This window comes from Stenotrophomonas sp. AB1(2024), from assembly GCF_037482345.1.
Lineage (GTDB): Bacteria > Pseudomonadota > Gammaproteobacteria > Xanthomonadales > Xanthomonadaceae > Stenotrophomonas.
Genome location: NZ_JBBHKO020000001.1, coordinates 2,317,446 through 2,374,130, shown reverse-complemented (window position 1 = coordinate 2,374,130; position 56,685 = coordinate 2,317,446). Strand labels below are relative to the sequence as shown.

The following is a 56,685-nucleotide window of genomic DNA, read 5'->3' as shown; positions in this document are numbered from 1 at the left end:
GGGTGAAGCACCGTTGCCGTGATGCGGCGTTGGCACGCTTGCGCGCACAATCCGTCCCCATGACCGACTCCCGCACCCGACAGGCCGATGCGCTGGTGGAACGCCTGCAGCGCGAGGCCGGCGGCAAGCTCACCGTGTTCCTGGGCGCCGCGCCGGGCGTGGGCAAAACCTACAGCATGCTCGGCCGCGCGCAGGAGCAGCTGCGCCGCGGCGTGGACGTGGTGGTGGGGCTGGTGGAAACCCACGGCCGCGCCGAAACCTCGGCGCTGCTGGACGGCCTGCCGCAGGTGCCGCTGCTGCAGCGCCAGTACCAGCAGCATGCGCTGCAGGAAATGGACCTGGATGCGGTGCTGGCACGGCGCCCGGCGCTGGTGCTGGTGGACGAACTGGCCCACCGCAACGTGCCGGGCAGCCGTCATGAACGGCGCTGGCAGGACGTGATGGAGCTGCTGGATACGGGCATCGATGTCTGGACCACCATCAACATCCAGCACCTGGAAAGCCTCAACGATGTGGTCATGCGCATCACCGGGGTGCGGGTCAGCGAGACCGTGCCCGATGCGGTGCTGGACCGCCTGCACGACATCGTGCTGGTGGACCTGCCCCCGCGCGAGCTGATCGAGCGCCTGCAGCAGGGCAAGGTGTACGTGCCCGAGCAGGCGGCGCAGGCGCTGCAGGCGTTCTTCTCGCCCGCCAACCTGACCGCGCTGCGCGAACTGGCCATGCAGGAAGCCGCCGACCGGGTGGACAACAGCCTGCGCGAAACCCGCGCCGCGCGCGGCGAAGGCAACCTGCCGCTGCGCCGCCGGGTGCTGGTGGCGATCGACGGCGGCGGCCAGAGCGAGTACCTGGTGCGTGTGGGCCGGCGCATTGCCGAGCGCCGCGATGCGCCGTGGACGGTGGTGACCGTGCAGCGGCGGCGCGAGGACGACAGCACCCGTCGCGAGATCGATGCGGCCTTCGCGCTGGCGCGGCGGCTGGGTGGCGAGGCCGAGCTGCTGCATGGGCCGAGCATTGCCGACGCGCTGCTTGACCATGCCGCGCACAACAGCGTGTCCACGCTGGTGCTGGGCCGCACCCGCGAACGCCCGTTCGCGCGCATGCTCAACCGCACCCTCACCCAGCAGCTGATCCAGCGCGGGGCGCACTTTGAAATCACCATCATCGGCACCCCGCAGGCGCGTGCGCGTGCGGGGTGCCATGGCTTGTCGATGCCGACGCTGAGCACCGGTCGCGACACCGTGCTGGCGCTGGTCGCCACGGCGCTGGCCTGCCTGGTGGCGCTGGTGGCCGAGCGCTGGGTCGGGCTGTACGACCTGTCGATGGTGTTCATCGTGGCAGTGGTGGTGGTGGCCGCGCGCAGCCGCACCAGTGCGGCGGTGATGGCCGCGGCGCTGTGTTTCCTGGCCTACAACTTCTTCTTCATCGCACCGCGTTTCACCTTTGCAATCAGCGCGCGCCAGGGCGTGATCACGGTGTTCCTGTTCCTGGTGGCGGCACTGGTGGCCGGCCGGCTGGCCTCGCGCCTGCGCATGCAGGTGGTGGCGCTGCGCGCGGCCAACCGCCACGCCAACGCGCGCCAGGTGCTGGGTGGGCAGCTCACCCGCGCCGCCAGCAACGAAGCAGTGGCGCAGGCCGGGCGCGAAGCGCTGGAGCAGGCGCTGGATGCACCGGCCTGGCTGCGCATCGGCGCCGACACCAGCACCAGCGGCAGTGCCGCGCCGGGCGACACCGACCTGGCCGCCGCCGACTGGGCGCGCCGCCACGGCCAGCCCAGCGGCCGCTTCACCGACACGCTGGCCGGCGCGGAGTGGTGGTTCCTGCCATTGCTGGACAGCGATGACCGCGCCATCGGCGTGGCCGGCATGCGCTTTCCGCGCAGCGCGCCACGGCTGACCCCGGAACAGCGCCAGCTGGCCGAAGCGATGGTGGACGACATCGCGCAAGCAGCGCTACGCACGCGGTTGGTGGCTGATCTGGAAAAGGCGCACGTGAACAACGAGACCGAGCGGCTGCGTTCGGCGCTGCTGTCGTCGGTATCGCATGACCTGCGCTCGCCGCTGGCGGCGATGATCGGTTCGGCCGACAGCCTGTCCAGCTACGCCGATGCAATGGATGCCGGCGACCGCCGCGCCCTGCTCGATACCATCCTGGTGGAGGGCGAGCGGCTGGACCGCTACATCCAGAACCTGTTGGACATGACCCGGCTGGGCCACGAAGGACTGCAGATCAACCGCGACTGGATCGGCGTGGACGAGCTGGTGGGCTCGGCCGCGCGCCGGTTGCAGCGCTACCAGCCGGAGGTGCGGCTGCAATTGGATATCCCCAGCACGCTCGGCCCGATCTGGGTGCACCCGGCGCTGGTGGAACAGGCGGTGTTCAACGTAATGGAGAACGCCGCAAAGTTCTCCCCGCCCGGCGCGGCGGTGGAAGTGCAGGCACGGCTGGTGGAGGGCGAGCTTCGCATTGATGTGCTCGACGCCGGCCCAGGCATTCCCGATGACGAGCGGGCGCGCATCTTCGACATGTTCTACAGCGTGGAACGCGGGGATCGGGGCCGGCATGGCACCGGGCTGGGCCTGACCATCTGCCAGGGCATGATCGGCGCGCATGGCGGCAGTGTGCAGGCGCTGCCGGGCCGCGACGGACGCGGTACCCTGATACGCATCACGCTCCCCCTGCTGCAACCCCACCCTGCCGATGACCCCGACGATTCCTGATGCTTCCCATGGCGTGCCACCGGCGCGCGTGCTGGTGATCGATGACGAAACGCAGATCCGGCGCTTCCTCGACATCAGCCTGCGTGCGCAGGGTTACCGCGTGCTGCAGGCCGCCACGGGCCAGGCCGGGCTGGAACAGCTGGTGGACGAAGGCGCGGACCTGGTGATCCTGGATATCGGCCTGCCGGACATGGAAGGCCATGAAGTGCTGGCCGAGCTGCGCCAGTGGAGCCAGGTTCCGGTGATCATGCTGACGGTGCGCGCCAGCGAAACCGAGAAGGTGCTGGCGCTGGACAATGGCGCCAACGACTACGTGACCAAGCCGTTCGGCACCCAGGAGTTGATGGCGCGGGTGCGCGCGTTGCTGCGCACGCGCACGGTATCGGCCGATGGGGTGTTGCCGCATTTCGATGACGGGCACCTGCATATCGACCTGGTGCGGCGTGAGGTGCAGCTGGACGGCGTGCCGGTGGCGCTGACGCGCAAGGAGTATGCGCTGCTGTCGCTGCTGCTGCGCAATGCCGGCCGGGTGGTGACCCAGCCGCAGATCCTGGCCGAGATATGGGGACCCACCCACCAGCACGACACCCATTACCTGCGCATCCTGGTGGGCAAGCTGCGGCACAAGCTGGGCGATTCGGCGCTGGATTCGCGCTACCTGTTCACCGAACCGGGTGTAGGGCTGCGGTTCAAAGGGTGAATCTCGACCGCAGGTCGAGATTCACCCGGTAGCGCCGGCCGTTGGCCGGCCCTCGCACGGTGTGATACTCCTTGGGCCGGCCAACGGCCGGCGCTACCTTCAGAATTGCAGATCCACGCCCGGCAGCAGCGGCTGCAGCTGCTCGCGGAACAGCGCCTTGATGCGCTCCAGCGCGGCCGCATCGTTGCCTTCGAAACGCAGCACCAGCACCGAGGTGGTATTGGAGGCGCGCAGCAGCCCCCAGCCGTCCGGGAAATCCGCACGCAGGCCGTCGATGGTGGACAGGCGGGCGCCGGCGAACGGCGATTCCTCCACCTGCGCCGCCGATACGAACATCGACACCAGCGCATGCGGCGTGCCCGATTCCACCGGCACCTTCAGCTCCGGCGTGGACACGCTTTCGGGCAACTCATCAAGCACTTCCGACGGAGTCTCATCGCGCTGGGCCAGGATTTCCAGCAGACGTGAGGCGGCATACAAACCATCGTCGAACCCGAACCAGCGTTCCTTGAAGAAGAAGTGCCCGCTCATTTCGCCGGCCAGCTCGGCGTCGGTTTCGCGCATCTTGGCCTTGATCAGCGAATGCCCGGTCTTCCACATCATCGGGCTGCCGCCGTTGCGCAGCACGTAATCGGACAGCTTGCCGCTGCACTTCACGTCGTAGATCACCAGCGCGCCGGGATTGCGCTGCAGCACATCGGCCGCAAACAGCATCAGCAGGCGATCGGCATAGATGATCCTGCCTTCGCGGGTGACCACACCCAGGCGGTCGCCATCGCCATCGAAGGCCAGGCCGATATCCGCATCGAAGCGTTTCACGGTCTGGATGAGGTCTTCCAGGTTGTGCGGGTCGCTCGGGTCCGGATGGTGGTTGGGGAAGGTGCCATCCACATCGCAGTACAGCGGAATGACTTCAGCGCCGATGGCCTCCAGCAGCGGCTGGGCCAGTTCACCGGCCACGCCGTTGCCGGCGTCGGCTACCACCTTGATCGGGCGGTCCAGCTGCACGTCATCGGCAATGCGCTGGATGTAATCGGCGTTGACGTCGCGCTGCTGCAGGCTGCCCGGTTCGGCCGCCACATGCAGCTGGCCATCGCGGATGCGCTGGTACAGCTCGGTGATGGCATCACCGGACAGGGTTTCGCCGCCCACCACGATCTTGAAGCCGTTGTAATCAGGCGGGTTGTGGCTGCCGGTAACGGCAACGCAGCTGCCCGCGCGCAGGTGGAAACTGGCGAAATACACCACCGGGGTCGGCGCCAGGCCGATGTCGGTGACGTCACAGCCGGCACGGCGCAGGCCTTCGATCAGGCTGGCGGTCAGTTCCGGACCGGACAGGCGGCCATCACGGCCGACCACGATGTCGCGCAGCCCCTGCACCTGCAGCACCGAGCCGATGGCCTGGCCGATCAGCACCGCTACCTGCGGGGTGAGCTCGCGGCCGATCACGCCGCGGATGTCGTAGGCGCGGAAGATACCTTCCGGCACTTCGTGGCCCGGGCCGGTGGGCAGCGGCGGTGGCGGGCCCGAGCCGGCAGCCGGTGCAGGTTCCAGCAACGGGTCCTGCACCAGGCTTTCGCGCAGCGTGGGGCCGTGGTCGCCCTCGCTGACGGCGGCACGCCGGCGCGGCAGCTTCACCCGGCCCTTGCCGAACTGCAACATGCCGGCAATGGCCAGCAGCAGCGCGGCCACGATGAGGGACGGAATCGCGCCCAGGCCCAACGGGCCCGGTTCGACATCCGGCACGGCGGCGGCCAGGCGCAGACCGCTCTTGCCGATCGGCCGGGCCAGGCCTTCGGCGCCACCGGACAAGGCCGGATCGCCCTGCTCGATGATGCTGTGGCTGCCCTGGCGCAGCGCCAGGTAACCAGCTGACGGCACGCGGATCTGGTCGAAGATGCCGGTCAGGCGCAGCAAGGGCTGGCGCACATAGATCACGGCTGGCCCCTGCGTGCCCAGCTGCACCGGCACGGCCAGGCCAAGGCGTTGGCCCCCAGCGTCGCGCACCACGCGCGCCACCACGGTATCGCCGGCAATGGCCGCTTCCAGCAGGCCCAGGCGAGCGTAGCCGAAAGCCTTCGGATCGGCATAGGCCTGGCCCAGGTCGGCGGTGAGCACCTGCACGTCTTCGGTACCCGGCCAGCCTTCACGCACGGCCAGCGCCGTGGCATCGGCATCGCCCTCAGCGAGGGCGGTACTGACCCGCTCGCTCTCCACCAGCTTGCGCAGCTGAGCGCTTTGCCCGGTGATGGCCACCTGTACGCCCTGCACGCCCTGGTCGCGGGACTGTTCCAGCGCCTGCCCAACCGAGGCCTGCCGCCATTGCCGCACCCCGCTCCAGGCAAACCACACGGCCAGAATGACCAGGATTCCCACCAGCAACAACCCGTTACGCTTGCTTGTCAATCGCGGCTGTCCTTCCGCCGTTGCCCTGCTCATTGATGTTCCCCCTGTCAGCGCACCCCGGTATGGCCGAATCCACCCGTTCCCCTGGCGCTGTCGGTGAAAGTATCCACTACCTGCAGGCCGACGCGTGCAATCGGCAGCACAACCAACTGTGCGATGCGGTCACCCGGCTGAAGCGTGAAGGCCTCGCGGCCGCGGTTCCAGGCGCTGATCAGCAGCGGGCCCTGGTAGTCGGCATCGATCAACCCGGTGCCGTTGCCCAGCACGATCCCATGGCGGTGGCCCAGCCCGGAGCGCGGCAATACCACCGCGCACAGGTTCGGGTCGGCGATGTGGATGGCGATGCCGCTGGGAATCAGTGCCGTGTCCCCCGGCTGCAGGGTGAGCTCGGTCTCCAGCGCCGCGCGCAGATCCAGGCCGGCGCTGGCTTCGGTGGCGTAGGCCGGCAGGGGCCAGGTATCGCCGAAGCGGGGATCGAGCAGTTTCACCTGCAGCGACTGCAGGGACGGGGCTTGGGTCATGCGTGCAACCTCTGGGCAATCAGGGACAACAGTTGTTCGGCCAGCAGCGCCTTGGTGGTGCCGGGGAACACCTGCTCCCCGCCCTGCCAATAGGCGGTTGCTGCATTTTCGTCGCTTTCGAAGCCGCCATTTGTGATGCCCACCTGATTGGCGATCACCAGGTCCAGCCGCTTGTCGACCAGCTTGCCGCGCGCGTACTTCTCCACATCGTGGGTTTCTGCGGCAAAGCCGACCACCAGCTTCAGTGCGTTGGTCTGCTGGGCCACTTCGGCCAGGATGTCCTGGGTGCGCACCAGCTCCAGCGTGAGGGTCTGGGTGCCGGCTGTCTTCTTCAGCTTCTGCGGGGCGACCTGGCGCGGGGTGTAATCGGACACCGCCGCTGCGCCTATATAGATGTCGGCCGGCAGTGCATCCAGCACGGCGGTGCGCATCTGCGCGGCCGAGCGCACGTCCACCCGCTGCACGCCGGCCGGGGTTGCCAGGTGCACCGGGCCGCTGACCAGCACCACCTGCGCACCCTGGCGCACGGCAGCCGCCGCCAGCGCGTAGCCCATCTTGCCGCTGCTGCGGTTGCCCACGTAGCGCACCGGGTCCAGGTCTTCATAGGTGGGGCCTGCGCTGATCACCACGCGCAGGCCTTTCAGTTCCTGGGTGGCTTCGGACGCGTCGGCTGGGCCCTGCAGGGCAGCCAGCGCGGCCACGATGGCGTGCGGTTCGGTCAGCCGGCCGGGGCCGGATTCACCTTCGGCCAGCGGACCGTCTTCCGGGCCGATCACCTGGGCGCCGCGCTCGCGCAGCAGGCTGATGTTGGCCTGGGTAGCAGGGTGCAGCCACATGCGGTGGTTCATCGCCGGGCACACGGTGAGCGGCGCGGTGGTGGCCAGGCACAGGGTGGTGACCAGGTCATCGGCATGGCCGTTGGCCAGCCGGGCCAGCAGGTCGGCGGTGGCCGGGGCCACGATGATGCGGTCGGCCCAGCGGGCCAGCTCGATATGGCCCATGGCCTGTTCGGCCGCGCTGTCCCACAGGGTGGTGCGGGTGGGCTGGCCGGACAGGGCCTGGAAACTCAGCGGGGTGACGAACTGCTGGGCACCGGCGGTCATGGCGACCTGCACCAGGGCCCCGGCGTCGCGCAGGCGGCGCACCAGCTCCAGCGACTTGTAGGCCGCGATGCCGCCACCCACGCACAACAACAGCTTCTGGCCTGCCAGCGGGCGCGCCTGCGCCGGGGAAGCCTGGGGGGAGTCAGCCACCTGCGAATTTCCTGTCGAACCGAGGCGATTAGCTTACCTGATGGGGTGTTGCGGACTCATGCGCCAGGGGCATAAGGGGAGGGTTTTTTGTCATGAGCAGGGTGGCGAGCGGGCTTTTTGCGTCGTGCACGCTTGACTGTTGCCCCAGCCCCCACCTAAGTTTCTGGACACTTCCCCGGCCGCGGGCTGCATCGGAGCGTGGCGGCCATCACGGCAAAGGACTGACTCGTCATGCGTGTTTCCCTTGGGCATCTACTGCCTGCCCTACTGCTTTGCGCCCCCCAGATTGCCCATGCAGCGGCCGACCAGCCAGGCGACTATTGGATGGTTCACCATCAGGGTGGCGCCAACACTCACGAGATAATTGTCGTGGATGGCGACCCGGCACACATGCCAGCACGCGCGAACGGCGCCGTGTCGCTTACCGTGCATCGGTTGTACGAAGGCGTGGACAAACCTGTGATGACGACCTACGAAACCGACGTGGATTGCGCTGGCAAGCGCATCCGGCTGCAGAAGGCCAGTGACCTTGAGTGGGACATGAAGACGTCGAAGCCCGTGAGCGTCTCCTCGTCGTGGCAGACAGCGCCGGAAGCGTGGTTGGCGAAGGCGCGGGACTTTGCCTGCCAGCCCGCCACCCGTTCCGGGATGGGCATGACCCCACTTGGCAGGATGCACGTGTTTGGCATGATCGACAACGTCAACGGTCGCTTCAGGGTGCTGCAGCGCGAACAAAGCTGGGCGCCCGTGCTGAAGATGATCGACGATGCATTCGACCGCATGCCGCAGAACTGAACCGCCACGAGGAGAACGAAGAATGAAAAGGATGTTCGCGTCGGCGGTGTGTTTCGCCCTGCTTGCGGGTTGTTCGAGCATGCCCAACATGCCTGACATGTTGGCCAACTCAGCTTGGAAAGGTCGCCCGGTCACCGAGGCGATTGATCAATTTGGCGCGCCCAGCCGGATTGACAGCCTGGTCGAAAAGCAATGGGTGGTGCTGGTGTACTACAAGAGCACGGCCTACAAACGGCGCGAGGCGCTCGGGACGCACACGGGGCCACAAAACGGTCAGATCGTCCATACCGAGTCCTGGGGTGATGTGACCTACAACTCTGGCTGTGAGATCCACGTGGCAGTCAACCGACAAAGGCAGGTCGCCCGCATTTCCACCAAGGGCGGATATTGTGGAAGCGTGGATATCAAACCCAACAAGCGGGCGTAGTCCGCTTTGATGGCGCAGGTGGCAGCAGACCCATGCCACTCCGCCCCCCCTGAGGTGCATCGGTGCCGGATCTCCTCCTGGCCAAGCGCCGCCGGATGTTGAAGACCGGCGCTGGCACCAGGCGGAACGGCACAGTGGATATCGCGCAGAACCGCCAAGTGCAGTGGAAGGGGATCGTCACTCGCCCCGCGCTGCCTGGGTTCTGTCGGCTTGGGTGGTGATTCGTCGCAGGCCGGGTGCAGGCGGCACCGGATCCGCCCAGTCTGTGGGCCGATCTGACCCATCCACCCGCAAGGACCGCGACATGACTGCTGCACTACCCCGACTGTGCCTGGCCTCGCTTTTCCTGGTGGCATCCGCCGCGGCCGCCCCGCTGCCGGTGCCTGCGCCAAGCGATGCCTGCGCGCTTGCGCACCAGCCGCTGACCGGCTCGCTGGTGCAGATACCTTTCGACAGTGTCGACGGACGCATCTATGTGCAGGCGCGCGTCAACGGCCGGGGGCCGTACCGCTTCGCCGTGGACACCGGCGCCAGCGGCATCGGGCGTGCGGACATGCGCCTGGTGTCGGCATTGGGTATGCCGCTGCACGGGCAGGCCACCACGTCGGACGGCGTAAGTCAGGCCAGCGTGAAAACCGCTCGGATCGATACGCTGGAGCTGGGTGAACTGGCGCATCGCAACGTCGAGCTGATCGCCCGCGACTACAACGCGCGCAACGCGCCAGACGCCGCATTCGACGGGATCCTCGCGCGCGAGTTCTTCGCCGACGGTCTGTTGCGGATCGACTATCCGACCCGGACCCTGGCATTCACCCGCTCCGAGCAGCTGGGTCCGTCTGCAGCCAATGCGCTGACCTATACGCGTGCCTTCCGCATACCTGTGACGATTGACGGCCACCCGTTCGTTGCCCAGCTGGACACCGGCGCCAACATCGGCTTCGTGTTACCGCAGGCCGTGTTCGAGCAAGTTTCGGACCAGCCTCTGGGCGAGGTAGTGCGCTCGCAGCTGACCAACGGCCAGCTGGAGAGTTGGCGCGGCACGGTGCTGGGACCCATCAAGGTGGGACAGGTGAGTCTTGCCAACATGGAGGTGCGGGTGTCGCCGAAGTATCCCGAGGTGCTGGTGGGCGCCCATGCGCTGCAGGACGCGGTGGTGCTGATCGATCCGAGGAGCCAGGTGGTGGCGGTGTGCCGGTGACCTGTCGCTTTATGCACCAGAATCGCACAACTTATCCACAGCTTAACGCGTGCATCTCACTTCCGGATGTGGTATGGCGATTGCCCTGTCGCCCCGCTACAATGCGTGGATGAAGTGCCCGGGAGAAGGAACGTGCTGAAGAGCCATACGGAAGAAAAATTCGTACAGGCGATCCTTTATTTCGCACATAGCACCCAAGCGCTCGGCAAGATCAAGCTGTTCAAGCTTTTGTTCCTGCTTGACTTCGAGCACTTCCGCCAGACCGGCCGCAGCGTGACAGGCTTGGAGTACCGCGCCTGGCGCATGGGCCCGGTTCCGGCTGCCCTGGTACAGCAGTGGGATCAGTTGGAAGAGGGCCTGCGCGATGCGATCAGGATCGTTCCCGAGCAGGTCATCACCTATTGGCGCGAGAAGGTCGTGCCGCTGCAGCCTTTCGATGCCAGTCACTTCAGCAAGCGTGAATTGCGACTACTTGAGGCAATCGCCCAGGAATATCGCGAAACGTTGTCCGACGCGATGATTGACATGACGCATGCCGAGAACGGCGCCTGGGCCAAAACATGGCAGGAAGGTGCAGGTAATGACCGGGTCATTGAGTATCGTCTGGCAGTTCCCGACGATGCCAGCGACCGGGATGCTGTACTTGACGCAGCGGATCTGTATGCCGGCATTGCAGCCGCGCAAAGGCGTTGAGGGTGGCCGCAGACGACAAGCTCGTTCCCGGCTCCATTCTGCTCGCAAACCAGTTCTACGCCGATGTCGCAAACGGCCAGCTTCTTCCCAAGTATCTGCTCGTCCTGGCGCGCGCCAAGCGTAGCGACGACATTGTGTGGCGTCTGCTGACCAGCCGCTGTCATGGCAGGCCTGAAGCACCGCCCTGCTTTCATGGCGATCCCTATCCCGGCTTTTTCCTGAGCGTGATCAATCCTGAAGCAGGCCTGGGCAAGAAGACGTGGTTGGACCTTCGTGCCTTGGATGACGGGGACGCCTACGAGGTACGCACAGACTTGGCGGCCGGGAAGTTGCAGTACGTCTGCGCCATCGGCCCTGCGCAATTACGTCTCGCTTCGCTTTGTGCGGCCGCCGCCGACGACACCACAACGGAACAGGAAACGTCCATTCGCGACCAGCTCGCTCGCTGACAAACCGGGGCTCGCGTCCGGCCGGCCCTACCGTCGACTCTCGCGTCTTGCGCGCGTAATCCGCGCCCGCTGTCGCTGACGCCCCGCGTGGCCATGCCATTTCCGACTTGCCCCGATTCCAAGCGATAGATCTTCGTGAAACTGCGACCGGCTATCCAGCCTGAACCCGCGTGCCGCCCCTAGAATTCGCGCCTTGGGGCTCAATGCCGAGTCGATATAGGAAGCGGGAGATGAGAACGACCAAGACCCATTGGCTTGCATGCACCGTCCTGGTCGGCTTGATTCCGATCTTCTCCAGGCTCTTCATCTGGCTGGCAACCAAGGACGGCACAGTTGAGCCATTCGCGCCGCAGGACCTGATTGCGTTTGGGCTAGTACTCCATATCTCAAACATCAACGAGATGAAGCACCTCGTCACCGCAGACCGATCATGGAAAATTGTCCACAACGGTGCATCTTTGTGCTTCATCGCCATCTATGGTGCGTTTTTCTGCCTGACGTTGATTGGCGACGACATCGTCGATCAACACGCCATGATTACCTGCGTTGGAATCATCGCTCTGGCATCGTTGTTCATCAGCTATTGCCTGTTAAACCGCATATCGAAATTTCATTCGCATGACCCGAAGCATCACCCATGACAGCACGCTTCTCAGCCTCCGTGAGCTGACCAGTAAACGGATCCTGCCAACAGTCCCTTGAGCGGAATACTTACAGGTCATTGTCTAGACCAGATGGACATTTGCCCGCATGACAATCAAGCACTGGCCTAAAGAAGATCGCCCACGAGAGAAGCTGATGGCACGGGGACCGGGGGCGCTTACAGACGCGGAGCTTCTTGCAATTTTCCTTGGCACAGGCTGCAACGGCCTCAATGCATTAGAACAGGCGCAGCTCCTGATACAAGCTCATGGCCCTCTCCGCCGGTTACTCGACCTTGACGTAAAGCAATTAACGAGGCTGCCTGGACTTGGTCTTGCCCGTGCCAGCAAGCTCGTTGCTGCTTTGGAATTGGCAGACCGCTATCTACTTGCTGAGCTGGAGCGTGGGGAGAGCATGCTCAATCCGGCAGTGGCCGAGCGCTACTTCAAACAGCGACTACGCGGACGTAAACAGGAGGTATTTGCCGCTCTCTTCCTGGACACCCGCAACCGAGCCATCACGTTCGAAGAGCTGTTTACCGGAACGATTGATTCCGCCGCGGTCTACCCTCGCGAAGTTGCTCGGCGCGCTCTGCTTCACAACGCGGCAGCCGTGATCGTTGGCCACAACCACCCCTCCGGCAACCCCACCCCCTCGGAGGCAGACCGCCAGATCACCCAGCAGCTCCTGGAGGGGTTGCCCTTGGTCGGCGTGCGGCTGATCGACCACATCGTGGTAGGGGACGGTGCCCCGGTGTCGTTGGCGCAGCTGGGCTGGCTCAGATGCGACCCGCCCCGCTGGAGCTGAACGGCCCGGTCAGCCAATCCGCCCGGCTCCCAAGGGCTTCAGCCCGGTCCCAGAACCCGCTTCCCACCCCCGCTGTGCCCCGGTTCAATGGATCGGGGCAGCTTCTGGGCTAAAATTGCCGATTCCGCCGCTCCAGTCTTCAAAGCAGGCCCTGTGAAAAATCTCCTCCGCGCCCTGATCAGCCAGGGCATCGAAGCGCTGCGTGCCAACGGCACGCTGCCGGCCGACACCCTGACCCCGGAATTTGTGGTGGAACGCCCGAAGACCCGTGACCACGGTGATTTCGCCACCAATGCCGCCATGCTGCTGGCCAAGCCGGCGCGCAGCAACCCGCGCGCCCTGGCCCAGGCGCTGCTGGATGCGCTGCCCAAGAGCGACGATGTGCTGCGCGTTGAGATCGCCGGCCCGGGCTTCATCAATTTCCACCTCGCCCCCAGCGCCTACCAGCGCGAAGCGGCCGGCGTGCTCAAGGAAGGGGCCGATTACGGCCACAACCTGAGCGGCAACGGCCGCACCGTGGGCGTGGAATACGTGTCGGCCAACCCGACCGGCCCGCTGCACGTGGGCCACGGCCGCGCCGCCGCCATTGGCGACTGCCTGGCCCGCCTGCTGGAGGTGAACGGCTGGAACGCCAAGCGCGAGTTCTACTACAACGACGCCGGCGTGCAGATCGAGAACCTGGCCCTGTCCACCCAGGCGCGCGCCAAGGGCATCACGCCCGACGACGCCGGCTGGCCGGAAGGCGGCTACCGCGGTGACTACATCGAAGACGTGGCCAAGGCCTACCTGGCCGGCGCCACCGTGGAGCTGGAAGGCCATGCGGTGGTGGGCGAGCGCGACCCGGACAACCTGGACGCGGTCCGCCGCTTCGCCGTGGCCTACCTGCGCAACGAGCAGAACCAGGACCTGGCGGCATTCGGGGTGGATTTCGACATCTACTTCCTGGAGAGCTCGCTCTACAAGGATGGCAAGGTCGAAGAGACCGTGGCCCAGCTCAAGGCGGCCGGCCATACCTATGAGGAAGGCGGCGCGCTGTGGCTGCGCTCGACCGACTTCGGTGACGACAAGGACCGCGTGATGCGCAAGTCCGACGGCACCTACACCTACTTCCTGCCGGACGTCGCCTACCACCTGAGCAAGTGGCAGCGCGGGTATGAGCGCGCCATCACCGAGCTGGGCGCGGACCACCACGGTTCGCTGGCGCGCGTGCGCGCTGGCCTGCAGGCGCTGGACGTGGGCATTCCCAAGGGCTGGCCGGAATACGTGCTGCACCAGATGGTGACGGTGATGCGTGGCGGCGAGGAAGTGAAGCTGTCCAAGCGGGCCGGCAGCTACCTGACCCTGCGCGACCTGATCGAGGAAGCCGGCCGCGACGCCACCCGCTGGTTCCTGATTGCACGCAAGCCCGATTCGCAGCTGACCTTCGATATCGACCTGGCCCGCCAGCAAAGCAATGACAACCCGGTGTTCTACGTGCAGTATGCGCACGCCCGCGTGTGCAGCCTGCTGCGCCAGGCACAGGAGAAGGGTCTGTCGTACACCCCGGCCGAGGGCCTGACCGGGCTGTCGACGCTGAACGACGAACCCTCGCTGTGGCTGATGGTGGAAATGTCGCGCTTCCCGGAAGTAGTGGAAGCGGCCGGCATTGCGCTGGAACCGCACCTTATCGCGCAGTACCTGCGTGAATTGGCGCACGCCTTCCACACGTGGTATCACGGCACGCAGGTGCTGGTGGCTGACGATGCAGAGCGCAATGCCAAGCTGACGCTGGCCTGCGCGGCACGCCAGGTGCTGGCCAATGGTCTGAACGTCCTGGGCGTTTCCGCCCCGGAAAAAATGTAAGCAGTGGAGAAGTAGTACATGGCAGCACGACGCGGCAAGAGCCAGGCACGGCGCAACAGCAACCAGGGCACGCCAGGATGGGTGTGGCTGGTGGCCGGTGTGGCGATTGCGGCCGTGGTGTTCCTGGCGGCACCAAACCTGTTCAAGAACGATGGCGATGGCTTCCTGCGGGTAGGCCCGCAGCCGGACCCGAACGCACAGCCGGCGCCGGTGAGCGATGCCGATACCGACGTGGGCACTGAATTGCCCAAGCCCGGTGCGGCCACCAAGCCTGCCGAACCGGCCAAGCCGGCAGCCACGCAGTACGACTTCTACACCCTGCTGCCCGGCAAGGAAGTGGAAATGTCCGATGCGGAGCTGGCCGCCAGCGCGCGCGCCGAAGACCAGCGCCGAGCCAAGGCTGAAGCGCAGCGCGCGCAGGCCGCGCTTGAAGGTCGCCCGGTACCGGCGACGCCGACCACGGCGTCCACGGCGGCAGCCACCACCGCTGCACCGGCCCCGTTGCCGGCGCCGGTGGCTGAGCGCCCGGCGGCTGCGGCACAGCCGAAGCCGGTTGCGGCAGCGGCTGCGGCTGAGCCGGCGGCGAGCAACGTACGTTACATCCTGCAGGCCGGCGCCTTCGGGGCGTCCGGCGATGCCGAAGCCACCAAGGCCAAGCTGGCCATGATCGGCCTGGCGGCGCGGGTGGAATCGGCGCAGATCAACGGCAAGACCGTGTACCGCGTGCGCATGGGGCCGTATGGCACCGCCGGTGAGCTGGCCGATGCCAAGCAGAAACTGGATGGCACCGGGTTGCAGGCGATGGCGATCAAGGCGCAGTAAGCCCGACGGTAGCGCCGACCGTTGGTCGGCTGCTCCTCGAACATGCCCCGCAATGCGGGGCATTTTTGTTCTGGTTGGTCGCGTAGAGCGGCCGACCAACGGTCGGCGCTACCAGGAGTGGCATCGTTGCGCTACGTTGGCGCTCCCATCCCTCAGCAAGGAGCGCCACATGAGCAGTTCGGAAGGCAATGACCGCCGCATCGACAACATCGAATTCAACGTGGCCGACATCGCCCGCAGCAAGGCGTTCTACGGCGAGGTGTTCGGTTGGACCTTCACCGATTATGGGCCGCGCTATACCGAGTTCAACGACGGCAGGCTGCGCGGCGGGTTCACCACCGACGGGCCCGTGCGGACCGGTGGGCCGCTGGTGATCCTGTATGCCGATGACCTGGAAGCCACGCAGGCGCGGGTGGAACGCGCCGGCGCGGAGATTTCCACGCCTGCGTTCGAGTTCCCGGGTGGACGCCGGTTCCATTTCCGCGACCCGGATGGGTACGAGTTGGCGGTGTGGTCTGCGGCTGGGTGATGGATTTGCCGGGCAGAGCCCGGCACTACCGGTTAATCGCGGGCTACCTGGAAGCCGGCGAAGGACTGGCTGACCGGCATCAGTTCGAGGCGGTTGATGTTCAGGTGCGCGGGCAGGTTGGCCACCCAGAAGATCTGCTCGGCGATGTCGTCGGCAGTCATCGGGTTGGCGCCGGTGTAGAGCGTGTCCGAGGCGGCCTGGTTGCCGTGGGTGCGGACCAGGGTGAATTCGGTTTCGGCCATGCCCGGTTCGATGGTGGTCACCCGCACGCCGGTGCCGTGCAGGTCCGAGCGCAGGCCGAGCGAGAACTGGCTGACGAAGGCCTTGGTGCCGCCGTAAGCGTTGCCGCCCGGGTACGGGTACACGCCGGCCACCGAACTGATGTTGATGATGGCGCCCCTGCGTTCGACCAGCTGCGGCAGCAGGCGGTGGGTGAGCGTGACCAGCGCGGTGACGTTGGTGTCGATCATGGTGCGCCAGTCTTCCAGCGAGGCGCTCTGGGCCGGGGCGGTGCCTTGGGCCAGGCCGGCATTGTTGACCAGCAGGTCGATATCGGCGAACGCGGCCGGCAGCGCGGCCAGGGCCGCTTCCATGGCGGCGCTGTCGCGCACGTCGAACACCGCTGCGTGCACGCGCTCGGGGCCGTAGGCATCAACCAGCGGCTGCAGCCGTTCGGCGCGGCGCCCGGTGGCGATGACCCGCCAGCCGGCCTGGGCGAAACGATGGACGGCGGCGGCGCCAAAGCCGGAAGTGGCGCCGGTAATCAGAGCGGTACGGGTCATCGGGGGTCTCCGTGGGATTCCCGACCATTTTCGCATCCTGCGCCGCGCTGTGCTGGCGCCCGGCGGCGGGATCAGCGGATGCGGAACACCCGCGCCTTGGGCAGGTCTTCATCCACCTGCAGGAACCAGCGCCCGGCGATGCCCGGCACCACCACGATGGGCGGGTTGCTGCGACTGGCCTTGAGCTTCATTTCGCCCTTGAGCACCTGCCATTGCTGGCCGTTGTCGAGGGTGAACACGGTGCCCGGCTGCCAGCCATCGACCGGGCCGGTGACGCTGGCATGGATGGGGCCGTCGTCCAGGCCCGGGAACATCGGGGCCGCGGTGGGCCCGCCTGGCATCGCCACCGGGGCGGCCACCGGGGCCGGGGCGCGGGCGTCAGCCTCGCGCAGCAGGCGGTTCAGGGTCTGCAGCTGGGCCGGGCTGAGGCCTACGTCGGCCAGCTGCTGCGGGTCCACGCGCTGTTCGATCGCCACATACGGGGCCTGGGCCGAGACCGCTGCGGCCAGCCAGACCATGCCCACACCCGCCAGAACCTGCCACCTGCGCATTGCCTGCTCCACTGCCTGTTGATGCCTGAGGAGCGCACTGTGCTTCACTTTCGTGGCAGCCAGATGACAGCCGGAACGGGCCGCTTCGGGGCCCGGCGGCCGGGTGGGGGTAAAATGGCCGCCAGCCACGCAGCCGCGTCGGCGGTATTGGACGTCTCATGATCAACAACGATGTACTGCGCAGCATCCGTTACATGCTCGACCTGAGCGACGGAAAGATTGCGGAAATCTGTGCCCTGGCCGACCCGGCATTCGTGGTGGACAAGGCCGATGTGCCCGGTTGGTTGCGCAAGGAAGACGAGGAAGGGTTCGTGGCCTGCGATGACCGCACGCTGGCGCACTTCCTGGACGGGCTGATCGTGCAGTTCCGTGGCCGCGATGAAAGCCAGCCGCTGCGGCCGGTGGAAAAGCGCATTACCAACAACCTGGTGCTGAAGAAGCTGCGGGTGGCCTTCGAGTTGAAGGATGTGGACATGCATGGAATTTTCCAGAACGCAGGGTTCCCGGTGTCCAAGCCGGAGCTGTCGGCGCTGTTCCGCCAGCCGGACCACAATAATTTCCGCGCGTGCGGGGATCAGCTGCTGCGTAATTTCCTGAAGGGTTTGACGCTGCGCGTTCGCCCGGCGTAAGGCGCGCCTTCGATCCGGGCCCATGCGTCAATGGGCCGATCAATCGTATCGGCAGTCGTTTGGGAACCGACCCTACCCCGCCGGTCGGTGCCCCGCCGTCAGAACGTGGTCTGCACCGCAAATTCCACGCGCGAGGCCGCGTTGCTGCCGAACAGGCGTTTGGCGGCACGGTCGGTGTCGTGCGCAGTCAGGCGCAGTTCCCCGGGGCCGCGCACTTTCCAGATGGCGCTGAGCTGGCCGTGCAGGTAATCGTCGGCGTAGGCGCTGTCGAGCCAGTACTGGCCCACCGCGCCTTCGATGCGCCACTGCCCGCCCAACGGTACGCGGGCGCCCAGCTGGGCGTACGTGCCGGTGCGGCCGCTGGCCAGGGCATCGTCGGAAACCCCGACGCTCATCCAGTAACGCTCCTTCCAGGTCACCGTGCTGTTGAGCTCGGTCCAGTCCAGATCCACGTCGGTGGACGGGTACATGTAGTGGGTGAGGTTTACGTCGAGCGCCCAGTCCGGCGCCAGCTCACCGCCCCAACCGGCGACGAAATCGAACTCGCTGCGCGCACCGGCATCCGGTTCGAACGACACGCCCGATCCCCACGCCGAAGCGTACCAGCCCGATTCGCTGCTCAGTTTGACCCCTGCCTGCACGGTGGGATCTTCCATGGTCTGCGAGCTGCCGCGCCAGACGTAATCCGAGGTCAACGTGGCGTTGCCGTCCACGCCGGCCAACGCCGAACCACTGATTGCCAGGCCAATGACCAGACCGCTTACCCGGCGCACTGCGCGCCTTGATTCCTGCTTTGCCACCACGTCCACCACTCCAGAAAACGGCCGTGCCGTTGAAGCGCACAGTGTGGTGAGCGCGCCCGTAAAGACGCCATGCGCCACGGCGGCATCGCGCGCAAAATCAACGTAAAAGCTGCCCACCAGAGCTTCAGGCGGCCCGCGCTATCATGGCGGCCCTGACTGACCTGCAGCGAGAATGGCGTGGACGCGATCCTGACCCCGGTATCGATTGGCGAGCTGATCGACAAGATCACCATCCTGGAAATCAAGGCCGAACGCATCACCGATGCGGGCAAGGTGGCCAATGTGCGCACCGAACTGGATGGACTGCTGCCGCTGTGGCAGGAGCTGCTGGCCGCACAGCCGGGGCTGGAGGCACTGAAGACACAGCTCAAGGCCATCAACGTGCGGATGTGGGACATCCAGGACCAGCTGCGCGACAAGGAAGCGGCGCAGGTGTTCGACGATCAGTTCATCCAGCTGGCGCGTGGGGTGTATGGCACCAATGGCGAGCGGGTGAAGGTGAAGAACGCGATCAACCGGACTGCCGGGTCGCAGCTGGTGGAAGAGAAGCAGTACCAGGGGGAATGATTGCCCCGTGGCAGCCACGCAGGGCGTGGCTCTACGGGGTACACGCGGTAGAGCCACGCCCTGCGTGGCTGGATCCGTCAACGCGCAGTAGCGGCCAAAAACCGCTCGCGGTCCTGCTGGGTGCGCCGGCGGATTTCCGCCAGCGCTTCATTTTCCGTAGCTTCCAGCATTGATTCGAACAACCGCTGGAAGTGATTGCGCATCGCCGTGCGCGCCGCGCCCGGGTCACGCAGGCGCAGGCCATCGAGGATGGCGGTGTGCTCGTCGTTGCGGGTGTCGCCGTCGTTGTGGCACACGTTGGCATACACCTGGCGTACCCGCGGCAGCTCGTTGCGCATGCGCCAGATCAGCTGCACGCAGTGCTCCACCACCGGGTTGCCGGCAATGCGCGCAATGGCCAGGTGGAACTGGCGGTCAGCCTCGCTGGCCGCCGCCTCGCCCGACGCCGGGTCGGTCATCGCTGCAATCAGCCCTTCCAGCATTTCCACTTCGGCATCGGTGATGCGGCTGGCGGCCATGGCTGCCGCCTCGGCTTCGATCACCGCCCGCGCGGCGGTGAGGTCGAACGCCGATACATCCGGCAGCGCGCCAGGGGCGGCTGCCGGACGTGCCTTCACGTACACGCCCGAGCCGGTCTTGATGGTGATCAGCCCCTGCGCCTCCAAGGCGATCTCCGCCTCGCGCACGGTTACCCGGCTCACCCCCAGCCGTTGCGCCAGGTCGCGTTCGCCGGGCAGGCGCGAGCCGGGCGGGAATTCGCCCTTCTCGATCAGCGCGACGATTTCAGCGGCAATGGACTGGTAGAGACGGGGTTCGGACATCATCAAGACCTGGCTGTACGGTGGCTGGGAACCGAATGTGCGCTTAGAAACGGTAGCGTACCCCCAGATAATAGCGCCGGCCGTAGGTGGTGTACTCGCGGAAGCTGCCCAGGATGGGCATATCCGACACCCGAGGCTCGTCCGTGAGGTTGCTGGCCGACAGCGATACCGACAGGCGGTCGTTCACCTTGTAGGTGGCGCGGAAGTCCAGCGAGCCATTGTCGCGTACATAGCGGTTCTGCGCCGGGTCGCCGACGAACTGCTGGTAGTAGTCGGAGCGGTACTTGTAGATGGCCTGCAGGTCCAGCCTGCCCAGGCCCCAGTACACCTGCGCCGAGGCCACGTGCTTGGACAGGCCGAAGATATTGGCCGGCTCGACGATCCCCGGGGTGACGATGCCGGTGGCCGGGTCGGTGGACTCGCCCAGGCGCAGGTCTTCGGTCTTGAAGTTGGAATGGGCGTAGTTGTAGCTGGCCTTCACGCCCAGCCCGGCGAAAATGCCCGGCAGGTAGGAGAAGCTGTGCGAGCCGGTCAGCTCGAAGCCGATCAGGTCGCTCTTCTGGTCGCTGGTGGCCAGCTGCTCCACCGGCACGGTGACGCTCACCCCGTCGATATCGAAGTTCTCGCCCACCACCACCGGCACCGAGCCGCCGTTGAACTGCTTGTAGTACACGGCGGTGGAGAGCATGGAATCGGCGTTGGCGTACCACTCCAGGGAGACATCGGCATTCCACGACATCAGCGGGGTGGCACGCGGATTGCCGGTGGCGGTGATGTTGCCCAACGCGTCGGCGACGCTGTCGAATTCGGTATCGACCTCGTCCAGGTTGAAGCTGCGGCCGTAGCCGAGCGCGGCCAGGTCCGGGCGCGCCATCGCGCGGTAGGCGCCCACGCGCAGCAGCAGGTCCGGGCGTAGTTCGAAGGCGGCGTTGAAGCTGGGCAGCCACTCGTTGTTGCTGGACTTGAGCACCTGCCGGGTGAAATCGCCGTTGGGCTGCAGGGTCACGGTGCCATCGGGGTTGTTGACCACGTCCAGCCCGCTGCGCAGGCCCATCGAACGCACATCGGTGTGTACCCAGCGCACGCCGATGTTGCCGGTGACCGGCACGCCGAACCATTCGGTGCTGTAGTCGCCCATCAGGTAGATGGCGCTGGTTTTCTCGGTCACATCGTTGTTGGCCGGATCGCGCAGGTCCGCGCTCAGGCCGGTGTCGTCCACGCCGGTGAAGGCCTTGAACAGGCAACGGCTGTCGAAGGTGGCCCACTGGTCGATGGTATTGCCGCTGGCGTTGGCCAGGAAGTCGTCCTGCGGGAACGCCTGGCGGCAGGCCTGGTTGGCGGCACGGATCGCGGCGACATTGGTGGTGGTGACATCCACGGTGTCGGTGAAGTCGGTATAGGTCGCCTCGGAACGCCGCAGGCCACCCTTGAGCGCGGTGAAGAAGCCGCTTTCGGGGGTGAACGCCGCATCGAACCGGCCGGCACGGATGGTGTGCTCGCGGTCCTGCTGGCGGCGACGGATCAGCGCCGAGTCGGTGAAGTTGTCCGGGTTGTTCACATCGAACGCCGGATCCAGGTAAATGCTGGGCACGTCGCCGCTGTAGTCGTAGGTGTAGTCGACGTAACGGTTGTTCTTGATGCCGGCCACCGGATTGCCGTTGACGTCGGTACGCCCGGCGCGCAGGCGGGTGGAACGCTCGATCTGCGAACGCTGGGTGTTGGAGTAGGACAAGTCACCGGACAGCATCCAGGCAGGGCTGGGCCGCACGATAAGGTTCAGGCCGCCGCCGGTGTATTCCTCGTTGCGCTCCAGGAAATTGCCGGTGGAGTCGATGGTGCTGCTGCCGGTGTGGCTGAGCAGCGCGCCGTCGTCGCTGACCACGCGGTTGTTGAGGTTGCGCATCATCGACGACAGCGTCAGGTCCGAACGGTCTTCGGTGTAATCGCGCTTGGAGTGCTGGTAATCCAGGTTCACTTCCACCGCGTCGTTGGGCCGCCACTGCAGCGCGCCGAACTGCGAATCGCGCTTGTCGTGTTCGACGAACTGGCGGTACAGGCGGCTGCCCGGCGCGAGGTAGTACGGCACACCGTTGGCTACATCGTTGCCGTCGACCTGGGTGCAGTTGCGGGTGGCGCCCACGACTTCGCGGCCATCGCAGGCGGCCCAGGTGGTACTGCTGGAGAACATCTCTTCCGGGTTGCTGCCTTCCAGCGCCTGCAGGCCGACCGACACGCCAAGCTTGCCGCCGTTGCTGAACTCGAACTGGTCGATGTAGCTGGCCGTACCCCGCCAGCCCACGCCGTCGCCGTCCTTGAGGCGGTCGTCGTATTCCTGCCAGGTGCCGCGCCCGTCCAGCTGGATGGTGCGCTTGCCGTATTCCAGCGGTTTGACGGTTTCCATGTTGACCGTGCCGGCCACGCCGCCTTCGACGAAGTCGGCGCGCTGGGTCTTGTAGATGGCCACGGTGTTGATCAGCTCCGACGGGAACTGGTTGAAGTTCACCGAGCGGTCGCCGCTGCCGTTGGTGGCCTCGCGGCCATTGAAGGTGGACGAGCCCAGGAACGGGCCCAGGCCACGGATCGAGATTTCAGAGGCGCCGCCCTTCTCGCGGTGGGTGGAGGCGCCGGTGATGGTTTCGATGGCTTCGCCGATGGACAGTGCGGGCAGGTCGCCGATGTCTTCGGCCGACAGTACGTCGGACACCACGGTCTCCTCACGTTTCTTGTCGATCGAGGTCTGGATGGTGCCGCGGGTACCGGTGACCTGGACCTGGTCCAGGGTGGTGGCCTGCGCCGGCGCGCTGGCCGGGGCGGCGTCCTGCGCATGGACCAGCGGCATGGCCGCAGTGGCGCACAGGGCATAGAACAGCGCGCTGTGCAGCGCGGTGTGGCGGAAGCCTCGTGGCGAGGCCGTACGGCGGTCATGCAACATCGTGATCTCCCTCCCAGGATGGATCGTCCGATTACACGGATTCGATCCGGAAGATTCACGGTTCAAGGACCAATGTCAATGAATTGGTACTAAAGTCTACCCCATGCATCCACCCAGACCACTTTTCGACAAATTAATGTGCGGATGCAGCAGGGATATGCGCAAATGGCTTACCGGATGCGGCTAAAGTGGTATGCGATTGTGGTTGACGTTGTCGCGGTTGAGGCTGTTACCATCCGGACTCGCGTTGGGGTCCATGGTGATCTGGGAGGGTTAGCCTGTGGCACAGCAACAAGATGTAGGTACGAGTAGGGCGATAAAGCGGTGGCGTTGGTGGGGTTCATGCGTTAAAGCGCCGATCGGCCGTACGGGCCGGCGTTTGGGAACCGCCGCTACCCTCTTGGCTCTGATGATCCTTCCTGGGTTTGCCTGGTCCGCTGAGTATCTGGTGCACGACTCGGCTGGGTATGCCGCCGCTACCAAGGGGCTGAAACCGGGCGATACGGTCATCCTTGCGGATGGGGTCTGGCGGGATGTGGATCTTCTGCTGACGGGGACCGGCACAATTGGTCAACCAATTCGGCTGACCGCGCAGACGCCCGGAAAAGTGATCCTGAGCGGGCAATCGCAGCTGCGGCTGGCCGGGGCCTATCTGGAGGTGTCCAACCTGGTGTTCCGCGATGGCTGGGCACCGGGCGGCGAGGTGGTGAGCTTCCGCCGCTCGTCCAGTGAATGGGCCGAACACAGCCGGGTGACCGGCATCGTCATCGATGGCTACAACAAGCCCGACCGCGCCCAGTCCGACAACTGGGTGGCCATGTACGGAAAGTTCAACCGCTTCGACCACAACCAGCTGGTGGGCAAAACCAATGCCGGTACCACCCTGGTGGTGGTGCGCAATGCCACCAGCGGGTTGGACAACCGCCACCGCATCGACCACAACTGGTTCGGGCCGCGCCCCAACCTGGGCAGCAACGGCGGCGAAACGATCCGGGTGGGCACCAGCCACGATTCGCAGTCGGCCTCCAACACCATGGTGGAGAACAACTGGTTCGAGCAGTGCGATGGCGAAGTGGAGATCGTCTCCAACAAATCCGGCGGCAACCGCTATCGCGGCAATGTGTTCATGGAATCGCGCGGCTCGATGGTGCTGCGCCACGGCCACGGCAACGTGGTGGAGCGGAACATTTTCCTGGGCAACGGCAAGCCGCATACCGGTGGCGTGCGGGTGATCAACCGCGACCAGATCGTGCGCGACAACTATTTCGAAGGCGTGGCCGGCGATGGCTTCGCCTCGGCGCTGGCGATGATGGCCGGCACCCGCGATGCACCGCTCAACCGCTACGAACAGGTGGACAACGCGACGATCAGCCACAACAGCTTCGTGCAGGTGCGCTACCTGTTCCTGGGCGCGGGGCTGGATGACGAACGCAACGCGATGCCGGTGCGCAGCAGGATCAGCGACAACCTGTTCGTCGGCGATGGCAGCACTGAGCTGCTGCGCACGCAGGGCGACCTCTCGGGTATCGCCTTCAGCGGCAATGTGCAGAGCCCGAAAGCGTCGCCGGGTTTCCCCAACGGCGTGGATGGCCGCAGCGTCACCCTGCAGCGCGCGACCAACGGCCTGCTGTATCCGCCGGCCGGCACCGGGGTGGGCGCGCCGCGCGACCTGGCGCCGATTCCCCGCGAACAGGTCGGGGTGGACTGGTACCCCAAGCAGGTCACCCGGACCGCGCTGGACAGCGGGCGCGAGCATCGCGTCGGCCCGGGCGAAGACACCTTGGTCGCCGCAGTAGCCGCCAGTGCCGCCGGCGACCGCCTGCAGCTGCAGCCCGGCGTTTACCGCATCAGCCAGGTGCTGGCGGTGGACCACCCGCTCAGCGTGGTCGGCCCGGCCAAGGGCAAGGCCACGCTGCGCTTTTCCCGACCCTCGCTGTTCGAGATCGGCCCCGGCGGTTCGCTGCGCCTGGCCGGGCTGGAGATCGACGGCAGCCTGGCGCCGGATGCGGCCGGCAATGCGGTGATCCGGGTACCGCCAGGCAGCCAGGCCTTCGATTACACGCTGGAGATCGCTGACAGCCGCATCCACGACCTGAGCAGCAACAAGGCCTTCGATGTGATCAACACCGGCAAGGGCACCCTGGCCGCGTCGATCCGCCTGCAGGGCGTGACGGTGAGCGACATCAGCGGCAGCGTGATCGCCGCCGCCGCCGAAACCGATGACCTGGGCACCTACAACGCCGAAACGGTGGACATCATCGACTCGGTCTTCCAGCGCATCGGTGGGCCCTTGGTGAACCTGTACCGTGGCGGCACCGATGAAAGCACGTTCGGCCCCGCCTTCCACCTGCGCGGCAGCCGTTTGGAAGCGGTTGGCAGCGCCGGCGACACCAGCCTGCGCCTGCACGGCGTACAACAGGCCCGCCTGAGCGACACCACCTGGCTGCGCAGTGGCCGGGTGCGTTTCACCCACCAGACCGGCGAGCCGACGCTGCGCCTGCACAACACCACGTTCACCGCTACGGCGGCGCTGCAGTCCGATATTCCAGCCGAGACTTTGCCATGACGCGTTCCACGCCCTTGATGCTGCTGCTGGCGGCTACCTTCAGCGCTGCGGCGCTGCCTGCCGCGCACGCCCAGGCGCCCAGCGCGGCCACGCGCGGTGCTGAAGCAGACAGCGCACCGGTGCTGGTTACCGCTGCACAGTGGGAGCAGATGCGCCGCGACGGCGCCAGCTACCCGATGTTCGCCAAGGAACAGGCACATGCGGAAAAGCGGGTGCGCACGATGATGAAAGCCGGCATCGACGTGCCGGTGCCCAAGGACAAGGGCGGCGGCTATACCCACGAACAACACAAGCGCAATTACCAGGCGATCCAGGCTGCGGGCGCGCTGTATCGCCTTACCGGCGACAAGGCGTATGCCAACTTCGCGCGCGATGTGCTGCTCGGCTACGCCAGTCTCTATCCCGGCCTGGGCGCGCACCCGGAAGGACGCGGGCAGATTCCCGGGCGGCTGTTCTGGCAGACCCTCAACGATTCGGTGTGGCTGGTCAATGCGGTGCAGGGCTACGACGCGATCCGCGACAGCCTCAGCGCCGACGAGCGCCGCACCATCGACGACAACGTGTTCCGGCCAATGGCGCAGTTCCTGAGCGGCAACCCGGAGAACTTCGACAAGATCCACAACCACGCCACCTGGGCGGTGGCCGCTACCGGCATGACCGGCTACGTGCTGCGCGACCCGGTACTGGTGGAACAGGCGTTGATGGGCAGCAGGCGCGATGGCAACGCCGGCTTCCTCAAGCAGGTGGACCAGCTGTTCTCGCCGGATGGCTATTACGAAGAGGGCCCTTACTACCAGCGCTATGCGCTGGCGCCCTTCATCCTGTTCGCCAACGCGGTACAGCGCAACGAACCGCAGCGCGGCATCTTCAAGCGCCGCGACGGGGTGCTGCTCAAGGCGGTGGATGCGCTGGTACAGAGCAGCTACGGCGGCTACTTCATTCCGATCAACGATGCGATCCTGGACAAGGGCCTGGATACCGAAGAACTGGTGGCGGGCATCGACATTGCCTACGCCAACACCGGCGATGCACGGTTGCTGTCGGTCGCCAAGGGCCAGAAGCGCGTGCTGCTCTCACCCGAGGGGCTGCAGGTGGCCAAGGCGCTGGCTGAAAACAAGGCCAAGCCCTTCGCCTTCGTGCCCACCCTGCTGCGCGATGGCCCCGACGGCAATGAAGGCGCGCTGGCGATCCTGCGCATGGGCGGTGAGGACGGCCAGGCATTGGTGATGAAGAACACCAAACAGGGCATGGGCCACGGCCACTTCGACAAGCTCAACTGGCTGTTCTACGACAACGGCCAGCGCGTGGTCACCGACTACGGCGCGGCCCGCTTCCTCAACATCGAAGCCAAGTCCGGCGGCATCTACCTGCCCGAGAACAACAGCTGGGCGCGCCAGACGCTGGCGCACAACACGCTGGTGGTGAACGAGCAGAGCCACTTCGGCGGCGACTGGAAGAAGGGCCAACCGCTGGCCCCTGCCCCGCTGCTGTTCGCAGTGACCGATGACACCCAGATCGTGTCGGCGCGCATGGAAGGTGCCTACGACAGCGTGGCCTTCACCCGCACCCAGGCGCTGCTCTCGCATCCCTCGCTGGGCCAGCCGGTGGTGCTGGACCTGCTGCGCGTGGACGGCAGCACGCCGGCCCGCTATGACCTGCCGCTGCACTTCAACGGCCACATCATGGAGGTGGGCTTCCAGGCGCAATCGGCCGTCACCACGCGCCCGGTGCTGGGCAAGGCCAACGGCTACCAGCACGTGTGGGTGGATGCGTCCAGCGAACCGGGCACCGAGACGCGCAGCCTGACCTGGCTGCTGGAGGGGCGCTTCTACACCTACCGCTTCGCCAGCACCGCGCCTGCGCGGGCGTTGATCGGTGAAAGCGGCGCGAACGATCCCTCGTTCAACCTGCGTCGCGAACCGATGCTGCTGCAGCGGGTGGATGGCCAGGCGTCAACCATCTTCTACGGGGTGCTGGAACCGCATGGCCAGTACGACGGCACCGCCGAAACGGTGCGTGGCGCCAACAGCCGCATCGACCGCCTGGCGCACTACCGCGGCAAGAACGCCAGCGTGCTGGTGCTGGACCTGGCCGGTGGCCAACGGCTGGCGCTGGGCATTGCCGATGATCCGTCCAAGGGCGGCAACCATGAGGTGAGTGGCGGCGACGGCCAGCGCTGGAACTGGAGCGGTGGCTGGAAGCGCTTCGATACCGCCAGCGGCAAGGACAACAAATGAACGTGACGACCCGAACCCGCTCCTACGTGCGCTGGCTGATCGTGGCGCTGATCGCGGTGGCCACGGTGATCAACTACATCGACCGCAACGCACTGGCGGTGATGTGGCCGCAGATTTCCAAGGACGTGGGCGCCACCAAGGAAGATTACGCACTGCTGGTCACGGTGTTCATGCTGTTCTACGCCGCCGGCCAGTTCGTGTTCGGTCGGCTGTTCGACATCATCGGCACCCGGCTGGGCTTTGCGCTGTCCATTGCGGTGTGGTCGATCTCGATCGCGCTGCATTCGGTCACCCACTCCATCCTGTCCTTCAGCATCGTGCGTGCGATGCTCGGCATCAGCGAAGCCGGTGCCTGGCCGGGTGCGGTGAAGGCCAACGCCGAATGGTTCCCGGCGCGCGAGCGTGCGCTGGCGCAGGGCGTGTTCAATGCCGGCGCGTCCATCGGCGCCATCATTTCCGCACCGCTGATCGCGGTGCTGTTCCTCTGGCTGGGCTGGCGCGGCACCTTCATTCTGATCGGCGCGATCGGCTTCGTCTGGCTGCTGCCCTGGCTGGTCATCTACCGCGCCGGCCCGGACAAGCACCCGTGGGTAAGCGCGGCCGAACGCGCGTTGATCCTCGATGCGCCCACCGAACAGCCGGCCGTGCCCAAGGTCGAATACGCGCCGAACGTGCGCCAGCTGCTCGGCCACCGGCAGACCTGGGGCATCCTGGCGACGCGCTTCTTCATCGACCCGATCTGGTGGCTGTTCGTCTCCTGGCTGCCGATCTACCTGGCCGACACCTTCGGTTTCGACATCAAGCAGATCGGCATCTTCGCCTGGGTGCCCTACGTGGGCGCGATGATCGGCAGCGTCGGTGGTGGCTGGTTGTCCGGCCGCCTGATCGGTGCCGGCTGGAGCGTGGACCGCGCGCGCAAATGGGTGATCACCCTGGGCGGCGCGATCATGGCGCCGGCCCTGCTCGGTGCGGTGCTGGCCACCGACCCGGTGTGGGCGGTGGTGACCATCGCCTTCGTGCTGTTCGGTTTCCAGATCGCCATCGGCAACATCCAGACGCTGCCCGGCGACATCTTCAACGGCAAGTCCGTGGGCTCGCTGGCCGGGCTGGGCGGCATGGCCGCGGTGGCCGGCACGCTGATCACCACCTGGCTGGTGCCGGTGATGACCCGCGACTCCTATGCACCCATTTTCATCCTGGTGGCGGCACTGGTGCCCGCCTCCCTGCTCGCCCTGTGGCTGGTGACCGGACGCGTCGAAAAGGTCGACGCACCGCCGCCGCGCTGAACTTCACTTTTCCCCCTCGCATCACTGGAGTACCAAATGAATCAGTTCAAGGACAAGGTGGCGATCGTCACCGGTGGCGGCCGCGATATCGGTCGTGAGATTTCGCTCAAGCTGGCTGCGGCCGGCGCCAAGGTGTGCATCAACTACGCCAACGACGAAGCCAGCGCACAGGAAACCCTGCAGCAGGTGCAGGCTGCCGGCGGCACCGCCATCGTGCACCGCGCCGATGTGACCGACCCGCAGGCCGTGGCCGGCATGGTCGCCGCCACCCAGGCCGCGTTCGGGCCGCAGATCGACGTGCTGGTCAACGTGGCCGGCGGCATGGTGCAGCGCCGCCCGCTGGCCGAGATCGACCCGGCGTTCTTCCACAAGGTGATGGACCTCAACATGAGCTCGGTCTACCTGACCACTCACGCCGTAGTGCCGCACATGCCCGAAGGTGGCGCGATCGTGAACTTCGCCTCGCAGGCCGGCCGCGATGGCGGCGGCCCGGGCGCATCGATCTATGCCACCGCCAAGGCCGCAGTGATGACCTTCACCCGCGCCATGGCCAAGGAACTGGGCCCGCGCGGCATCCGCGTCAACGCACTGTGCTGCGGCATGATCGCCACCCGCTTCCACGACGAGTTCACCAAGCCCGAAGTGCGTACCGCCGTGGCCGGCAACACCCCGCTGCGCCGCCAGGGTCGCCCGCAGGAAGCGGCCGATACCGCCGTGTACCTGGCCTCCGACGCGGCGGGCTTCATCACCGGTGCCAACGTCGACGTCAACGGCGGCACCTACTTCTCCTGATAGACCGCTGACCGCCTGGGAGGGCCGCCATGCTGCGCTGGATCACTGCACTTTCACTTGCACTTGCCACCAGCGCGGTGGCACTGCCCGCCCCGGCCCAGGTCTGGGTACCGGCCTGGACCGCCTCGCCGGCGCCCGACCGCCAGGACGGGACGCCCGAAGCACCGGTGCAGTTCGCCAACCAGACCGTTCGCCAGGACATGCGCCTGGCCAGTTCGGCCACGGCGCTGCGCTTCCGCATCAGCAATGAGCTGGGGGCTGCGCCGCTGCATATCGGCGGCGCGACCGCCCAGCGTACCGGCACGGCAACACCCGCCAAGATGGTGACCTTCAATGGCCGCAGCGAGGTGGTGGTGCCGGTGGGCGCCGCGCTGCTCAGCGACCCGGTGCCGATGACGGTGCCGGCGCTGGCCGATGTTTCGCTCACCGTGTATTTCCCCGAACCCACCCAGCCGGCCGTGCGGCGCACCGCGCTGCGCATTGCCGATGGCCGCCAGGCCGAGGTGGCCGACAAGGTGAAGCTGGCCTACCGGCAAAACGTGGTCTCGGCGGTGCTGGCCGAGCGCAGCACCACCCCGATAGTCGTGGTCGCGCTGGGCGATTCCATTACTGAGGGCGCCACCGCCACGCGCGGCAGCAACGGCGACTGGCCGGCGCTGCTGGCTGCCCGCCTGCAGCAGGCCTGCCCAGACCAGGTAGTACTGGTCAACGCCGGCATCAGCGGCAACAAAGTGATGGACCACGGTCGCAGCCACAGCGCGCTGGCCCGGCTGGACCGCGACGTGATCGCGCTGCCGCATGTGGACCGGGTGATCCTGTTCGAAGGCATCAACGATATCCGCCACGACGGCGGCACCCCGCCGGTGGCTGGCCGCAATGCCGATGACATGGTGCTGGGGTACCGCCAGGTGGCCGAGCGCCTGCACAGCAACGGCATCGGCGCCATTGCCGCGACGATCACCCCGTTCGGCGGTTCGGACCGCTACGAGCCGGTGTCCGCCGGCACCCGCACCACGCTCAATACCTGGATGCGCGGTGGCCGCAGCGGCTTCGATGCGCTGATCGATTTCGACCAGATCCTGCGCGACCCGGCCAAGCCGGAGTTCCTGCCTGAAGCGATCACCCGCGATTTCCTGCACCCCAACGATGAAGGCTACCGGCGCATGGCCGACGGCGTGGACCTGGCCCTGCTCGGCTGCAAGGCACGATGAGCACGCAGCAGTTCCAGCTGGCCACTGCGGTCAACCCGCGCTGGGACGCATTGGCGCTGGGTGAAGTGATGCTGCGTTTCGACCCCGGCGAAGGCCGCGTGCGCAACGCGCGCCAGTTCCAGGTGTGGGAGGGCGGCGGCGAGTACAACGTGGCGCGCGGGCTGAGCAGCACCTTCGGCCACCGCACGGCCGTGCTGACCGCGCTGCCGCGCAACGAGCTGGGGCTGCTGGCCCGGCAGCTGATCCAGGCAGGTGGGGTGGATACCAGCCAGATCGTGTGGCGTGACTACGACGGCATCGGCCGCAACACACGCATGGGGCTGAACTTCACCGAGCGCGGGTTCGGTGTGCGCGCGCCGCTGGGCGTGTCCGATCGTGCGTACTCCGCCGCCTCCCAGCTGCAGGCCGATGAGCTCGACTGGGGCACGTTGTTCGGCGTGCACGGGGTGCGCTGGCTGCACACCGGTGGGATCTTCGCGGCCTTGTCCGAACACAGCGCGCAGACCGCCATTGCCGCCGTGCGGGCTGCACGCCGGCACGGGGTAGCGGTGTCCTACGACCTCAACTACCGCGCCAGCCTGTGGAACAGCCACCCGGATCCGGACGCGGCACGGCACGCCAACTGCGCCATCGCCGCCGAGTGCGACCTGCTCATTGGCGATGAGTACTCGTTCGCGGCCTGCCTGGGCATGGACCTGGCCGACCTGGGCCGGCGCGAGACACCGATGGATGTGGGACCGGCCGATGCAGCCGCGCTGCGGGCGCTGGAGCGTTTCCCGAACCTGCAGGCGGTGGCGTTCACCCTGCGCGATGCCAGCAACGCGGCCCGCAATGGCTGGGCCGGCGCGCTGCGCAACCGCCAGGCGTTGTTCGTCTCCGCCGCGCGCGAGGTGGACCTGCTGGACCGGGTGGGCGGCGGCGATGCCTTCGTGGCCGGCGTGGTGCACGCCCTGCTGGAAGGCCTGGGCGAACAGGCGGCGGTGGAGCTGGGCGCCGCGCATGGCGCATTGGCGATGTCCACGCCGGGCGATGCCGCGTGTACCAGCGGCGAGGAAGTGGAAGCGGTAGCGCGCGGCGAGGGCGCCGCCGCGCGCCGTTGAAGAGCCCGGATCAGCGCGGCGTTGAAAGCCGCGCCAACCCTTCGGTGGCCGAGCGGGTGAGCGGCGCGGGCAGCGCGCCCGGCGGGAACCAGTCCAGCGCAAGGATCGTGTCGGGCTCCAGCAACGTGGCCTGCGCGTCATCCAGCGTGCGCGCGAGATAGACCGGGGCCACCCAGTGCTGCCCCAGCTCGGGTTCAAAGTGGTCCACCACGCACAGCAGGCGCACTACCGCTACATGCAGCCCGGTTTCTTCCCGCACTTCGCGGACCACGGTGTCTTCCACCTTCTCCATCCAATCGACCTTGCCGCCGGGCAGGCCCCAGTGGCCCTGCTCGGGTGGACGCCCGCGCTTGACCAGCAGGACGGCCCCATCGGCGCGCTGGATGACGGCACCACAGCCGACGCGAGGGTGTTGCAGTGGGGTCGGCTGGGACATGGGGTTCTCCGGGGGGCGGAGGCATTATCGCCTGCGGGCCCGCGACCACCAACGGTGGCCGCCTACCGGTGTGGTGGTGGGTACCGACCGTTGGTCGGTACGCCTTTCGCGCCCACAAAAAAGGCCCGGCAATGTGCCGGGCCCCTTTCGCTGCGCCGGTCAGGCACGCAGCAGAACGATCAGACGCCGCTTACCAGCTGAAGCGCGGGCCGACCGACCATTCCTTGTCACCGTGGCGATCCATCTTGATATCGCCGTTGATGCCCCAGTTCTGGTTCAACTTCACCTGGCCACCCAGGCGGCCGTAGAACTGGCCATCCGGATTGATGCCGTGCTTCTTGCTGTAATCCTCGTAACCGGCCATCGCGTAGACTTCGGCATGCTGGCCGAACGCGGTGCGGATACCGGCTTCAGCGCTGTAGCCGTTGAAGTCCAGGCCTTCCTTCGGGTCGAACTTGTTGTAGGCAACGCGGCCCACGAAGTCGGTGCTGGTGGCGATTTCGTGGTTGTAGCCCACGCCCACGCGCCACTGGTCAACCTTGAAGTTGCCGATATCGGTCTTCTGCTGGTTGTATTCACCAAACGCGTGGAAGTTCGGCAGGAAGCCGTACGAACCCTTCACACCCCAACCATCGGCCTTGCCACCATCGGCATCGGTCTTGACGTAATCGCCTTCGGCGTAGTTGTAGGACAGGCCTTCAGCAGCCGAAGCGCCGAACGGCAGAGCGGCGGCAAGCGCCAGAGCAATCAGGGAAGTCTTCATGGGGGTACACCTTTTCTGTTGTTTCATTCGTGCAGTGGCACAAGCGGCTGCTGCAGCGGGAATGTAAATTCTCCGTTATTCGACACAACGCGCCCTGAAGTTAGCCGCTTTCGGCCCAGCGGATTTTTGGCAACCATTCAGACGCGCCGTGCGATACACGCGCGCGCTGCATTTTTCATGTGTTGAAGGCGTGCATTCGCCAAGCACGATGAACCGCGCGTTTACGACGCGCGCGCTCTGAGGGTGGGTGTTGATGACACAGGGAATGCACGGGCGCTGGTAATGCCGACGACTGTCGGGCAGCGAAAGGAATCCGGTCACGACGATACCCTTGCGGGGCGTCACGCGCTGGGGAAGCCGCTCTTGGGGAGTAGTCGGCTAACGCGTCCATCTTCCGGATTACACCGGTTGACGCAGCTCTGGCGTCATACCGCAGGACCCTTGGAGAGCGTCCTGCCCGGCTTCAACATCTTGATGTGAATACAGGCACGGGGATATAAGAATGTTCCTCACTGTTGTTAGGATTTTTCTGACCATGCCTTCGCTGCAGCGCAGCGAATGTTCGCGTTAACTCGTTGATTATCCTGGCCGTTACGCCGAAAGAACACCGTCATCACCGCGCCAACGCTGCGACGCGTGCATTGTCGATTTCCCGCCCCCCCACGCGTCGTACTCTTGAAGGTGCCCATTGTGGTGCACCGGTTACCGGAGGCTGCAGATGTCCTATATCGACGGTTTCGTATTGGCCGTACCCACCGCCAACAAAGACAAATTCATCAAGCACGCCAACGAAGGCGACTCGGTGTTCATCGAATTCGGTGCGCTGCGCGTGGTCGAATGCTGGGGCGATGACGTGCCCGAAGGCAAGCAGACCGACTTCTTCCGCTCCGTGAAAGCGGAGAAGGATGAGACCGTGGTGTTCTCGTGGATTGAATGGCCTGACAAAGCCACACGCGATGCCGGCATGAAAAAGATGATGGAGGATCCACGCATGGATCCGGAGAAGAATCCGATGCCGTTCGACGGCAAGCGGATGATCTACGGCGGCTTCGTGCCGATCGTGGAGTTGAACAACAAGAAGTAGCCGCTGTCGTGGGCAGGAACGATGGCATAGGCAGCCACCGCCTGGCTCAGCGCGCGTGGCTGCCGTCGTCGTCCGCGCCGTGGCCCATGCCCATCCCGCCGCCCCCCATGCCGCCCATTCCAGCGCCCCCGCCGCCCTTCCCGCCGGCGCGGTCGCCGGCTTCGGCCTTGCCTTTGGCACCACCGGCCGCGGGCCGGGCCGGCCCCTGGCGGGGAATGGCGACGCTGGTGGGAATGGGCGCCAGATCCAGCGCTTCGCGGATGAAGTCGCGCAGCGACACCACCAGTTCGGCTGTCGGCACGGCGCGGCCGGCCGCCAGTTCGTTGGCGGCGTGAGCGGCCAGCCGTACCTGGTCATCAGTGCCCAACAGCACGATATCCGACAGCGCCGCCTCCACCGCATCGCGGATCCGGCGCGCGCGGTCGCTGCCGGTACTGATCGGCAGGTCCAAGGCATCGTCAGTGTCGGCAGGCGGTGGGCGCAGGTCGCGCAGATGCCGCGGATCGACATGCAGCGCGCCGGTGAACGAACCACCCAGGGTCTTGTAGGCAGCGATCAGCGTACGCAGCCGCTCATTGATCTGCCGGTTCTCGCGCTCACGCCGCTGCTGCAGGGTCTGCATGAACAGCAGGCGGATGCCCACGCCGATCAGGGTGATCACCGCCAGCCCGACCAGGGTCGAGAGCATGGCCTGCCAGGAGCTGAAGTCCAGGTTGCGCATCGGTTTTGGCGAACTCCCTGTCGCGCTGGGGAAACGGTACCCGCCTTTTAACGGACACCACGTTGGTACCGCGTGTTCGCAGCAACGTTCAGCCGCACTTGGAATACCCGCAGTTCAAACAGGTGGCACAGCCATCCATGATCACCAGCGCCTTGGTGTTGCACTTGTGGCACATGCTGGCGCTGGGCGGGAAGCTGGCACCGTCGCCAGTGATGGCGAGGTCTTCCTCGTGGTTGGCGGTGCTGCTGGACGACGCGGCGCTGGCGCCCTGCCTCCCGCGGTCTTCGTACTGGCGGCGCTTCTCGGTGATCAGCGCGCGTTGCGCAGCGCTCAGCTCCGGGTCGTGCAGCAGGCCGATGGACTTGAGGTGGTCCTCGACGATGCTGCCCAGTTCGGCCACCAGCGAGGGCATGTAGATGCCGCCGGTCTTGTAGTAGCCACCGCGCGGGTCGAAGACCGCTTTCATCTCTTCGACCAGGAAGGTCACGTCCCCGCCCTTGCGGAACACGGCGGACATGATCCGGGTGAGCGCAACGATCCACTGGAAGTGCTCCATCGACTTGGAGTTGATGAACACCTCGAACGGGCGGCGCAGCTCATGTTCGGTGCCCGGGTTGAGCACGATGTCGTTGATGGTCACGTAGAAGGCGTGTTCCACCAGCGGCGATTTGATCTTGTAGGTGTTGCCGACCAGGACGTCGGGGCGTTCGATGCGCTCGTGCATCTGCACGATGTCGTTGGCGGCGTCCGGGAGCGGGGCAGCGGCAGCCGCTGCCTGGCGCGTCTTCTCCTCGGGGGTGACGACGGCGTAACCGGTAATCTTCTGATCGATCCTGACAGCCATGCTGCTTGTCCTCGGTGCGCTTGCAGGGAGTAACCCTCTACGACCGGTCCACGGCGCCCGCCCGGGGGCAGGCGCCGTGCATGACCTGCTTACTTGCGGGCGCGCTTGGCCGGGGCCTTGCGGGCCACGGTCTTGGCGGCGCGCTTGGCCGGTGCAGCCTTGCGGGCGACCGACTTGCGGGCAACAGCGGTCTTCTTGCCGACGACCTTCCTGGTGGCGGCCGACTTCCTGGCCACAGCCTTCTTGGCGGTGGCAACCTTCTTGCCCACGACCTTCTTGGCGGCGGCGGTCTTCCTGGTCACGGCCTTCTTGGCGGTGGCCGACTTCCTGGCCACAGCCTTCTTGGCGGTGGCAACCTTCTTGCCCACGACCTTCTTGGCGGCGGCGGTCTTCCTGGTCACGGCCTTCTTGGCGGTGGCCGACTTCCTGGCCACAGCCTTCTTGGCGGTAGCGACCTTCTTGCCCACGACCTTCTTGGCGGTGGCGGTCTTCCTGGTCACGGCCTTCTTGGTGGTGGCCGACTTCCTGGCCACAGCCTTCTTGGCGGTAGCGACCTTCTTGCCCACGACCTTCTTGGCGGTGGCGGTCTTCCTGGTCACGGCCTTCTTGGCGGTGGCGACCTTCTTGGCGGCGACCTTCTTGGCGGCTTTGGTGGTCTTGGTCACGGCCTTTTCGGCGGCAGCCTTCTTCTTGGCAACCTGCTTCTTCAGCGCGGCAGCCTCGGCCTTGGCGTTGCTCTTGGCCGCTTCCAGCTTCTTCCTGGCGCTGGCCACGGTCTTGCCAACCGACTTGGCGGCCTTGTCGGCCTTCTTGGCGACGGTCTTCTCGGCCTTCTTGACGGCCTTCTTGACCTTGGCAACCTGGGTGGTGGCAACCTTGCGCGCGCGCTTGGCGGTCTTCTTCACCGAGGCCACCACTTCTTCAGCGGTGTGGGCGATGGTCTCGCCGACGTTGCCGGCGGTCTCTTTCACGTTTTCGACGCCCTGCGACAGCGTCGCGGTCACACCATTTCCGTTGCTCATGTTTTGCCTCCTGAGGGGCCAGTCAGTGATTTCGCTGGCGATGCTATACCGGCGCGGTCGATCGTGGAACGGTCTTGTCGCAGCCCATGAGCCGCCTTTGTGCTTGGTCGGTTGCCGGCACGGAAGTGGCGCTGGTCCACAGCACGTGGAAAACCCCTTGAAAACAGCCTCTGTCGCGTAATCAGAACTTGCCGTAATAGCCTTCCTTGAGCGCGTCGAACAGGTTCGCGGCGGTATGCAGTTCGCCGTCATACTCGATCTGTTCGTTGCCCTTTACCTCCACAACTGCGCCGTCCTGAAGTTCGAACCGGTAGGTGGTGTTCTCCAGATCGGCCTCCTTGACCAGCACGCCCTGGAAGGCGGCGGGGTTGAAACGGAACGTGGTGCAGCCCTTCAAACCCTGCGCGTGGGCGTAGCGGTAGATGTCCTTGAACTGCTCATAGGGATAGTCGGTGGGAACGTTGGCGGTCTTGGAAATGGAGCTGTCCACCCATTTCTGGGCGGCGGCCTGGACATCCACGTGGGCCTTGGGCGAGATGTCGTCGGCGGCGACGAAGTAGTCCGGCAGGCGGGCGCTGTCGTCATCGGCGAACGGCATCGCCTGCGGGTTCACCAGGTGCCGGTAGGCCAGCAGCTCGTAGGAAAACACGTCCACCTTCTCCTTGCTTTTGCGCCCCTCGCGGATGACATTGCGGCTGTAGTGGTGGGCGAACGACGGTTCAATGCCGTTGGAGGCGTTGTTGGCCAGCGACAGGCTGATGGTGCCGGTGGGGGCGATGGAGCTGTGGTGGGTGAAGCGGGCGCCGATCCCGGCCAGGTCCTCCACCAGCTCCGGGGCCACGCTGGCAATGCGCTGCATGTAGCGGCTGTAGCGGGCGTGCAGCACCTTGCCCTCGATCTGCTGGCCTGCCCGCCAGCCATCGCCGGCCATTTCCGGGCGTTGGCGCAGCATGGCGGCGGTGACCTCGAAGGTTTCCTGCATGATCGGCGCCGGCCCCTTTTCACGGGCCAGGCTGAGCGCGGTCTCCCAGCCGGCCACGGCCATCTCGCGGGCGATGGCCTCGGTGAAGTCGCAGGCGTCAGCCTCGCCGTACTTCATGCGCAGCATGGCCAGGGTCGAGCCCAGGCCCAGGAAGCCCATGCCGTGCCGGCGCTTGCGCAGGATTTCCTGGCGCTGCTGCTCCAGCGGCAGGCCGTTGACCTCCACCACGTTGTCGAGCATGCGGGTGAACACCCGCACCACCTCTTTGTATTCGTCCCAGTCAAACCGGGCCTGCGCGGTGAACGGGTCGCGCACGAACCGGGTGAGGTTGACCGAACCAAGCAGGCAGGCGCCATACGGGGGCAAGGGCTGTTCGCCGCAGTTGTGGGCATGCAGGCCGTTGCCGTCGAAGCAGTGGATGCCGGGGACCTGGACGTCGTAGACGTCTTCCACCCCGTCCGGATCCACGCTTTCCACGGTGGCGACGAAGCGGCTGCGGTTTAGCGCGCGGCGGTAGGCGGCCAGCGTCCGGGTCAGGCGCGCGGCCTTGTCGGTGTCGGCGAACCCGATCAGCGCGTCGTAGCGGGCCACGCCTTCGCCGCTGATTACCAAGTCGAACTGGGCCAACGTGGGGTGGGCACGCTGGCCACCGCGACCATCAGGCAGAACCGAGTGCCCGGCTTCGCCGCGCGCGTAGAGGGTGCTGGGGATGCCCAGCCGGAGCAGCATGCGCTGCACGGCCTCCAGCCGCGGGCGATCAGACTGCGCCAACCGGACGGATACGCCCTTGCCTTGGCTGCCCTGCACACTGCCGTCGGCGTCGAACAGGCCGCGCAGGAAGCCACGGCAGGCATCGCTGGAAAGTTTTTCCAGAGCAGGGGTGATCGGATTGTGGCCCGGGAACATGCCCAGCTGCTGGGCAAGATCGCGCAGCGCGGCTGACGTCAGGCGCCACTCGTTTCGCCCCTTCACTTCCGACCAGCCAGCAAAGTCGGAGCGGTGCGACAGGGTTCGCGTGCAGCGGATTACTTCATCCATCAGCGCGCGGGTCCCTGCGGTAGGCACTCCCGGGTCGCCATTGGCAACCGCCGCCTGACACCACACCGAGAGGACGGCCCCATCTTGTTTGAGAGTCCCGTCGCCGACCAGACACCCCAGCAGGTAGCCCTGCTCATGCGCCAGCGCGCCCGGCCAGTGCGGCGCCGCACGATGGTCCTGCAGCAGCACCTCATCCCCCGCCTGCAGCTGGCCCGCCTCGCACCATTCGCTCTGCACCACCCAGCGCGTGCGCGCAGTAACGCGGCGAACCCGATGATCGGCAGTCAGCCGCAGCCGATGGCCTTCGCGGGTCTGCAGGGCGAGTACCGGCTTGCGCGCAGTGAGGAAAAACCCAGCCTCGGTAGTGGCATGGTCCTGGCCATCCACGCGCGCCTGGAACCCCCGTCCAATCAGCTCGGCCACCTGGCGCGGCCCGTCGGCGGTGTGCACCCAGGTATCGGCGGTGACGCAGGGATTGGTGGCGCGGATGTCCTCGCACCACCAGTTGTTGTTCATTTCGTTGACCCGGTCGATCAGGATGAAGCCCGGCTCGGCATAGTCATAGGTGGACACCATGATCATGTCCCACAGGTGCCGGGCGCGGATCTGGCCGTACACGCGGCAGGCCACCAAGCCATCCTCGCGGACCACATAGTCGCGGTGGGTGGGCCAATCGCGCCACTGCACGGCGGCCGGGTCCTCCAGGTCGAACTCGCCGGCCTCGTGGCGGCTCAGCGGGAACACCAGCGGCCATTCGGCATCATCGTCCACGGCCTGCATGAAGCCATCGGTGATCAGCAGCGACAGGTTGAACTGGCGCAGCCGGCCGTCTTCGCGCTTGGCCCGGATGAAATCGCGCACGTCGGGATGGGAGACATCGAAGGTGCCCATCTGCGCGCCGCGGCGCCCGCCGGCCGAGGAGATGGTGAAACACATCTTGTCGAAGATATCCATGAAGGACATCGGCCCGGAGGTGTGTGCGCCGGCGCCGGCCACGAACGCACCGCGCGGGCGCAGGGTGCTGAACTCATAACCGATGCCGCAACCGGCCTTGAGGGTCAGGCCGGCTTCGTGGACCTTCTGCAGGATGCCGTCCATCGAATCTTCGAGGGTGCCCGAGACGGTGCAGTTGATCGTGCTGGTGGCCGGCTTGTGCGCCTGCGCACCGGCGTTGGAAATGATGCGGCCGGCGGGAATGGCGCCGTGGCGCAGCGCCCAGGTGAAGCGCTCGCGCCAGTGCTGGCGCTTCTCCCCGGTGAGTTCGGCATCGGCCAGGGCCTGCGCCACGCGCAGGTAGGTGGCGTCGATATCGGCATCCAGCACCTGGCCCTGCTTGGTCTTGAGCCGGTACTTCTTGTCCCAGATGTCCTGCGAGGCCGGCTGCAGCGGTACCTCGCCGGTAGCCGGTTCCAAGGAATTCACGTCCGTTTGCACCGTGCGCATTCGAGGCAGGCTCCATCGCGTGGTCACCGGGTGTGCCCGCCAGCGGACCCAACGCCTTGGGGCACTCTGGGCCGGCGGCGCTACATCTAGTGGCCGGCCTGCCTTGCAGCTTACGCCGGCACGGGGGCGTGTCAACGGCACGAAAGGTCGCAGGGGTCGCCACTGGCCATCGCCGATTTCATCGCCGGTTTAGCCGTCAGCGGACAGACTCATTCAGCTTGATTTACCGTATACGTGCTTTTCCTGCCCCACTGCCCGCCACGCGACCCCCGGATTCCCATGCGACCGCTCCCGACCCTGCTCACGCTCGCGCTTGCCGCCGCCTTCGGTGGCTTCGTCGCCTCCGCCATCAACGTCCACCTGGACAACCGCGCCGAAGCGGCACCGGCTGCGCTGGCAATTCCGGCCACGGCCGCGCTGCCGGCCTCGGTGGTCGGGCAGCCGGTGCCATCGCTGGCGCCGATGCTGGACCGGGTGATGCCGGCAGTGGTCAGCGTCAATACCAAGCAGGTGGTGCGGGTACGCAATCCTTACTTCAACGACCCGTTCTTCCGCCGGTTGTTCCCGGAAGTGCCGCAGGAACGCATCAATGAGTCGCTCGGCTCGGGGGTGATCATCGATGCGGCCGAAGGCCTGGTGCTGACCAACCACCATGTGATCGACAACGCCGACGACGTGCAGGTGACGCTGTCGGATGGGCGCACGGTGAAGGCCGAGTTCCTCGGTTCGGACCGCGACACCGACGTGGCGCTGATCCGCATTCCGGCCGACAAGCTCACCGCGCTGCCGCTGGGCGACAGCGCGCAGCTGCGCGTGGGCGACTTCGTGGTGGCCATCGGCAATCCGTTCGGTTTCAGCCAGACGGTCACTTCGGGCATCGTTTCGGCAGTGGGCCGCACCGGCATCCGCGGGCTGGGCTACCAGAACTTCATCCAGACCGATGCGTCGATCAACCCGGGCAACTCCGGCGGCGCGCTGGTCAACCTGCAAGGCCAGCTGGTGGGCATCAACACCGCCAGCTTCAACCCGCAGGGCAGCATGGCCGGCAACATCGGGCTGGGCCTGGCCATTCCGTCCAACCTGGCGCGCGATGTGGTGGACCAGCTGATCAAGCACGGCGTGGTGGTGCGCGGCACGCTGGGCATCGAAGCGCAGAACCTGACCCAGGCGCTGGCGCAGAACCTGGGGCTGGGCGAAGCACGTGGTGCGCTGGTCACGCGCGTGCTGGCCGGTTCGGGCGCTGCGGCGGCCGGGCTGAAGCCGGGCGATGTGGTGGTGTCGGCCAACGGCCAGCGGGTGGACAGCGCGGTGGCGCTGCACAACGTGGAAGGCCTGCAGCCGGTGGGCAGCGCGCTGACGCTGGAGGTTCGCCGCGACGGCAAGCCGCTGCAGCTCAAGGCCACGCTGAAGGAACAGGCACGTGCGGTGGCGGGTGAATCGCTGGATCCGCGCTTGACCGGCGCCACCTTCGTCGACCTGCCCGAGACGCTGCGCCAGGCCGGTAGCAGCGGGGTCATGGTCAGCGATGTCAAGCGCGGCAGCCGCGCGGCGAATTCGGGCCTGGCCGCCGGCGACCTGATCATCCAGGCCAGCGTGGGTGAATTCGCCGACCTGGCCAGCTGGCGCGCCAACTTCCAGCAGCGCCCGCAGCAGCTGGTGCTGCGCGTGGTGCGTGGCAACGCGCGCGGCGAGCTGGAAATGCGATGAATCCTTCAGGGGGTCATAACGTGCTTTACACCGCCCCGATGCTATTACCTTGAGTTCACTTCGACCGGCATCGTCTGCGGTCACCTTCCCCATCGCCTGCAACGGAGATTCACGATGAGCCCCACCAATACCGAGAACCTGAAGGAACACCTGGGTGAAGCCGGTTCGCACCTGAAGTCGGCGGCCACCGCTGCCGGCGGTGCGATCAAGGGCGCCACCGGCGCGGCCACCGACGAGCTGCGCATCGGCAAGGCCAACGTCAAGGCCGAACTTTCCGATACCGCGCTGTCGGGCCTGGCAGCCGCCGAATTCGGTGGTGCTGCTGCCAAGGAACAGGTCGATGCGCTGATGGACAAGGGCAAGGACCTGGTCGACAGCGCCGCCGAATTGATTCGCGAGCGCCCGCTGGCTTCGTTCGGCGTGGCCTTCGCCGCCGGCTGGATCATCGCCAAGCTGGCCCGCAGCGGCGGCGACAAGTAAGTCGGCGTGAGCGATCAGACACAGTCCACGCCCGACGGTGGAGCGGCAACGCCTCCACCCGATGGCGATGCCGGCCAGCGCGCGCCGCACCTGGATGAAAGCATCCGCGAGGTCGGCCAGGCCGGCCGCGCGACGGTGGATTCGGCCAAGCACACGCTGCGTTCGCTGCGCCGCCTGGCCTCGTTGGAGTTCGCGCTGGCACGCAGTGCGTTCGGCCGGGCACTGGCCTGGAGCGGCGTGGCGATCGTGTTTGGCGCCTCGGCCTGGCTGCTGCTGGCCGGTACGCTGATCGCGCTGATGCAGCGCTGGGGGCTGTCCTGGTTCCATTCACTGTTGATCACTTCCTTGATCAGCCTGGCCGTAACCGGCTATGCGATCTGGCGGGTGTCGTTCTTCTTCCGCCATACCGGCATGCATGCCACCCGCCGCCAGCTGTCGCGGCTGGGCCTGTTCGACGAGCCCAGCGATGAAGATCCCGATGCGCATGTCGGGGCCCCGGAGCGTACGCCATGAAGTTCGAAGCCCTGCGCCACCGCGTCAAGCGGGCTGAACAGGTAGTGGCTATCCGGGTCGGCGAGACCCAGTCCAGCTGGTTCACCCTCAGCCAGGCCTGGCGCGAAGGGTGGACCCCGATGCGCATCATCAGCGTGGGCTTGGCCGGCGGCTTCCTGGCCGGCAAGCTGGAACCGGGCAGCACCCGTTTCCACGGCGCCCGCTGGCTGCAGATGATCGGTTCGGTCTCCAACCTGCTGGCCAGCGCGCAGGCGGCCTTTGCCTCGATGCAGGCCAGCGAAGCGGCCGACACCGCCGAACAGGTCGCCGACAAGGTGGACGAAGCAGCGGATTCAACGCCGGTGGCACCCGTGCGGGCGGCAGCGCCTGCCGCCGCGCAACGGCAACCGCAGCCGGCAGAAGCCGCCACCGACGTGTCCGAACGTTAACCGGCTTTCCAACACGCCGCACGCACTCGGGTTGCCCAATAATGCGTCTCCTCTCCCGCGTGCGACCTGCATGAGCGTTCCTGCGCCCTCCCCCACCGATGCCGTTGCGGCACCGCCCCCGCCGCGCCCGCGCGCGCCCATGTCGCTGGTGGTGCTGGCCACGCTGGCGGTAGGCTTCACCCTGTGGGCCGCGCAGGAAATCATCCTGCCGGTGCTGCTGGCGATGTTCTTCGCGCTGGTGGGCAACCCCATCCTGCGCCTGCTCGGGCGTTTGTGGATTCCACGCTTCCTGGCCGCGGTGCTGGTGATCGGCGTCGGGCTCAGTGGCGCGGTGGCGTTGGGCGTACAGCTGGTGGGCCCGGCAATGGAGTGGGCGCAGGAAGCTCCGCAGCAGTTGCGCAAGGTGGCCCGCCAGGTGCAGAACCTGACCAAGCCGGTGCAGCAGGCCAACCTGGCGGCAGAGAACTTCGCGCGCGTGGCCGGCGGCGAAGGCAGCCGCCGGGTGCAGGTGGTGCGCACCCAGCTGGATGATCCGTACAAGGTGCTCACCCGGGCGCCGCGCCTGGCCGCATCGGTGCTGGCGGTGGTGCTGCTGACCCTGTTCTTCATGATCTACGGGCAGAACCTGCAGAAGCACGCGATCGCGCTGTTCCCCAGCCGCCAGCAGCAGCGGTTCACCACCGACATCCTGCGGTCGATCGAACGCGAGGTCTCGCGCTATGTGTTGACCATCACGGTGATCAACACGCTGGTGGGGCTGATTTTCTCCGGGGTGCTGTTGCTGCTGGGGATCAGCCTGCAGGAAGCCCTGCTGTGGGGCACGGTGGCGGCATTGCTGAATTTCGCGCCGTATGTGGGCCCACTGATCGGGGTGACGCTGATGCTGCTGATGGGGACCGTGGAGTTCAGCGACCCGTTCCAGGCCCTGCTGCCGGCCGCGTGCTACCTGGCCCTGCACACCCTCGAAGGCCAAGTGGTGACCCCGATCCTGCTGGGCCGGCGGATGGCGCTTTCGCCGCTGATCCTGATCCTGGCGCTGATGGTGTTCGGCTGGCTGTGGGGCATGGTGGGGCTGCTGCTGTCGGTGCCACTACTGGTGTGCATCAAGCTGGTGCTGGCGCGGCTGGACGGCGCCCAAGGGTGGGCAAAACTACTGGAGTAGAGCCACGCCCTGCGTGGCTGCGCCCACAGGCGTAGAATGGGCGGGTGAATTTTCCCGTCCTAGCCATCACCCTCGACCTCGACGACACCTTGTGGCCGTTCGCCCCCATCGGCGCCCGCATCGACCAGGTGCTGCACGAGTGGATGCTCCAGCACAGCCCCGCCACCGCCGCGATGTACCCGGTGGCGGCAATGCGCGAACTGCGCGAGCGCTCCTTCCGCGACAACCCGCAGCTGCACTACGACTTGAGCGCGCTACGCCGGCTCACCCTGCGCGAGGCGCTGGAAACCAGCGGTGCCGACCTGGCCCTGCTGGAACCGGCCTACGAGGCGTTCTACGCCGCGCGCAACCAGGTGGAGTGCTACCCGGATGCGATCGAGGCGCTGGCCCGCATCGCCGCGCGGGTGCCGGTAGCCGCGCTCAGCAACGGCAATGCCGACCTGGCCCGGATCGGGCTGGACCACCACTTCACCTTCCAGCTGGGCTCGCGTGAGCATGGTGCGGCCAAGCCGGCCGCCAGCATCTTCCATGCCGCCTGCGAACGCCTGGGGGTGCCCCCGGCACAGGTGCTGCACGTGGGCGACCACATCGAAATGGACGTGGTCGGCGCGATGCAGGCCGGCCTGCGCGGCTGCTGGATCAACCGCGTCGAACACACCTGGCACCACCCTTCACTGCAGCCCGACCTGCAGTTCGACACCCTGACCGGGCTGGCCGACTGGCTCGATGCGAACGCATCGCTGCAGCACGCCTGGCCACGAACGGAGCACGACCCCGCATGACCCAGATCACCGGCTTCACCACCGATTCGGCCAAGGCGCTGCCGCTGCACGTCATGGAGCGCGAACAGTTCGCGGCATGGCGCGCGCAGCAGAGCCCGGCACTGGTTGCCTGGCTGGATGCGCAGCACTTCAACGGCAGCGGTGGAAGCGTGGTGCTGCTGCCGGGCGAGCACGGCCTGGCGGGCGCCATCGTCGGCGTGGGCGACCCGGGCGATGCCTATGCCTACGCGCACGCCCCGTTCGCCCTGCCCGAAGGCAGCGTGTGGCAGCTGGCCGATGCGCTGCCGACCAACATCGAAACCCTGCTGCACCTGGGCTGGGGCCTGGGCAGCTACCGCTTCGCGCGCTACCGCAAGCCCAACCGCGCCCCGGCGCAGCTGCTGGCCACCCCGGCCGCCGAAGTGCGCGATGTGATCACCGCCAGTCTGCGCGTGCGCGACTGGGTGAACACGCCCACCGAGGACATGGGCCCGCAGCAACTGGAAGACGCCGCACGCGCACTGGCCGCCGCGCACGGCGGCCAGTGCGAGGTGATCACCGGCGATGCGCTGCTGGAGCAGAACTTCCCGGCCATCCACGCGGTGGGCCGCGCCTCGCACCGCGCGCCGCGCCTGATCGCGCTGCGCTGGGGCCAGGCCGGTCGCCCGCACGTGGCGCTGGTTGGCAAGGGCGTGTGCTTCGATACCGGCGGGCTGGACATCAAGCCGGCCGACGGCATGCGCAACATGAAGAAGGACATGGGCGGCGCCGCGCACGCACTGGCCCTGGCCGGGTTGATCATGGCCCAGGAATTGCCGGTGCAGCTGACCCTGCTGATTGCCGCCGTGGAAAACGCGATCGGGCCGGATGCCTTCCGCCCGGGCGAAGTGATCGCCACCCGCAAGGGCCTGAGCATCGAAATCGACAACACCGATGCCGAAGGCCGGCTGGTGCTGTGCGATGCGCTGACCTATGCCAGCGAACAGAAGCCGGAGATCGTGCTGGATTTCGCCACGCTCACCGGCGCGGCACGCATCGCGCTCGGCCCGGATCTGCCGGCGCTGTTCAGCAACAACGACACGCTGGCCCAGCAGTGGCTGCAGGCTGGCGAGACCACCCGCGACCCGGTATGGCGCATGCCGCTGTGGCGCCCGTACCTGCGTTACCTGCACAGCGGCATTGCCGACCTGGCCAACGCCGGTTCGCGCATGGCCGGTTCGGTGACGGCCGCGCTGTACCTGGAGCGCTTCATTGCCGAAGGCCAGGCCTGGGCACACCTCGACGTGTACGCCTGGAACGACGGTGAACGCCCGGGCCGCCCGGCCGGTGGTGAGGCGCTGGCGCTGCGGTCGGCGTGGAGCATGTTGAAGGGCCGGTACGCCTGATGTAGCGCCGGGCTCTGCCCGGCCTCGGTACACCCCACAGATCCCCGCCCCCGGCGGGGATTCGTCGTTTAAAGGTTGTCGAAAATGTGAATATCGGCGTGGCGGGGGTTCTGCGACCATGGCTGCACCCACCCCTCATGTTCGAGAAGGCAGGTTCGGCCCATGTCGCTCTTTCGATACACCCGCGCCGGCCGTGAGCCGGATGCCCCGCGCCCACCCCATTCGCCGCTGCTGTGGATCGCGCTGATTGCGCTGATTGCCGGCGTGCTGATCCTGGCCTTCGCCTGGCTGGCCGGCTGGCTGGGTCGCGACCGGGCCACGGTGCAGACCTTCACCGATACCATTGAAGCCACTGGTGCCAACCATCCCGGTTTCCGCCGTGCGCACAGCAAGGGCGTGTGCGTGAGCGGCACCTTCCAGGGCACGCCGGACGGCGCCGCGCTGAGTTCAGCGCGGGTGTTCCGCCAGCAGCAGGTGCCGGTGCTGGGCCGGCTGTCGATCGGCGGCGGCGACCCGCATGGCGCCGACGCCAATGCGCGGGTGCGCAGCATGGCGCTGCAGCTGGTCAGCGACGACGGCCAGGAATGGCGCACGGCCATGAACAGCTTCCCGTTCTTCGCCGTGCCCACCACCGAAGCGTTCCTGGAACAGACCCGCGCCGGCATTCCCGACCCGGCCACCGGCAAACCGGACCCGGCGAAGATGGCCGCCATCGCTGCCAGGTACCCCTCTGCGCGCGCCTTCGGCGAATGGGCCAGGACCGCGCCGTGGTCCACCAGCTGGGCCAACACCGACTACAACGGGGTCAACAGCTTCCGCTTCACCAACGCCGACGGGCAGAGCCAGGTGGTGCGCTGGAGCATGCGCCCGCAGGCCGCGTTCGAAGCGATGACGGCCGAACAGCGCGCGCAGGCCGGGCTGGATTACCTGGCCGACGAATTCAGCCAGCGGTTGGCGCAGGGCCCGGTGCGCTGGGACATGTGGGTGACGATCGCCGAGCCCGGCGATGCCATCAATGACCCCTCCATCCCGTGGCCGGACAGCCGCCGCCAGGTGAAGGTCGGCACGCTCAGCCTCACCGCCCTGCAGCCGCAGGCCGGCGGCGCCTGCAACAACCTCAACTTCGATCCGCTGATCCTGCCCAGCGGCATTGCTGGCACCGATGACCCGATCCTGGCGGCGCGCTCGGCGGTGTATTCCGAATCGTTCAACCGCCGCGAACGCGAAATCGCCAGCGGCAAGGCTGCCGACGCGACCGGCAAGGAGCGTGCGCAATGAGCCGCGATACCGGGCACTTCAACCTTACCGCGCGGGTGCTGCACTGGCTGATGGCGGTGCTGATCCTGACCATGCTGTTCGTGGGCGTGACCATGGTGGCCTCGTTGCACTGGCGGCCGCTGCTGGTGGACCTGCACCGGCCGCTGGGCATTGCGATCCTGCTGCTGGCCCTGGTGCGGCTGGCCAACCGCCTGCGCCACCGGCCACCGCCGCTGCCGGCCGATCTGCCGGCATGGCAGGCCGCCGCCGCGCATGCTTCGCACTGGCTGCTGTACGGGCTGATGCTGGCGATGCCGCTGGTGGGCTGGGCGATGCTGTCGGCCGGCGGCTATCCGATCCAGATGTGGAAAGGCGTGCTGCTGCCGCCGATCCTGCCGCATGACGTGGCGCTGTATGCCGCGCTGCGCAGCGCGCACAGCCTGCTGGCGTACGCGCTGTTCGCCACGGTGGTGGTGCACCTGTGCGCGGCGCTGTTCCATCTGTGGGTGCGGCGCGATGGCGTGTTCCAGGCGATGGCGAAGGGCCCCGACAGCGCCGGTAAATGACGTAGGGCCACGCCTTGCGTGGCTGCTTTTGGGATGCCTGACATTGCGCAGCCACGCCGAGAGCCTTTTCCCGTGTCGCCTGTAGCCTTGGGCGCGTGGCGACGCGTTCATCGCAATGGAGACCAGCTGTCATGGTGCGCGGCGTGACTCTACAGCCACCCCTTCTGCCTGGCGAGGCGATACGCTTCGATGCGGTTGGCCACGCCAAGCTTGCCTATGCACTCGGACAGGTAGTTGCGCACCGTGCCGGGCGACAACCCCAGCTGGGTGGCGATTTCACTGGCCGATCGGCCATCGCCGGACAAACGCAGCACCTGGCGTTCGCGATCATTGAGCGGGTCGGCCTGCGACCATGCATCCAGCGCCAGCTGCGGGTCGATGGCACGGCCACCGTGCTGCACCTGGCGCAGCGCATCGGCCAGTTTTTCCGCCGGCGCATCCTTGAGCAGGTAGCCGCACACACCGGCATCCAGCGCGCGGCGCAGGAATCCCGAGCGCGCAAAGGTGGTGACGATCACCACCTTGATCGGCAGGCCGTGGCGGGCGATACGCTGCGCCAGCTCCAGGCCGGACAAGCCCCGCATCTCGATATCGGTCACCAGGATGTCCGGCTGCAGCTGCTGCAGCATGCGCCAGGCGGCCTCGCCATCGGCCGCCGCGCCCAGCACCTCGATATCCGGCTCCAGCCCGAGCAGCGCCGACAACGCACCGCGCACCATCGCCTGGTCTTCGGCCAGCACGATACGGATCATGGCAACGCCTCGCTGGCCAGGGGGGCGCCCACCACCGTCGTGGGTACCGCCACGCTCGTGGCCGGTAGCGGCACCTGCACCGCCACCGTGGTGCCCTGCCCGCGCGCGGACTGCACCTGCATCGTACCGCGCAGCGCCGCCACGCGTTCGCGCATACCGGTGAGCCCGTTGCCATCGGCCTGTACATCACCTCGGCCGTCATCGCGAACCTGCATCGACAACATGCGCCCCTCCTGCGCGAATTCGACCCAGGCCTGGTGCGCGTCGGCATGCCGCACGATGTTGGTGGCCGCCTCGCGCAGCACCAGCGCCAGGCCGCGTTCGATGTCCACCGGCATCGGCGGCGGCGGGGTGTAATGCAGGTGCACGTGCTGGCATTCCAGCAGCAACCGCGCAGCGGCCAGCTCGGCGGCCAGGTCGCTGGCGCGGATACCGGTAACCGCGCTGCGCACTTCGGAAAGTGCCTGGCGCGCAATCGCTTCGGCTTCGCTGATCTCCAGGCGCGCACGCTCGGGGTCGCGGTCGAACAGCTTGCGCGACAACTCCAGCTTCAGGGTGATCAGCGACAGCGTGTGACCCAGCAGGTCGTGCAGGTCGCGGCCGATGCGCTCGCGTTCGGCGGTGGCGGCCAGCCGGCGCACTTCGTCCTGGGACAGCTGCAGGGCCGCGTCGCGATCCTTGTTGGTGCTTTCCACATTGATGATGACGCCGATGATGAACGCCATCGACGGAATCCACACCACCAGCTGCCAGTGGTAGCCCACCCACAGCGCGATGGCCACGAAGGCGGCATTGAGCGCCACCAGCTGGGCCAGGTAGCGCCATGCGCTGCCGGTGCGGCAGACCCTGAGGGTGACGCAGCCGAAGATGAAATAGCTGATGCCCGACGGATACCACGGCAGCAGCGCCAAGCCCATGGCGACCATGGCCAGGGCGTAACGCGGCCCGTATCGGCGCGGCGACAGCAGCTGGCGTGCGTAGAGCGCCAGGAACACGGGGTAGGTCAGCAGGGTCAGCCACAGCCAAAGCAGGCTGTAGCCGCCACCGAACATCGGGGTGAAGAACACCCAGCCGGTCCACAACAGGTGCACCGCATCGGTCCAGGCGGGCTTGCCGCGTCGCAGGTTGTCGGCAACGGCTGAATCCGGCGCGGGGCGTAGAAGTGATGAGAGCCAGCGGGGCAACATGGTGGGTTCCCGGTCGTAGGCGCGAGGCGCGATCATGGCAGCTTCCTCTTGATGTTATGTGGGTGGGTGCCGTAGAGCCACGCCCTGCGTGGCTGCGCGGTGCCCGGGGTAGACGTGGCGTCCTGCGGAGAGCAGCCACGCAGGGCGTGGCTCTACGATCCAGAAGCGGGGTCGGCATTGCCAGTCCCGCGCATCACCCCATGCAGGTGACAGCTGTCACTGCCCGGAACCCCGCCCTGCGGGCATCCTGTGCCCCAGCCAGACCCCTGCCGGTTTGCCCGTGACCGTGGTTGCGGTCACACTCGGCCCGATTCCACGTCCAGACTCACGATGAACGCATCCGCTGAACTGCTCAAGGAACTCCGCATCGACCGCAAGAAGGCCGCAGCCCCGCCGCCGCCTTCGTCGCCACGCCGTGGCCTGTGGATCGTGCTCGCCATTGTCGCGCTGCTGGTCCTGGGCGGTATCGCCTGGGTCGTGTTCGGCCGCGAACGCCCGATCCAGGTGACCACCGTGCCGGTGGTGGCCATCCAGCAGGGCACCGCCAGCAGCTCGGTGCTCGACGCCAGCGGCTACGTGGTGGCCCGGCGCATGGCCACGGTGTCGGCCAAGATCACCGGCAAGGTCCGCGAAGTCATGATCGAAGAAGGCATGCGGGTCGAAGAAGGCCAGATCATGGCCACCCTGGACCCGATCGATGCCAATGCCCAGCGCAGCCTGTCGTCGTCGCAGCTGGAAGCGGCACGCAGCCAGCTGGCCGGTTTGCAGGCCCAGGTGGCCCAGGCCGATGCCGAAGCCGGGCGCCTGCAGACGCTGGTCAGCCAGCAGCTGGTCTCGCGTTCCCAGTATGACCAGGCCATCGCCCAGCGCGACAGCCTGCGCGCGCAGCTGCGCACCGCCCAGCGCAACACCCGCGTGGCCGGCGATGCGCTGGCCATCGCCGACTTGGGCGTGGACAACAACATCGTGCGCGCGCCGTTCTCCGGCGTGGTCACCGCCAAGGCGGCGCAGCCGGGCGAGATCGTGTCGCCGCTGTCGGCCGGTGGCGGCTTCACCCGCACCGGTATCGGCACCATCGTGGACATGGATTCGCTGGAGATCGAAGTGGAAGTGGGCGAGGCCTTCATCGGCCGCGTGCAGCCCAAGATGCCGGTCGAGGCCACGCTCAATGCGTATCCGGAATGGAAGATTCCGGCCGAAGTGATTGCCATCATTCCCACCGCCGACCGCGGCAAGGCCACGGTCAAGGTACGCGTGGCGTTGAAGACCAAAGACCCGCGCATCGTGCCGGAAATGGGCGTGCGGGTGAGCTTCCTGGAAGCGGCCGCACCGGCCCAGGCCGAAGCGCCCAAGGGCGTGCGCGTGCCGGCGGCGGCGCTGGTGGAGCGCGACCAGAAGACGGTGGCGTTTGTAGTGGGCGATGACAGGCGCGTGCGGCAGGTGCCGGTCACGGTGGGCGTGGCGCTCAACAACGACCGCCAGGTCACCGCCGGCCTCAGCGCCGGCCAGCAGGTGGTCAACAACCCGCCGCCGGAACTGCGCGATGGCAGCGCGGTGGTGGAAAAGCAGGCGCAGTAAGCAAAGCGGTGCCGCGACCTGGTCGCGAGCCGATGGTGTGCGATTCCCTTCTTCCAACGATTCATGGAGAACCACCCATGTCCACCCTGGTTTCGCTCCGCAACATCACCAAGACCTACCAGCGCGGCCCTGAAAAGGTGCAGGTGCTGCACGGTATCGACCTGGACATCCAGCGCGGCGACTTCGTCGCCCTGATGGGCCCGTCCGGCTCGGGCAAGACCACCCTGCTCAACCTTATCGGCGGGCTGGATACGCCCACTGGCGGTGAGATCGAGATCGAAGGCGAGCGCATCGACCGCATGTCCGGCGGCCAGCTGTCCACCTGGCGCAGCCACCATGTGGGCTTCGTGTTCCAGTTCTACAACCTGATGCCGATGCTCACCGCGCAGAAGAACGTGGAGCTGCCGTTGCTGCTCACCCACCTGGGTGCGGCGCAGCGCAAGCGCAATGCCGAGATCGCGCTCACGCTGGTGGGCCTGGCCGACCGCCGCAGCCACCGCCCCAATGAGCTGTCGGGCGGCCAGCAACAGCGCGTGGCGATCGCCCGGGCCATCGTTTCCGACCCCACCTTCCTGATCTGCGATGAGCCCACCGGCGACCTGGACCGCGCCTCGGCCGAGGAGATCCTGTTGCTGCTGCAGCAGCTCAACCGCGAGCACGGCAAGACCATCATCATGGTCACCCACGACCCCAAGGCCGCCGAGTACGCCACCCATACGGTGCACCTGGACAAGGGTGAGCTCGCCGAAGCACCTGCGGCCCACTGACGGAGGTCACTGCGATGAAGTATTTCTCGCTCATATGGGCGCAGCTGTTCCGCAGCAAGACGCGGACCCTGTTGACCCTGCTGTCGGTGGTGGCCGCGTTCCTGCTGTTTGGCATGCTCGATTCGGTGCGCGTGGCCTTCAGCTCCGGCGGCAGCGTGGAAGGCGCCAACCGCCTGATCGTGGCCTCGCGCCTGTCCATCACCCAGTCGCTGCCGATCCGCCTGGAACCGCAGGTGCGCCAGGTGCCCGGGGTGAAGGATGTGACCTCCGGCATGTGGTTCGGCGGCATCTACCAGGACCCGAAGAACTTCTTCGCCAACTTCTCGGTGGCGCCGAACTACTTCGATGTCTACCGCGAACTGCAGCTGCCGCCGGAACAGCTCAAGGCCTTCCAGGACACCCAGACCGGTGCGGTGGTGGGCGAAACGCTGGCCAAGGAATTCGGCTGGAAGATCGGCGACACCATACCGCTGCAGGCCACCATCTTCCCGCGTGGCGGCAGCAACGACTGGCCGCTGCAACTGGTGGGCGTCTTCCGTTCCAAGGACCGCACGCTGGCGGCCAATGAAGAGCGCCAGTTGATGATGAACTGGAAGTACTTCGACGAAAGCAACGACTACATCAAGAACCAGGTCAGCTGGTTCACCGTCACCCTGGACAACCCGGACCACTCCTCGCGGGTGGCCCAGGCCATCGATGCGATCTCGGCCAATTCGGACCATGAAACCAAGACCCAGACCGAATCGGCGTTCCAGCAGGCCTTCGTCAAGCAGTTCGCCGACATCGGCCTGATCGTCACTTCGATCATGGGCGCGGTGTTCTTCACCCTGCTGCTGCTCACCGGCAACACCATGGCCCAGGCGGTGCGCGAACGCGTGCCCGAACTGGCCACGCTGAAGACGCTGGGCTTCAAGGACAGCACCGTGCTGGTGCTGGTGATGATCGAATCGGTGTTGTTGATCGGGCTGGGCGGTGCCATCGGCATGGGCCTGGCCGCGACCATCCTGCCGGTACTGGCGCCGAGAACCCAAGGTCTGCTGCCGCCGCATGTACCCACCCAGACCTGGTTGATGGGCGTTGGCTTGATCCTGCTGATCGGTGTGGTGGTGGGCCTGCTGCCGGCGCTACGCGCCAAGCGGCTGAAGATCGTCGACGCCCTCGCGGGCCGCTGAGGAGAATCGACATGAAGAAGCAATGGTTGGGCAATCTGTTGTCGGTGCTGCTGCTGGCGGTGTTGCTGACGGTATGGATCATGCTGCCCTGGCAGGGCGTGCTCGCGGTCGTGGTGGGCGTGGTGCTGTGGCTGCTGTTTACCCGCAGCGGGCGGCTGGCGCTGGCCGCCACCCGGATCGGCGTGGCCAGCCTGCCGCAACGTTGGGGCGCCTCGTCGGTGGTGGTGGTGGGCATTGCCGGCGTGGTCGGCGTGCTGGTGGCGATGCTGGCGATGGGCCAGGGCTTCCAGGCCACGCTCAACAGCACCGGCGATGACAGCACCGCGATCGTGCTGCGCGGCGGTTCGCAGGCCGAAACCAATTCGGTGATCACCCGCGACCAGGTGCCCCTGCTGTCCACGCTGCCGGGCGTGGCCAAGGACGCGCAGGGCAGGCCGATGATCTCGCCGGAACTGTCGCAGGTGGTCAACCTGGTGTCCAAGGGCGACGGCACCGACGTCAACGCGCAGTTCCGTGGCGTGGGCGAGATGGCCTGGGCGGTGCACGACAAGGTGAAGATCACCGAAGGCCGCCGCTTCAATCCCGGCCTGCGCGAGATCGTGGTGGGCAAGGGGGCGCAGGGCCAGTTCCGTGGGTTGGAGGTGGGCAAGTCGCTCACCCTGGGCAACCAGCAGTGGACCGTAGTGGGCGTGTTCAACTCCGGCGATGCGCACGACTCGGAACTGTGGACCGATGCCGAAACGCTGGCCAATACCTACCAGCGCAGCGCGTGGCAATCGATCAGCGTGCGCACCGCTGGCAAGGCCGGGTTCGATCAGTTCAAGGCCGGCGTCGCTGCCGACCCGCGTCTGAAGTTGGATGTGGAAACCACGCGGGCGTACTACGCCAAGCAGGGCGGTGGCCTGAACACCCTGATCAAGGTGCTGGGCACGGTGATCGGCGCGATCATGGCGGTGGGTGCGGTGTTTGGCGCGCTCAACACCATGTATGCGGCAGTGGCCACCCGTGCGCGTGAGATCGCCACCATGCGCGCAATCGGTTTCCGTGGCGTGCCGGTGGTGACCGCGATCATGCTGGAGACCATGCTGCTGGCGTTGATCGGCGGCCTGCTCGGTGGACTGGTGGCCTGGGCGATCTTCAATGGCTACAGCGTGTCCACCATCGGCAGCAACTTCAGCCAGGTGGTGTTCCAGTTCAAGGTCTCGCCCGAGCTGTTGTGGAGCGGGCTGAAATGGGCGCTGGGCATCGGGCTGGTGGGCGGGCTGTTCCCCGCGCTGCGTGCGGCGCGGTTGCCTATAACCACGGCGTTGCGCGAAACCTGATGCATGGAACCACCGTGCCCCCGGAGGGGCACGGTGGATGGATCATTCCACCCGGCACTCAATCTTTCCAGCAATCCGGGCACACAGGTATGCAACGGTGGAGGTGCCGAACGCAGGCGTCCCCGTGACTTTTACGCCCGCCCAGCCGGCCCGCTGCACGAAGTAGGGCGCGAGCGCTCGCTCGTAAGGCAGCCTGCGCGCGGTGCCGTCCGGATACAGGAAGTCTTCCGCTTTTTCCTGGATCACCCAGTTCCAGTCCCGCGAGTTCAGATATTCCCACTGGCGTGTCTCGTAATCGAAGTAGAACTCGACGTAGCCGAGCGAGGACGTCAGGATCTTCAGCTGCGCGATCAACGGCGACGCGCCATAAGACTGCGATTCGAACCGCAGGATGCGGCCGTGCTCGGCATCTGCGTTCAAGAAGGCGTAGCGGCTTGAGCGGGTGAGCATGCGCCGTACCGTTTCACGCGCTTCCTCACGCCTGGGATTGAGGTCGGAGACGTGATGCCCCCACAGCAGGGTGTCGCTCTGCGGTTGTTCCATCATCACGTGCGGTGATCCCGGTGGCTGCAGCGACACCGTTCCCCACTGGTCAACGAAAGCGCCCCGGACCTCATTGTAGAGCTTCATCAGCGCGTTGTACTGCGTGCGTATCCACGGTGCTGGCACGAAATGCGTGGCCACCAGCTGCCCGTTCTCGTTGGTGACGTGAAACCCCTGAATGTTGGTCTGGCTTGCGGCCTGGTAGACGTAGTGCGAGCCGACGCCCAGCGAGCGCGCCTTCGCGTACATCTCAGCGTCCGTGCACATGTAGCACGGCTGCGCAACGGGGTCTTCCAAACGCTCCTCTGCCATTCCCTGCAGGGGTAGTGCCGCCAATAGCAACCACGCCAACTTCTTCATTGTGTACTCCATCGGAACCCGCACGCGCGGGCCAACCAAGTGGAGCAGCAGGCGCTGCGCAGTAACATCGGAACTGTGCGAATGTGCGGATGGGGATTGCATCATTCGGCATGATGCGCGGGGTTGGCTGGGATTCAACCACGCAGGGCGTGGCTCTACGCTCGGGGGGCGCAGCGCTCAAGCAGACATGCAGCAGCGCGGCGTGGGCGGTCGCAGCACGCGTAGAGCCACGCCCTGCGTGGCTGCTTCCGCGGAGTAATCAGTTGACCGTGCAGCGCACGCCTTCCTCAGCACGCTCGCAGAGGAACATGGCGTCCTTGTACAGCACAGG

The 56,685-nt window shown here is 66.6% G+C and carries 53 protein-coding genes (2 of these 53 running past the window's edge); 35 read left to right on the top strand and 18 right to left on the bottom strand.

Annotated elements, in window-relative coordinates; translation table 11 throughout:
• The 3 genes in view from kdpC to WIX41_RS10855 are tightly spaced (at most 37 nt apart) and all read left to right on the top strand, a layout consistent with a single transcriptional unit that may run on beyond the window.
• Positions 1-22, top strand: the 3' portion of a protein-coding gene (gene kdpC / locus WIX41_RS10865) for a potassium-transporting ATPase subunit KdpC (protein ID WP_339447417.1). Its footprint begins 659 nt before the window's first position; the window shows 22 of its 681 coding nt (coding positions 660-681); its start codon lies off the left edge, out of view; its stop codon occupies positions 20-22.
• Between the two features lie 37 nt (positions 23-59).
• The gene (locus tag WIX41_RS10860; RefSeq protein ID WP_339447415.1) at positions 60-2,720 is read left to right on the top strand and encodes a sensor histidine kinase KdpD; all 2,661 of its coding nucleotides are present in this window, start codon (positions 60-62) and stop codon (positions 2,718-2,720) included.
• Complete coding sequence (locus WIX41_RS10855) at positions 2,701-3,420, top strand: response regulator transcription factor (protein ID WP_339447413.1); 720 nt, start codon at positions 2,701-2,703, stop codon at positions 3,418-3,420. Before WIX41_RS10860 ends, WIX41_RS10855 begins: the two co-directional genes overlap by 20 nt.
• 99 nt (positions 3,421-3,519) lie before the next feature.
• Here WIX41_RS10855 and WIX41_RS10850 read toward each other — a convergent pair whose 3' ends face one another.
• Genes WIX41_RS10850 through coaBC form a run of 3 tightly spaced genes read right to left on the bottom strand, consistent with a single transcriptional unit; the run spans position 3,520 to position 7,600 of the window.
• Positions 3,520-5,859, bottom strand: coding sequence for a phosphomannomutase/phosphoglucomutase (locus WIX41_RS10850; protein ID WP_409187368.1), 2,340 nt, complete (start codon positions 5,857-5,859; stop codon positions 3,520-3,522).
• Between the two features lie 14 nt (positions 5,860-5,873).
• Complete coding sequence (dut, locus tag WIX41_RS10845) at positions 5,874-6,347, bottom strand: dUTP diphosphatase (RefSeq protein WP_409187367.1); 474 nt, start codon at positions 6,345-6,347, stop codon at positions 5,874-5,876.
• Positions 6,344-7,600, bottom strand: a complete 1,257-nt coding sequence (gene coaBC / locus WIX41_RS10840; RefSeq protein WP_339447411.1) for a bifunctional phosphopantothenoylcysteine decarboxylase/phosphopantothenate--cysteine ligase CoaBC — start codon at positions 7,598-7,600, stop codon at positions 6,344-6,346. The genes dut and coaBC overlap by 4 nt, the downstream gene beginning before the upstream one ends.
• A 231-nt stretch (positions 7,601-7,831) precedes the next feature.
• On the opposite strand from coaBC, the gene WIX41_RS10835 reads away from it, so the two are divergent.
• The 10 genes from WIX41_RS10835 to WIX41_RS10790 all read left to right on the top strand — a co-directional run bounded on the left by WIX41_RS10835 (position 7,832) and on the right by WIX41_RS10790 (position 15,804).
• Positions 7,832-8,395, top strand: a complete 564-nt coding sequence (locus tag WIX41_RS10835; protein WP_339447409.1) for a hypothetical protein — start codon at positions 7,832-7,834, stop codon at positions 8,393-8,395.
• A gap of 22 nt (positions 8,396-8,417) precedes the next feature.
• Complete coding sequence (locus WIX41_RS10830; protein ID WP_339447407.1) at positions 8,418-8,822, top strand: hypothetical protein; 405 nt, start codon at positions 8,418-8,420, stop codon at positions 8,820-8,822.
• 304 nt (positions 8,823-9,126) lie between these two features.
• Complete coding sequence (locus WIX41_RS10825) at positions 9,127-10,020, top strand: aspartyl protease family protein (RefSeq protein ID WP_339447405.1); 894 nt, start codon at positions 9,127-9,129, stop codon at positions 10,018-10,020.
• Between the two features lie 132 nt (positions 10,021-10,152).
• On the top strand, positions 10,153-10,713 hold the full coding sequence (locus WIX41_RS10820; protein ID WP_339447403.1) for a Panacea domain-containing protein: 561 nt from the start codon (positions 10,153-10,155) through the stop codon (positions 10,711-10,713).
• Positions 10,714-10,715: 2 nt separating this feature from the next.
• On the top strand, positions 10,716-11,162 hold the full coding sequence (locus WIX41_RS10815) for a hypothetical protein (protein ID WP_339447401.1): 447 nt from the start codon (positions 10,716-10,718) through the stop codon (positions 11,160-11,162).
• Positions 11,163-11,392: 230 nt separating this feature from the next.
• A complete protein-coding gene (locus WIX41_RS10810; protein WP_339447400.1) occupies positions 11,393-11,803 on the top strand; it encodes a hypothetical protein in 411 nt (136 codons plus the stop codon).
• A 109-nt stretch (positions 11,804-11,912) separates the two neighbouring features.
• Positions 11,913-12,611 carry a RadC family protein gene (gene radC, locus WIX41_RS10805; RefSeq protein ID WP_339447399.1) on the top strand — a complete coding sequence of 233 codons (699 nt, stop codon included), beginning with the start codon at positions 11,913-11,915 and terminating at the stop codon, positions 12,609-12,611.
• 153 nt (positions 12,612-12,764) lie between these two features.
• Complete coding sequence (argS, locus tag WIX41_RS10800; protein ID WP_339447398.1) at positions 12,765-14,453, top strand: arginine--tRNA ligase; 1,689 nt, start codon at positions 12,765-12,767, stop codon at positions 14,451-14,453.
• Positions 14,454-14,471: 18 nt separating this feature from the next.
• On the top strand, positions 14,472-15,275 hold the full coding sequence (locus WIX41_RS10795; protein WP_339447396.1) for an SPOR domain-containing protein: 804 nt from the start codon (positions 14,472-14,474) through the stop codon (positions 15,273-15,275).
• 169 nt (positions 15,276-15,444) lie between these two features.
• Positions 15,445-15,804: a VOC family protein gene (locus WIX41_RS10790; protein ID WP_339447395.1), complete on the top strand. Its 360-nt coding sequence runs from the start codon at positions 15,445-15,447 to the stop codon at positions 15,802-15,804.
• Between the two features lie 32 nt (positions 15,805-15,836).
• Here the strand turns inward: WIX41_RS10790 and WIX41_RS10785 are convergent, their stop codons facing one another.
• Positions 15,837-16,586 (bottom strand): SDR family NAD(P)-dependent oxidoreductase, encoded by a 750-nt coding sequence (locus WIX41_RS10785; protein ID WP_339447393.1) that lies wholly within the window; start codon positions 16,584-16,586, stop codon positions 15,837-15,839.
• Positions 16,587-16,657: 71 nt separating this feature from the next.
• The gene (locus tag WIX41_RS10780) at positions 16,658-17,137 is read right to left on the bottom strand and encodes a hypothetical protein (protein WP_339447392.1); all 480 of its coding nucleotides are present in this window, start codon (positions 17,135-17,137) and stop codon (positions 16,658-16,660) included.
• Between the two features lie 158 nt (positions 17,138-17,295).
• On the opposite strand from WIX41_RS10780, the gene WIX41_RS10775 reads away from it, so the two are divergent.
• Positions 17,296-17,766, top strand: a complete 471-nt coding sequence (locus WIX41_RS10775; RefSeq protein ID WP_339447390.1) for a DUF1456 family protein — start codon at positions 17,296-17,298, stop codon at positions 17,764-17,766.
• 98 nt (positions 17,767-17,864) lie between these two features.
• Here WIX41_RS10775 and WIX41_RS10770 read toward each other — a convergent pair whose 3' ends face one another.
• Positions 17,865-18,539 (bottom strand): TorF family putative porin, encoded by a 675-nt coding sequence (locus WIX41_RS10770; protein WP_339447388.1) that lies wholly within the window; start codon positions 18,537-18,539, stop codon positions 17,865-17,867.
• 207 nt (positions 18,540-18,746) lie between these two features.
• On the opposite strand from WIX41_RS10770, the gene WIX41_RS10765 reads away from it, so the two are divergent.
• Positions 18,747-19,136, top strand: coding sequence for a DUF6165 family protein (locus WIX41_RS10765; protein WP_339447386.1), 390 nt, complete (start codon positions 18,747-18,749; stop codon positions 19,134-19,136).
• Between the two features lie 77 nt (positions 19,137-19,213).
• Here WIX41_RS10765 and WIX41_RS10760 read toward each other — a convergent pair whose 3' ends face one another.
• On the bottom strand, positions 19,214-19,957 hold the full coding sequence (locus WIX41_RS10760) for a FadR/GntR family transcriptional regulator (protein WP_339447384.1): 744 nt from the start codon (positions 19,955-19,957) through the stop codon (positions 19,214-19,216).
• A 43-nt stretch (positions 19,958-20,000) separates the two neighbouring features.
• A complete protein-coding gene (locus WIX41_RS10755; RefSeq protein ID WP_339447382.1) occupies positions 20,001-22,889 on the bottom strand; it encodes a TonB-dependent receptor in 2,889 nt (962 codons plus the stop codon).
• A gap of 409 nt (positions 22,890-23,298) precedes the next feature.
• Between WIX41_RS10755 and WIX41_RS10750 the strand changes: the two genes are divergently transcribed.
• The 6 genes from WIX41_RS10750 to WIX41_RS10725 are packed head-to-tail and all read left to right on the top strand — an operon-like array spanning position 23,299 to position 32,081.
• On the top strand, positions 23,299-25,455 hold the full coding sequence (locus tag WIX41_RS10750; protein WP_339447380.1) for a polysaccharide lyase 6 family protein: 2,157 nt from the start codon (positions 23,299-23,301) through the stop codon (positions 25,453-25,455).
• Entirely contained in the window at positions 25,452-27,692 is a 2,241-nt protein-coding gene (locus WIX41_RS10745; RefSeq protein WP_339447379.1) for an oligoalginate lyase, read from the top strand. The genes WIX41_RS10750 and WIX41_RS10745 overlap by 4 nt, the downstream gene beginning before the upstream one ends.
• Positions 27,689-28,978, top strand: a complete 1,290-nt coding sequence (locus WIX41_RS10740; RefSeq protein ID WP_339447378.1) for an MFS transporter — start codon at positions 27,689-27,691, stop codon at positions 28,976-28,978. Before WIX41_RS10745 ends, WIX41_RS10740 begins: the two co-directional genes overlap by 4 nt.
• A gap of 36 nt (positions 28,979-29,014) precedes the next feature.
• Positions 29,015-29,770 carry an SDR family NAD(P)-dependent oxidoreductase gene (locus tag WIX41_RS10735; RefSeq protein WP_339447377.1) on the top strand — a complete coding sequence of 252 codons (756 nt, stop codon included), beginning with the start codon at positions 29,015-29,017 and terminating at the stop codon, positions 29,768-29,770.
• 29 nt (positions 29,771-29,799) lie between these two features.
• Positions 29,800-30,981, top strand: coding sequence for a GDSL-type esterase/lipase family protein (locus WIX41_RS10730; RefSeq protein ID WP_339447375.1), 1,182 nt, complete (start codon positions 29,800-29,802; stop codon positions 30,979-30,981).
• Positions 30,978-32,081 carry a sugar kinase gene (locus WIX41_RS10725; protein ID WP_339447373.1) on the top strand — a complete coding sequence of 368 codons (1,104 nt, stop codon included), beginning with the start codon at positions 30,978-30,980 and terminating at the stop codon, positions 32,079-32,081. Before WIX41_RS10730 ends, WIX41_RS10725 begins: the two co-directional genes overlap by 4 nt.
• A 10-nt stretch (positions 32,082-32,091) precedes the next feature.
• Here WIX41_RS10725 and WIX41_RS10720 read toward each other — a convergent pair whose 3' ends face one another.
• Together WIX41_RS10720 and WIX41_RS10715 are read right to left on the bottom strand one after the other, a co-directional pair.
• Positions 32,092-32,517, bottom strand: a complete 426-nt coding sequence (locus WIX41_RS10720) for an NUDIX domain-containing protein (protein ID WP_409187366.1) — start codon at positions 32,515-32,517, stop codon at positions 32,092-32,094.
• Positions 32,518-32,707: 190 nt separating this feature from the next.
• Positions 32,708-33,280, bottom strand: coding sequence for an Ax21 family protein (locus tag WIX41_RS10715; protein WP_068848647.1), 573 nt, complete (start codon positions 33,278-33,280; stop codon positions 32,708-32,710).
• 718 nt (positions 33,281-33,998) lie between these two features.
• Here WIX41_RS10715 and WIX41_RS10710 point away from each other — a divergent pair.
• Positions 33,999-34,364 (top strand): DUF1428 domain-containing protein, encoded by a 366-nt coding sequence (locus tag WIX41_RS10710; protein WP_339447372.1) that lies wholly within the window; start codon positions 33,999-34,001, stop codon positions 34,362-34,364.
• Positions 34,365-34,410: 46 nt separating this feature from the next.
• Here WIX41_RS10710 and WIX41_RS10705 read toward each other — a convergent pair whose 3' ends face one another.
• The 4 genes from WIX41_RS10705 to WIX41_RS10690 all read right to left on the bottom strand — a co-directional run bounded on the left by WIX41_RS10705 (position 34,411) and on the right by WIX41_RS10690 (position 40,414).
• Positions 34,411-35,085, bottom strand: a complete 675-nt coding sequence (locus tag WIX41_RS10705) for a hypothetical protein (RefSeq protein WP_339447370.1) — start codon at positions 35,083-35,085, stop codon at positions 34,411-34,413.
• An 88-nt stretch (positions 35,086-35,173) separates the two neighbouring features.
• A complete protein-coding gene (locus WIX41_RS10700; RefSeq protein WP_339447369.1) occupies positions 35,174-35,929 on the bottom strand; it encodes a hypothetical protein in 756 nt (251 codons plus the stop codon).
• Positions 35,930-36,018: 89 nt separating this feature from the next.
• Positions 36,019-36,951, bottom strand: a complete 933-nt coding sequence (locus tag WIX41_RS10695) for a hypothetical protein (RefSeq protein ID WP_339447368.1) — start codon at positions 36,949-36,951, stop codon at positions 36,019-36,021.
• 181 nt (positions 36,952-37,132) lie between these two features.
• Positions 37,133-40,414 carry an LAGLIDADG family homing endonuclease gene (locus tag WIX41_RS10690; RefSeq protein ID WP_409187365.1) on the bottom strand — a complete coding sequence of 1,094 codons (3,282 nt, stop codon included), beginning with the start codon at positions 40,412-40,414 and terminating at the stop codon, positions 37,133-37,135.
• Between the two features lie 279 nt (positions 40,415-40,693).
• On the opposite strand from WIX41_RS10690, the gene WIX41_RS10685 reads away from it, so the two are divergent.
• The 9 genes from WIX41_RS10685 (at position 40,694) to WIX41_RS10645 (ending at position 48,673) form a co-directional block, all read left to right on the top strand.
• A complete protein-coding gene (locus WIX41_RS10685) occupies positions 40,694-42,121 on the top strand; it encodes a Do family serine endopeptidase (protein WP_339447365.1) in 1,428 nt (475 codons plus the stop codon).
• A gap of 114 nt (positions 42,122-42,235) precedes the next feature.
• Complete coding sequence (locus WIX41_RS10680; protein ID WP_017355212.1) at positions 42,236-42,601, top strand: hypothetical protein; 366 nt, start codon at positions 42,236-42,238, stop codon at positions 42,599-42,601.
• A 6-nt stretch (positions 42,602-42,607) separates the two neighbouring features.
• Positions 42,608-43,114, top strand: coding sequence for a phage holin family protein (locus WIX41_RS10675; RefSeq protein WP_339447364.1), 507 nt, complete (start codon positions 42,608-42,610; stop codon positions 43,112-43,114).
• Positions 43,111-43,542: a hypothetical protein gene (locus tag WIX41_RS10670; RefSeq protein WP_339447362.1), complete on the top strand. Its 432-nt coding sequence runs from the start codon at positions 43,111-43,113 to the stop codon at positions 43,540-43,542. The genes WIX41_RS10675 and WIX41_RS10670 overlap by 4 nt, the downstream gene beginning before the upstream one ends.
• 70 nt (positions 43,543-43,612) lie before the next feature.
• On the top strand, positions 43,613-44,704 hold the full coding sequence (locus tag WIX41_RS10665) for an AI-2E family transporter (RefSeq protein ID WP_339447360.1): 1,092 nt from the start codon (positions 43,613-43,615) through the stop codon (positions 44,702-44,704).
• Between the two features lie 44 nt (positions 44,705-44,748).
• Positions 44,749-45,486, top strand: coding sequence for an HAD family hydrolase (locus WIX41_RS10660; RefSeq protein ID WP_339447359.1), 738 nt, complete (start codon positions 44,749-44,751; stop codon positions 45,484-45,486).
• Positions 45,483-46,850: a leucyl aminopeptidase family protein gene (locus WIX41_RS10655; protein ID WP_339447358.1), complete on the top strand. Its 1,368-nt coding sequence runs from the start codon at positions 45,483-45,485 to the stop codon at positions 46,848-46,850. Before WIX41_RS10660 ends, WIX41_RS10655 begins: the two co-directional genes overlap by 4 nt.
• 162 nt (positions 46,851-47,012) lie before the next feature.
• A complete protein-coding gene (locus tag WIX41_RS10650) occupies positions 47,013-48,128 on the top strand; it encodes a catalase family peroxidase (RefSeq protein WP_339447356.1) in 1,116 nt (371 codons plus the stop codon).
• On the top strand, positions 48,125-48,673 hold the full coding sequence (locus WIX41_RS10645; protein WP_339447355.1) for a cytochrome b: 549 nt from the start codon (positions 48,125-48,127) through the stop codon (positions 48,671-48,673). The genes WIX41_RS10650 and WIX41_RS10645 overlap by 4 nt, the downstream gene beginning before the upstream one ends.
• A gap of 149 nt (positions 48,674-48,822) precedes the next feature.
• Here WIX41_RS10645 and WIX41_RS10640 read toward each other — a convergent pair whose 3' ends face one another.
• Positions 48,823-49,425: a response regulator transcription factor gene (locus WIX41_RS10640; protein ID WP_339447353.1), complete on the bottom strand. Its 603-nt coding sequence runs from the start codon at positions 49,423-49,425 to the stop codon at positions 48,823-48,825.
• The gene (locus tag WIX41_RS10635) at positions 49,422-50,648 is read right to left on the bottom strand and encodes a sensor histidine kinase (RefSeq protein ID WP_339447351.1); all 1,227 of its coding nucleotides are present in this window, start codon (positions 50,646-50,648) and stop codon (positions 49,422-49,424) included. The genes WIX41_RS10640 and WIX41_RS10635 overlap by 4 nt, the downstream gene beginning before the upstream one ends.
• A gap of 294 nt (positions 50,649-50,942) precedes the next feature.
• Between WIX41_RS10635 and WIX41_RS10630 the strand changes: the two genes are divergently transcribed.
• The 4 genes from WIX41_RS10630 (at position 50,943) to WIX41_RS10615 (ending at position 55,451) form a co-directional block, all read left to right on the top strand.
• Complete coding sequence (locus WIX41_RS10630; RefSeq protein WP_339447349.1) at positions 50,943-52,190, top strand: efflux RND transporter periplasmic adaptor subunit; 1,248 nt, start codon at positions 50,943-50,945, stop codon at positions 52,188-52,190.
• A 77-nt stretch (positions 52,191-52,267) separates the two neighbouring features.
• Complete coding sequence (locus WIX41_RS10625) at positions 52,268-52,957, top strand: ABC transporter ATP-binding protein (protein ID WP_339447347.1); 690 nt, start codon at positions 52,268-52,270, stop codon at positions 52,955-52,957.
• 14 nt (positions 52,958-52,971) lie between these two features.
• A complete protein-coding gene (locus tag WIX41_RS10620; protein WP_339447345.1) occupies positions 52,972-54,129 on the top strand; it encodes an ABC transporter permease in 1,158 nt (385 codons plus the stop codon).
• Positions 54,130-54,140: 11 nt separating this feature from the next.
• Positions 54,141-55,451 carry an ABC transporter permease gene (locus WIX41_RS10615; protein ID WP_339447343.1) on the top strand — a complete coding sequence of 437 codons (1,311 nt, stop codon included), beginning with the start codon at positions 54,141-54,143 and terminating at the stop codon, positions 55,449-55,451.
• A gap of 42 nt (positions 55,452-55,493) precedes the next feature.
• Here WIX41_RS10615 and WIX41_RS10610 read toward each other — a convergent pair whose 3' ends face one another.
• Entirely contained in the window at positions 55,494-56,354 is an 861-nt protein-coding gene (locus WIX41_RS10610; protein ID WP_339447341.1) for a hypothetical protein, read from the bottom strand.
• A gap of 259 nt (positions 56,355-56,613) precedes the next feature.
• Positions 56,614-56,685, bottom strand: the 3' end of a protein-coding gene (locus WIX41_RS10605) for a hypothetical protein (protein WP_339447339.1). 774 nt of this gene lie beyond the right edge of the window; only the last 72 of its 846 coding nucleotides appear in the window; its start codon lies off the right edge, out of view; the stop codon is at positions 56,614-56,616.

Bases quoted from the DNA above. Each gene is read 5' to 3' on its own strand.
- WIX41_RS10730 (WP_339447375.1), top strand. From the start codon at position 29,800: ATGCTGCGCTGGATCACTGCACTTTCACTTGCACTTGCCACCAGCGCG.
- WIX41_RS10780 (WP_339447392.1), bottom strand. From the start codon at position 17,137: ATGCGCAGGTGGCAGGTTCTGGCGGGTGTGGGCATGGTCTGGCTGGCC.
- WIX41_RS10620 (WP_339447345.1), top strand. From the start codon at position 52,972: ATGAAGTATTTCTCGCTCATATGGGCGCAGCTGTTCCGCAGCAAGACG.
- WIX41_RS10690 (WP_409187365.1), bottom strand. From the start codon at position 40,414: ATGCGCACGGTGCAAACGGACGTGAATTCCTTGGAACCGGCTACCGGC.
- WIX41_RS10850 (WP_409187368.1), bottom strand. From the start codon at position 5,859: ATGAGCAGGGCAACGGCGGAAGGACAGCCGCGATTGACAAGCAAGCGT.
- WIX41_RS10755 (WP_339447382.1), bottom strand. From the start codon at position 22,889: ATGTTGCATGACCGCCGTACGGCCTCGCCACGAGGCTTCCGCCACACC.
- WIX41_RS10680 (WP_017355212.1), top strand. From the start codon at position 42,236: ATGAGCCCCACCAATACCGAGAACCTGAAGGAACACCTGGGTGAAGCC.
- WIX41_RS10700 (WP_339447369.1), bottom strand. From the start codon at position 35,929: ATGGCTGTCAGGATCGATCAGAAGATTACCGGTTACGCCGTCGTCACC.
- WIX41_RS10830 (WP_339447407.1), top strand. From the start codon at position 8,418: ATGAAAAGGATGTTCGCGTCGGCGGTGTGTTTCGCCCTGCTTGCGGGT.
- dut (WP_409187367.1), bottom strand. From the start codon at position 6,347: ATGACCCAAGCCCCGTCCCTGCAGTCGCTGCAGGTGAAACTGCTCGAT.
- WIX41_RS10860 (WP_339447415.1), top strand. From the start codon at position 60: ATGACCGACTCCCGCACCCGACAGGCCGATGCGCTGGTGGAACGCCTG.
- WIX41_RS10640 (WP_339447353.1), bottom strand. From the start codon at position 49,425: ATGATCCGTATCGTGCTGGCCGAAGACCAGGCGATGGTGCGCGGTGCG.
- WIX41_RS10645 (WP_339447355.1), top strand. From the start codon at position 48,125: ATGAGCCGCGATACCGGGCACTTCAACCTTACCGCGCGGGTGCTGCAC.
- WIX41_RS10655 (WP_339447358.1), top strand. From the start codon at position 45,483: ATGACCCAGATCACCGGCTTCACCACCGATTCGGCCAAGGCGCTGCCG.
- WIX41_RS10610 (WP_339447341.1), bottom strand. From the start codon at position 56,354: ATGAAGAAGTTGGCGTGGTTGCTATTGGCGGCACTACCCCTGCAGGGA.
- WIX41_RS10810 (WP_339447400.1), top strand. From the start codon at position 11,393: ATGAGAACGACCAAGACCCATTGGCTTGCATGCACCGTCCTGGTCGGC.
- WIX41_RS10785 (WP_339447393.1), bottom strand. From the start codon at position 16,586: ATGACCCGTACCGCTCTGATTACCGGCGCCACTTCCGGCTTTGGCGCC.
- WIX41_RS10715 (WP_068848647.1), bottom strand. From the start codon at position 33,280: ATGAAGACTTCCCTGATTGCTCTGGCGCTTGCCGCCGCTCTGCCGTTC.
- WIX41_RS10790 (WP_339447395.1), top strand. From the start codon at position 15,445: ATGAGCAGTTCGGAAGGCAATGACCGCCGCATCGACAACATCGAATTC.
- WIX41_RS10685 (WP_339447365.1), top strand. From the start codon at position 40,694: ATGCGACCGCTCCCGACCCTGCTCACGCTCGCGCTTGCCGCCGCCTTC.
- WIX41_RS10825 (WP_339447405.1), top strand. From the start codon at position 9,127: ATGACTGCTGCACTACCCCGACTGTGCCTGGCCTCGCTTTTCCTGGTG.
- WIX41_RS10760 (WP_339447384.1), bottom strand. From the start codon at position 19,957: ATGTCCGAACCCCGTCTCTACCAGTCCATTGCCGCTGAAATCGTCGCG.
- WIX41_RS10720 (WP_409187366.1), bottom strand. From the start codon at position 32,517: ATGTCCCAGCCGACCCCACTGCAACACCCTCGCGTCGGCTGTGGTGCC.
- WIX41_RS10625 (WP_339447347.1), top strand. From the start codon at position 52,268: ATGTCCACCCTGGTTTCGCTCCGCAACATCACCAAGACCTACCAGCGC.
- WIX41_RS10710 (WP_339447372.1), top strand. From the start codon at position 33,999: ATGTCCTATATCGACGGTTTCGTATTGGCCGTACCCACCGCCAACAAA.
- WIX41_RS10615 (WP_339447343.1), top strand. From the start codon at position 54,141: ATGAAGAAGCAATGGTTGGGCAATCTGTTGTCGGTGCTGCTGCTGGCG.
- WIX41_RS10835 (WP_339447409.1), top strand. From the start codon at position 7,832: ATGCGTGTTTCCCTTGGGCATCTACTGCCTGCCCTACTGCTTTGCGCC.
- WIX41_RS10630 (WP_339447349.1), top strand. From the start codon at position 50,943: ATGAACGCATCCGCTGAACTGCTCAAGGAACTCCGCATCGACCGCAAG.
- WIX41_RS10695 (WP_339447368.1), bottom strand. From the start codon at position 36,951: ATGAGCAACGGAAATGGTGTGACCGCGACGCTGTCGCAGGGCGTCGAA.
- WIX41_RS10735 (WP_339447377.1), top strand. From the start codon at position 29,015: ATGAATCAGTTCAAGGACAAGGTGGCGATCGTCACCGGTGGCGGCCGC.
- WIX41_RS10665 (WP_339447360.1), top strand. From the start codon at position 43,613: ATGAGCGTTCCTGCGCCCTCCCCCACCGATGCCGTTGCGGCACCGCCC.
- WIX41_RS10670 (WP_339447362.1), top strand. From the start codon at position 43,111: ATGAAGTTCGAAGCCCTGCGCCACCGCGTCAAGCGGGCTGAACAGGTA.
- WIX41_RS10795 (WP_339447396.1), top strand. From the start codon at position 14,472: ATGGCAGCACGACGCGGCAAGAGCCAGGCACGGCGCAACAGCAACCAG.
- radC (WP_339447399.1), top strand. From the start codon at position 11,913: ATGACAATCAAGCACTGGCCTAAAGAAGATCGCCCACGAGAGAAGCTG.
- WIX41_RS10635 (WP_339447351.1), bottom strand. From the start codon at position 50,648: ATGATCGCGCCTCGCGCCTACGACCGGGAACCCACCATGTTGCCCCGC.
- WIX41_RS10775 (WP_339447390.1), top strand. From the start codon at position 17,296: ATGATCAACAACGATGTACTGCGCAGCATCCGTTACATGCTCGACCTG.
- WIX41_RS10705 (WP_339447370.1), bottom strand. From the start codon at position 35,085: ATGCGCAACCTGGACTTCAGCTCCTGGCAGGCCATGCTCTCGACCCTG.
- WIX41_RS10745 (WP_339447379.1), top strand. From the start codon at position 25,452: ATGACGCGTTCCACGCCCTTGATGCTGCTGCTGGCGGCTACCTTCAGC.
- WIX41_RS10650 (WP_339447356.1), top strand. From the start codon at position 47,013: ATGTCGCTCTTTCGATACACCCGCGCCGGCCGTGAGCCGGATGCCCCG.
- WIX41_RS10740 (WP_339447378.1), top strand. From the start codon at position 27,689: ATGAACGTGACGACCCGAACCCGCTCCTACGTGCGCTGGCTGATCGTG.
- WIX41_RS10750 (WP_339447380.1), top strand. From the start codon at position 23,299: ATGATCCTTCCTGGGTTTGCCTGGTCCGCTGAGTATCTGGTGCACGAC.
- WIX41_RS10725 (WP_339447373.1), top strand. From the start codon at position 30,978: ATGAGCACGCAGCAGTTCCAGCTGGCCACTGCGGTCAACCCGCGCTGG.
- WIX41_RS10855 (WP_339447413.1), top strand. From the start codon at position 2,701: ATGACCCCGACGATTCCTGATGCTTCCCATGGCGTGCCACCGGCGCGC.